Here is a 46,625-nt window from a genome sequence, read left to right as displayed (position 1 = left end):
CCCTCCCTGACCCTCCCCCGCTTCGCAGGGGAGGGGGATTCAAATTGCAAACACGCCCTAGGGCGTGTTTGCAATTCATGGTAACAAACTGATTTTATTAGTAATGCGCAAAAGGCTTAAAATTGATATTTCTATTCAAAATCAATGTATTATGCCCAATTGTAAACAACCCCTAGAGGGTGTTTGCACTTTGTTTGGGATGCGGTCGCTACACGGATGATTTCAGCTCTCTCCCATAGGGGAAGCAGGCCGAGCAGCAGGTATCCGCCGCGCTTGCGCGCTGGCCAGCGCCTGGTAACACGGCTCCAGCGTGCGGGTAATCATCAGCAGTTGTTGCCAGAGGACGGCGTGTTGCGGGTCGGGGTCGGTTTCCGGCGGGCGCAGTTCGTCGAGCGCGGCGCGCAGGGTGTCCAGGCGTTCGTGAAAGGTGTCCGGCGGCAGGTCAGCGAGGCTTTCGAGCAGGTCGGCGATGTTTTCGCCGAGCGGGTAGTAGCGCGCGAGGAAGGGGTCGCTGTCGCCGCGTCCGGCGGGGTTGCGGTAGGCGCCGAGCGCCGAGATGTAGCCAATGAGGCTGTAGTTGTGGTTGAGCAGGCGGAAGGCGGTTTCTTGTTGGGCGGCGTATTTGCGCGGTTCGCTGTTGATGTCGGAGACGGTGCTGCCGAGTTGTGCCGCCTGTTCGTGCGTTTGGCGGCGGATGCTGCGGTAGGCGAGGTCGTCGCCGCCGCCGTGTTGTAGTTGACCCAAGATGTGGCGCAGGTAGGCGGCGTCGCTGCGGATGGCGGCGCGGGCGGTGTTTGCCAGCGTCAGGTAGCGCCAGTCCGGCCAGAGGTATGTTACCGCCGCCCAGGCGATGCCGCCGCCGATGAGGGTGTCGAGCAGGCGGCGCGGCACGGCTTCGTTCAGCTCCACCAACCCCGCGAGCGAGAGCGCGGTCAGCGCCTGCACGGTGATGAAGAAGGTGGAGAAGCTGTATTTGCGGTTGCGGAAGTAGAAGAAGCAGGTGGTGCTGATGATGATGAGCCACAGTTTGGTGGCCACTGTCGGGGTGAAGTACGGCGCGATACCGGCGGCGATGACGCCGAGCAGGGTGCCAAGCACGCGCTGGTTGACCCGGCTTTTGGTGGCGGTGTAGTTCGGCTGGCAGACGAAGATGGCGGTGAGCAGTATCCAGTAGCCCAGTTCGAGGTCGAGCACGGCGACGATGAGGCAGCAGGCGAGGACGACGAGGGTGAGGCGCACCGCGTGGCGGTACACCGGCGAGGCGAGGGTGAGCTGGCTGCGCAACACAGGCCAAAGCGCGGTGAGCGCCGGGTCTTCTTGCGCGGCGATGGCGCTGTTGTGGTCGTTCGGGTCGGGGTCGTCGCTGTCGAGGTGGGCGAGCTGGTAGTTGATGCTGCGCAGGTTGTCGAGCAGGCGCTGTAGCGGCGCGCGGCTGCCGTCGGTCAGGCGGTTGTCAAAGTGGCGTTGCAGCGACTGGCAGATGCCGTCGATGGCACGTTCCAGGCGCGGGTCGTGGTGGTAGCTGTCGTGGTTGTGCAGAGCGGTGGCGATGTTGCGGCACGCCTGCGCCTGCCATTCAATCAGCCGCCAGTAGCGGAAGATGAGGTCGCTGTTTTTCAGTTTTTCTGCCAGTTCGCGGTAATCGACGTGCGCCGAGCTGATGCGTTCGTGGATGTCCTGCGCGGCGAAGTAGTAGCGCAGCATCCGTGCGGTGCGCGGGTGGCGGTGCTGGCCGCGCATCCGGTAAAAGAGGGTGCTGCGGCAGCGGTTGAAGGCCTGGATGAGCGCGGTGTTGGCGAGCGCAAGCCGGGTCTGGCGCGGGGCGTAGTCGTCGTCATCCGGGTCGAAGTAGCAGGCTTTGGCGTCAATGTAGTCGGCAAGCGCGGCGTAGGCGGCGGCCATGTTTTCTTGTACCTGGCGGTGCGGAAAGAGGATTTGCGTGAGCAGGGTGCAGCCGCCGTAGAGGACGGTGCCGAGGAGGATGAGCAGCGGGTTGGCGTACCACGGCAGCGCGGCGGTGTAGGCAAGCGTCGTATAGATGGCGACCACCAGCGCGCCAAAGGCAATGGTGCGGTAGCGCAGCCCGACCGCGCCCATGTAGGTGAAGGTGAAGGTCATCAGCAGCATGGCGGCGATGTAGGCGACGGGATGGGCGAGGGTGAGCTGCACGGCGAGCGAGGAGGTGGCAAAGGCGGCGAGGACGATGCCGAGGTCTTTGACGCGGCCACGCAGGCGGTTGTCCAGATCGACCAGGCCGCCAGCGATGACGCCGAGGACAAGCGGCACCGCCAGTTGCGGGGCATTGAAATACCAGATGGCGAACGCGGCGATGCTGACGCTGAGGAACACGGGCAGGGTGGAGATGAGGCTGATGTTGGGCAGGATTTTTTTCACGGTAGGGCAGGGGGGTAAAAAGGTAACGATTGTATAGCGCGGGGCGGGGATGGCGCCATGAGATATGGCATGGAAAACCCTGACAGGGCGGTGATGGCATCATTTTGCGGGGTGTTTGCCGCAAGTTTGCGAAATATCGGGATTGTTGGCAGCGCGGTGGTTTTTGCAGCAGCATTTTTTACAAGTCTCCCGCCGCTAACCGTATGAAAAACATGAAGGCAATGTTTCAATCGCTTCAGGGATAAGAACTGTTCCCGTTTAACCCGGCAGCGACAGCGTTGCCGCTTTTTTATATCTGACAAGTCAAGGAATCTTTATGCACCACCCCACCGCATTCCGCCTCTCCGCGCTTTCATTGGCGCTCTTTGCCGCTGCCAACTAGGCGCAGGAAGCGACCCAGCTTGAAGCCATCACCATCAAAAGCGAAGGCAACGCGAACGCCACCGCACCGGTCAAGGACTGGCAGGCGCTCGCACGCAGTACCGCCACCGACGTCAAGGCCGCGCTGCAAGACGAGCCCGGCGTTGCCTTTGGCGGCGGCAACGGCACCTCGCAATGGACGACCATCCGTGGCCTCGGCGAGAGCAACATTGACTACAACGTGGACGGCACGGTCAGCACCAGCCAAATCTTCCACCACCAGAGCCGCTTCATGAGCGACCCGGCGCTGATGAAACAAATCCGCGTCGAAAAAGGCACAGGCGCGGCGAGCGCGGGCATCGGCGTCATCGGCGGCAGTATCAAGGCAGAAACGCTGGATGCCACCGACCTGCTCGAAGACGGCCAGGCGGTTGGCGCGCGCATCAACGGCGGCGTCAGCAGCAACAAAGGCCATAACGGCGGCTTCGCGGTCTATGGCCAGGGCGGACAGGTGGACGGCATCGCCATCGCCAACTGGAACACGCAAAAAGATTACAAGGCGGGCGACGGCAAAAAAATCGAACACAGCGGCCTCGGCGCGCGCAGCTTCCTCGTCAAGGGAAACTACCACATTGACGACCACAACCGCCTCACCCTCAGCCAGCGCCGCGAAGAACAATACGGCGAACGCAACCTGCGCGAAGAATTCTCCTTCGGCAGCAACCGCGCCGCGCCGCGCCACCGCCACCGCATCGCCGATACCACCAACCTCGCCTACGAAGGACGCGGCCTCGGCGCGATTGGCGACATTGACAGCAACCTCTTCTACATTGACAACCGGCAAAAAGCCGAAGGCGAAACCGTGCGCATCAAAACGCAGGGCTTCAACCTCGGCCTGACCACCCCGCTGGGCGACAGCGGCCACCGCGTCAAATACGGCCTCAACCAGCGCCAGGAAAAAGCCAGTCCGGGAACCCACGAAACCGCCAAACACGACCAGAAAAAAAGCGACATCGGCGGCTACGTCGAAGGCATCTGGGACTTCAAGCCCGTCACCCTCACCACCGGCGTGCGTTACGACCGCTACGAGCTGCACGACACCCACCACAACAAAAACAGCGGCAGCCGCATCAGCCCCAGCATCGGCGCCATCTGGGACGTGAACGACGATCTCGCGCTGCGCGCCAGCTACAACACCGCCTCACGCAGCCCGCGCCTCTACGAAACCATGCTCGCCGACACCGACCTCCGCTTTGGCAAGCGCGTCAAGGCCGAACAGGCGCGCACCGCCGAAGTGGGCGGCACCTGGCGCTTTGGCGGCTTTGAACTCGACGGCAGCTACTACCAGCAAACCATCAAAGATTTACAAAACTACCGGGGCGCGAACTGCCGGGGCCGCGAATGCGAATACCGCGAACTGGTCAGCGAAGGCAAACTGAAAAACCGGGGCTACGAAATCAGCGCCGCCTGGCATTGGGAAGGGCTGAGTGCGCGTGCGGGCGTGAACTACAGCAAGCCGAAAATCAACGGCGCGACCGCCGACACCATCGCCACCGCCATCCCGATGGGCAGACAGTGGTACACCGGGCTCTCGTACCGCCTTGACAACCCGTCGCTGGAAGCGGGCTGGCGCGGCAGATACGCCGAAAAAAGCAGCTACGTGGACGAAGACGGCGAAACCAACCGCCGCGCGGGTTACGGCGTGCATGACCTCTATGTGAACTGGCAACCGCTGGGCAAGGACAACTTCAACGTCAACTTCGCCATTAACAACGCAGCCACAGCCAGCGCGCGGGCAGCATCAGCCTGCCGGAAGCAGGGCGCGAGTTTCTGCTGAACTTCAATTACCGTTTCTGAGAGGCCATTTGACGTCTGTTGGCAACAGCGGAAAATTTCCGCTATTGCCGCCAGAGGGTTGCCGCGTTTCAGCAAAAGAAAAACCGCCCGGCAGGGGCGGTTTTTTTGCAGTTATCAGCGTTATTGCAACCGCAGTGGCGTCTCGCCCGTCTCTATCTGGCCGATGATGCGGGCGTCTTCGCCGTGACTTTTCAGGGTAGCGATGACCGCATCCGCTTCATCTGGCGGGACGATGAGGATGAAGCCGATGCCCATGTTGAAGGTGCCGTAGCATTCGTCTTCGCTGACCTGTGCGCGGATGGCGTCAATGAGCGGCGGGCGCGGGAAGGTGCGGGTATCGACCACGGCGGTCATGCCTTTGCCGTAGGCGCGTGGCAGGTTTTCCGGCAGGCCGCCGCCGGTGATGTGCGCGAGGCCATGCACGCGGTGCGCGGCGAGCGCGGCGAGGACGGGTTTGACGTAGATTTTGGTCGGGGTCAGCAGGTGCGCGCCGACGCTTTTGCCGTCCACCACCGCGTCAAGGTCGGTAAAGATTTTGCGCAGCAGTGAGTAGCCGTTGCTGTGGTAGCCGGAGGATGGCAGGCCAATCAGCACGTCGCCCGCCTGCACGCGGCTGCCATCGATGAGGTCGTCTTTTTCGACGACGCCGACGGCGAATCCGGCGATGTCGTATTCGCCCGGCTGGTAGAAGCCCGGCATTTCGGCGGTTTCGCCACCGATGAGCGCCGCACCCGCCTGTGCGCAGCCGTCGGCGACGCCTTTGACGATGTCGGCGGCGACTTCGGCCTCAAGTTTGCCGCAGGCGAGGTAGTCGAGGAAGTATTGCGGTGCGGCGCCGTGGCAGAGGATGTCGTTGACGCACATGGCGACGGCGTCAATGCCGATGGTGTCGTATTGGCCGAGGGCGAAGGCGATTTTCAGTTTGGTGCCGACGCCGTCGGTGCCGGAGACGAGGATGGGGTGGCGGTAGCCGCTCAAGTCGTAAAAGGCGCCAAAGGCGCCGATTTGTCCGAGGACGCGGGCGTTGTGGGTCGCGCCCGCGTATTGTTTGATGCGGGCGACGGTGTCGTAGCCCGCTTCTTTGTCCACCCCCGCGCTTTTGTAGTCGAGGCTCATGCGTCGTCGTCCTCACGTTCTTCGAGGCGTTCCAGCACGTCCTGGTAGGCTTCGAGCAGGCCGCCGAGGTCGCGGCGGAAGCGGTCTTTGTCGAGGTGTTCGTTGGTATCGGCATCCCAGAGGCGGCAGCTGTCCGGGCTGATTTCGTCGGCGAGGACGATTTCGCCGTCAATGGTGCGGCCAAATTCGATTTTGAAGTCCACCAAGAGGATGTCGCATTCGTCGAAGATGTCAAACAGGGTGGCGTTAATCTGGTCGGTCAGTTCGTAGATGCGGTCGAGGTCTTCGTAGCTGGCGATGCCGAGGGCGACGGCGTGGTCGTCGTTAATCAGCGGGTCGCCGAGGGCGTCGTTTTTGTAGCAGATTTCAAAGATGGGGTATTCGGTTTCGCTGCCTTCTTCAAAGCCGAGGCGGGCGGCCATCGAGCCGGCGATGACGTTGCGCACGATGACTTCGAGCGGGATGATTTCGACTTTTTCGCAGAGTTGCTCGCGGTCGTTCAGGGTATCGCGGTAGTGCGTCGGGATGCCGGCGGCGATGAGCGCACGGAAAATGAGGGTGGCAATGCGGTTGTTGAGGATGCCTTTGCCTTCGATGATTTCGTGCTTGGCGCCGTTGCCCGCAGTGGCGTCATCGTTGTAGTGGATGATGACGAGTTCGGGGTCGTCGGTCGCGTAGATGGCTTTGGATTTGCCGGTATAGAGCAGCGCGCGTTTTTCCATGATACACCTCAGGTTATGAATTGAAAGCCGCGATATTATAGCGATTGTCGCCTGTTATAATCCGCTTTTCTTCCCTGTATGTGAGGTGTTTTATGCCCGTTATTAACGTAAAAATCGTCGAAGGTCGCACGGTCGAACAGAAACGCGCGATGGTCAAGGCGGTCACGCGCGCGGTGTGCGAATCGCTGGGTGTGGCCGAGTCTGCGGTGTGGATTAGCATCGAGGACATGAAGCCGGAGAACTTCGCCCAGGGCGGTGAATTGCGGCTGGATCGCAAATGATGCGCGCGCTGGCGCTGGCAGCGCTCCTCATACTGGGCGGCTGCGGCGACGATGGCGTCTCCCGCGTTGAGGTCGCGCGCGTCGCCGCGCCGGATGGCAAGGCGGATGCGGTGGTGGTTGAGGTCAATGCGGGCGCGACGGCGGATTTCGCCTACGACGTCTTCGTCTTGCCGCATGGCGCTGCGGTTGGCGGCGAAGCAGCGCTGCGGCTGTATGGCGCGACGCGCAATGCCCACGCCTATGGCGTCAACCTGCGCTGGGCATCGCCGGCGCAGTTGCGCGTGGAATACCTGAAGGCGCGCCGCATCCTGCAAGAGCAGCGAACCGTCACCGTCGCCGGAACCCCAGTACAGGTGGAAGCGGTTGCCGGGGTGAACGACCCGGCCGCGCCCGCAGGCGGCATGGAATACAGCCAACAGCACGGGGCGACGCCATGAATGCGGCGGACGAAGAACGCCTCGCGCGGCTGGAAATCCGCCTCGCCTATCAGGAGGATTTGCTGGCGACGCTGAACACGGCGGTGGCCGAATTGCGCGCCGCGCTGGATTTGCAACAGGGACAGTTGCGCCTGCTCTGGCAACAATTGCAGGAACGCGGCAGCGAGACGCCGCGCAGTCTGGCGGACGAAGTGCCGCCGCATTATTGAGGGGCAAACGATGCGTAACCATCTTCCCTGGCGCTGGCAACTGGCCGCCTTGCCGCTGTTCATCGCCGCCATCTGGTTCACCAACCTGCGCGAAGAACAGGCGAACCCGTCACCGCCTGCCACCCGCACCAACGACAACACCGCGCTCTACGCCGTCATCGCCCAACAACGCGGCGGGGCGGCGGTCTGCGGCGCGGGGCAAGTCAAAAAAGTACTGAAGGACGATACCGAAGGCAGCCGCCACCAGCGCTTCATCCTTGACCTCGGCGCAGGAAAAACGGTGCTGGTCGCGCACAACATCGACCTCGCGCCGCGCCTGCCCGATTTGCATCCTGCCGATCACGTCGCCTTCTGCGGCCAGTACGAAACCAACGCGCGCGGCGGCGTCATCCACTGGACACACCGCGACCCGGCAGGACGCCATGCAGACGGCTGGCTGGAATTACGCGGCAAGCGGTATCAATAGACACCACACCGTCCATCAAAGCCGTTCACGCGGCAGACCGTCGGGCAAGCATAAAAAAACCGGATGCGCTGGCATCCGGTCGGAGGAAAGGGCAGGGCGGTCAGTTGTCAAGACGCACACCACCGAAGGAGGTATTAAGACTGCTGTCGTTGGGGAAAACGACCTGTCCGGCGGTTTCTTTGGCATTTTCACCATAGAGTGCGCCTTCATAGCGGCCTTTGTCGTTACCGACCACGCTGGCGTTGCCGCTGTATTCAGCACCGCGCAGGCGACCCTGTTTCAGGTCAATGTCGCGACGCGTCCCGGGAAGAATGATTTTGCCGTCAACGATGCGTTCACCGAAGTCCACATTGAGGGTGCTTTCACCTTTGGTATAAACCTTGTCGCCAACAGTATCCCAGCGCACGGCATTGCCGTGATAGACCGCCTTGCCGCTTTGCGGAACGTTGTCGGTCTTGTCGCCACGATAACGCAGCTCCTTAACCTGACCGCTGTTATCCGTCCAAACGCCGTAGAAGGAAGCGTACTGGTTGTAGCCGTGCAGTTTGCCGTAAGGCGTGGGGATGACAACGCTGCCTTTGGCTTCTTTGGAAAGATCGATTTTGGCATCATCGGCAGTAATGCTGTCGCTGGCACCAGAACCGCCACAGGCAGCGAGCAGGGTGACAACAGCGGTAGAGAGCAGAATATTTTTCATCGCTTTATTCCTCTTTAATCGTGAATTGCAGTGCTCTGTTTTGAGCGCGGGCATTATGGCGCGCTTTGTTGTAAAAGTCCGTGGGAATTTGGTCATTTTGTTGTCAGTATGCGACAAGGTTCAGGTCGCCAAAGACAGCCCCAAGCTAAACAGCAGGTTGATGACGCAGGTAATGAGGACGATGCTTTTCAGCTCGCCCCCGGCGCGGGCGGGGTCGGCGGCGCAATAAAGGCGATTGGCGTGGCAGGCGAGGGCAGGGCAGGCCAGCAACCACAGCAGGCTGGCAGGAGCGCTCGCGGCGTAGGCGAGATAACAGGTTGCGGCGGCAGCGAGCAGCGCGAGGTGAAAGCGTTTGCTGCGCGCAAAGCCGAGTTTGACGGCGATGGTGCATTTGCCGACGGCGGCGTCGCTGTCAATGTCGCGCATATTGTTGACGTGTAACACGGCGGCGGAGAGCAGGCCGCAGCCGGTCGCGGGCAACAGCACCGCCGGGGTGTAACCGCCGCTTTGCAGGTAATAGCTGCCGATGACGCCGAGCAGGCCGAAGAAGCAGAAAACACTGACTTCGCCGAGGGCGTGGTGGCCGTAAGCGTAGCGACCCACGGTGTAGGTGATGGCGGCGAGGATGGCGAGCGCGCCGAGCAGCAGGAACAGCAACAGGCCGCTCCAGCCGGGCGAGCTGACCGCGAGCAGGGCGATGCCGAAGGAAAGCGAGGCGAGGACGCCCGCCGCCAGCAGTTGCCGCATCTGCCGGATGCTGACCGCGCCACTAGCGGTGAGGCGGCGCGGCGCACTGGTGGGACGATGGCGATCGGTGCCGCGCACGCCGTCGCCGTAATCGTTGGCGATATTGGAGAGGATTTGCAGCGAGAGCGCGGTCAAAAGGGAGAGGATGAAGACGCTACAGCGCCAGTTACCCTGATGGTAAGCCAGCGCATTGCCGCAGCAAATGACGGCGAGCGCGAGCGGCAGGGTGCGTGGTCGCGCCAGTTCAATCAGGGTTCTCATGTGATTTTAATGGGGTTTTATAAAAATATAGCGGTTTTGTCGCGCAGATTTTGCCTGATTGCCTCATAAAGGACAACCGCGACCGCATTGGAAAGATTGAGACTGCGCGAGCCGGGCTGCATCGGCAGGCGGATTTTCTGCGTGGCTGCGAGCGCAGCGTGAATGTCGGGCGGCAAGCCGCTGGTTTCGCTGCCAAAAAGCAGCACATCATCTGCGCCGATGGTAGCGTCAAACAGGCTGCGTTCGCCTTTTGTCGTCAGCGCCCAAAGTTGCCGCCCGGCGATTTCTTGCGCAAACGCTGCCCAATCGTCGTGGTGGCGAATGGCAGCAAACTCGGCGTAATCCAGTCCGGCACGGCGCAGACGGCGGTCATCCCAGGTAAAACCGAGCGGGTGGATGAGATGCAGCACCGCGCCGGTATTGGCGCAGAGACGAATGATGTTGCCGGTATTGGGAGCGATTTGCGGCTGGTAGAGGGCGATGTGTTGCATGATGAATCACGGATTGGGCAGAGCAGGGCGCGCATCATAAACGGTTTTGTCCTGATGCGAGGCCGTATTCAGCCTGCCGTAAATAAAATGACAAAATTTTGGAGGCTCACAGCAGAATTATCCGTATCGCCTTATGGATAAAGAAAAATAATGATTTTTGGATGACCCGTGGGAGCCTGCCATAATCCCGTTATGAATCATCAATCATACTCGCGTGAGAGTGAAATTATGCTGAATGACATCAGGCGATATTCAAGCCCTTATACTAATGATTGTGAAAAAATAAAGCTACAAAACATGAAGATAGCAGAAAACGCTTGCAATAACGCACACCATCTTCAGCAAAAGCAGAGACACCATGACAGACAAACAGCTTGCCATTAACCACCGTAACAGATTTTGATAACTTCTTAGAATGAACATTATGTGTAAAAATCCCGCCAAACGTCATTGAAAACGCAATTGGCGGGACGTTCAAACCATAAAACAAAACCACACAAAATACAAATTTCGCTATCCCGGTGAACCGTTGCTTAATCTTCCTGCCCGCATCTGCTATCATCCGCCCCGTTTTTTCAACCACCTGGAACATTTATGACTTTTACCGACACACACCGCCGCCTCACCCTTGCCGTCTGCGGACTGGCATCCTGGGGATCCATCGCCTTTGCCTACTATTATCTGGAGAAAACGCTGTACCTCACCCCGTGCAACCTCTGCATGATGCAGCGGCTGGCGTTCGCCCTTATCGGCTTTTTCTTCCTGCTCGACGCGATTTTCTGGCCGCAGCGCCCGGTCGCGCGTTACCTGATGCGCCTTTTCAAATATCTTTCGGTTTTCTTTGGCATTGGTCTCGCCGCGCGCCATCTCTACATCCAAAGCCTGCCGCCAGATCAGGTGCCCGCCTGTGGCTTTGATTTCTACACGATGATGGAAAAAGCGCCCAGCGTTTTCCACGGTTTTCTCAAGGCGATGCAAGGCGACGGCGACTGCGCCATCCGCGATACTGTCTTCGGCTTGCGCATTCCCGTGTGGTCGATGATTCTCTTTATTGGCCTGTTATTTGTCTGCATTTTCTGCGAACGCGGCAAAACATCACGGAACTGAGCCATGCTGCGCCGACTACCCGCCTTTGCCCTTCTCGCCGCGCCGCTGCTCGGTGTTTTTTATGCACTTGGCCTTTATTACGGCGAACGTTTATTTTTTACGTTCGGCGCTCGCAATTGCCAGTTTTTTATGCTCAATGGCGGATTAATGGTAATGCTTAACTGGCGGCTTTTGTCAGAACCCGGCGTACGGCGCAAGGCTTGGACGGGGACGCTATTGCTGCTTGCATTCACTACGCTTTGCCACGCCTACATACAGCAGCGTTTTCATGTATTTAGCGACAATTACTACCGGGATTTTGCGCCTGTCATCCTTCTCTCCACCGTGACGCAAACCGGCGCGCTGCTCCTCGCCACCTTTTGCGAAAAACACGCGCAACGCCCCGCCGACATCGCCCTCGCCGTCTGCGCTAACCGCTTCATTTTCAACGGATTGCTCTACGGCCTGTTCATCGTCCTCACCGCGCTGATTTTCGGTCTCGGCTTCGCCCTGCTGCGCCTGGTCAATATCGACCTTTGGCGACTGCTCGGCGAACCCGGCCAGCAAATCCTCATCGGCCTCTGCGGCGGCGTGAACCTGCTCATCCTCAACCTTGCGCCGCTGCCGGAACGCGAGCGCCCCTTCCCCTACCTGCACATCTTCCAATACATCGCCCTCGCCTTCGCCCTTTTCTACCTCGCCGTGCTGCCGTTCGCCAGCGAACATATCGACAGCGGCCAGCGCCTTGCCATCGCCACTGTCCTTTGGCTGCTTGCCATCTGGCTCTACGACCGCGAACGTCCCCGGTTACAGCTCAACATCCTCACCGCCAGCGCGGGCATCGCCCTCGCCTGTCTCAGCCTGCACGGCGTCGCCATCCGCATCGGCGCTTACGGCCTGAGCGAAGACCGCGCCTACGCCCTCTATCTCATCCTCGCGCTGCTTATCGCCCACGGCGGACTGCTGCTGAAAATGCTCGGCCTCTGCCGCCGCAACGCCTTTGCCCAACGCGCCTTTACCGCCACCATCGCCCTGCTCGCCGCCTGCACCCTCGCTACCGCGCTATTGCCGCTGCCGCGCTGGATACTGGCGAGCCAAGTCGCGCGCTACACCAGCGGCGGCGCTGACCCTGCCGAGCTGGCCAACACCTACCTCTTCCGCAACTACGGCAAGGCGGGCGAACAAGCCATCACCGAAATCCGCGCCTGGCATGGCGACAGCGACGCTGTGACAGCGCTCAAAGAAGCCGGACTGCCGCCTGAAGAACAAAAAGCCCATGCGCTGGCGCGTTTCCGCACCGCGTTACACACCTACCCCGGCGACTACCAGCCGGACGAGGCCACCGTTGCCGCCGCCTACGAAACCGGACACGACAGCGCGAACGCCATCCTGCTGCAAACCGACGCCGACCACGATGACACCCCGGAGACCCTGCTACTGCTCTGGGACGGCGAAGACTATTGCAGACATTACCGCTACGACAGCGCCGGACAGCGCTTTGACTACAACAGCGACACCCCCTGCACCACCGACCCCGCCGCCGCCTTGCGCGCGCACGGCATTCAGTACCAGCGCCCGCATTATGACGACATTGTTATCGGCGACTTGCGCCTCAACCTGAACACCAACCCCTGATCATGACGCCAAACAACCCCGTCGCCGCCCGCCTGCTGCAAGACCTCGCCCACGGTGATGCCTTCGTTCGCATGAACTACCAGGGCGCGGCGCATATCCTCCCGGTCGCCCTGCGCGATGACGTCCGCCTCGATGACCTGCTTGGCATCGACCGGCAAAAAACCGCGCTGCTCGCCAACCTTGACCACTTCCTCAACGGCGAACCCTGCCAGCACATGCTCCTCTGGGGCGCGCGCGGCACCGGCAAATCCTCGCTCATCCGCGCCGCCCTGCTGCACTACCGCGCCCGTGGCCTGAAAAGCCTGCAAATCGCCTGCGACGACCTCGCCGACCTGCCCTTCCTCCTCTGGACGCTGGCGCACAGCCCCGACCCGTACCTCATCTACATCGACGACCTCTCCTTCAGCGCGGGCGACGGCAGCTATCGCGCGCTCAAAGCGGTGCTGGACGGCGCGCTCGGCGGCATCGCCCCCAACCTGCTGCTCTGCCTCACCTCCAACCGCCGCCATTTACTCGCCGAATACCACCGCGACGAGCGCGCGCTGCATCCGCAAGAAGACGAAGAAGAACAAGTGTCGCTGGCGGAACGCTTCGGCCTGCGCCTCGCCTTCCACCCGCTTGACCAGGAACAATACCTCGCCACCGTCGCCCACTGGCTGGGCCGCCCGCTTGACCCGGCGACACGGCAACAGGCGCTGCAATACGCCCTCGCCCACGGCTCGCGCAGCGCCCGCGTCGCCGCCCAATGCGCCCGCAGCCTGCGCTGACAGCTTTATAAGCAATACATCCCCACCCAGGAGCCCGCCATGACCCCATACACCCCGCCCAAAGACAGCAAAATCGCCGTCGGCATCTCCGGCGGCGTGGACTCCTCCGTCGCCGCCTTGCTCCTGCGCGACGCGGGCTACGACATCTTCGGCATCTTCATGAAAAACTGGGAAGAGACTTACAGCAGCGGCTATTGCAGCGCCGAAGAAGACGTCGAAGACGCGCGCGATGTTTGCGAAACCCTCGGCATCCCGCTGCACACCGTGAACTTCGTCGCCGAATACCACGAGCGCGTCTTCCGCCACTTCCTCGCCGAATACGGCGCCGGACGCACCCCCAACCCGGACATCCTCTGCAACCGCGAAATCAAATTTGCCGAAATGGCGCACTACGCCGCAGAACTCGGCGCGGACTACCTCGCCACCGGCCACTACGCGCGGCGCGGCACGCACCAAGGCGCGCCCGCGCTCTACAAAGGCGTGGACGGCAGCAAAGACCAAAGCTACTTTTTGAGCCAAATCACCCCGGCGCAGCTCGACAAAGCGCTGTTCCCGCTGGGCGGCATGGAAAAAAGCGCCGTGCGCCGCATCGCCGAAAACGCGGGACTGATTACCTACGACAAAAAAGACTCTACCGGCATCTGCTTCATCGGCGAGCGCCCCTTCCGCGACTTCCTCGCCAACTACTTCGAAAACAAGCCCGGCAAAATGATAACCCCGCAGGGCGTGTGGGTTGGCGAACACATTGGTCTCATGTACTACACCATCGGCCAGCGGCAGGGGCTGGGTATCGGCGGCATCGCCGGGGCGAGCGAAGAGCCGTGGTACGTCCTCGACAAAAACCCGGCGGACAACACCCTCATCGTCGGCCAGGGCGAACACCCGCTCCTCTACCACGACACCCTCACCGCGCGCCAACTCGCCTGGCTGAACGAAGCGCCGGAAGCCGGGCGCGTCTATCAGGCAAAAACCCGCTACCGCCAGCCCGACCAGCGCTGCCGCATCACCTGGCAGGGCGCGGACGAAATCACCGTACAATTCGACGAACCGCAGCGCGCCATCACTCCCGGCCAGTATCTCGTCCTCTACGACGGCGAACGCTGCCTCGGCGGCGGCGTCATCGAGGCGCGCAGCAACCGGGCAGAATCCCAACCCTGACGGAGATGCAAATGTATTATTTCGTCCTCTATACCCTCCTTATCCTGTTGGCGCTATTCGCGTCCTCTTACGATATAAACAAGAGCTACAGCAAGCCCAGCGATTTTCTCGACAGCCTGCGTGATTTCTTCAGTGGCGATGGGGGTGACGGTGGTGATGGAGGCGACAGCGGCGGTGGCGACTAAGAACCTGTTCAAAATCCCGGTTATCCACATGAACTTGAATTGCTACGCCGAATTTCCCCCTCCCCTGCAGGGCGCGCAGCGCCCGCAGCGGGGGAGGGCCGGGGAGGGGGTAGCGATATTATCGATAAACCGAAATTCTGCTTTTTCAATTATTTGCTGCCCTCACCCCAGCCCTCTCCCATAGGGAGAAGGAGCATCATATGCTGAACTTCCTTATCTTTATGAAATTTGTCCTCATCGCACTTGGCTTCTACTACAGCCTGAAGGAGCGCAAATACCTGAAAGATATAATAAAACGTGGCCACGGCGGTTTCCATGACGGCAGCGATGGCGGCGGTGACAGCGATGGTGGCGGTGATTATGGCGGCAGCGACTGCGGCGGTGGCGGCGATTGTGGCGGCGGTGGCGACTAACTGCCCAAAACCTGCCCGGACGGCAGGTTTTTTACCGTCTTCACCGCTTCGCGCAGGAAAACCGCGCCACATCGGGTATCCTTGCCCGCCCCAACCCCAATCCCGGAGACTCTTATGCCCGCCAACATCCTCGAAGTCGCCCTCGCCGCCAGCCCGGCGCGCCACTACCCCATCCACATCGGCCACGGCCTGCTCGCCGACGCCGCACTCATCGCCCAAAGCGCACCGCAGCGGCAAATCTGCATCGTCAGCAACGACGCCGTCGCCGCGCATTACCTCGCCCCGCTCGAAGCGGCGCTTGCAGACAAAGAGCGCATCACCGTCCGCTTGCCTGATGGAGAGACCCACAAAACGCTCGCCACTTGGGCGGGCATCCTCGACGCGCTGGTCGAAGCGCGCTACGACCGCGATTGCCTCGTCATCGCTCTCGGTGGCGGCATCGTTGGCGACATCGCCGGATTCGCCGCTGCCAGTTACCAGCGCGGCGTCGCCTGCCTGCAAATCCCGACCACCCTGTTGGCGCAGGTGGATTCCTCCGTCGGCGGCAAAACCGGGGTGAACCACCCGCAGGGCAAGAACCTCATCGGCGCCTTCCATCAGCCGCAGGCGGTCATCATTGACACCGCGACGCTCGCCACCCTGCCGCCGCGCGAATTTGCCGCGGGCATGGCGGAAGTCATCAAATACGGCCTCATCAACAGCGCCGATTTCTTCGCCTGGCTGGAAGCTCACCGTGACGCCATCGCCGCGCACAATCCGGCGACGCTGCAAACGATGATTGCCCGTTGTTGCGCCGCCAAAGCGGCCATCGTCGCCGCTGACGAGCGCGAAAGCGGCCAGCGTGCGCTGCTCAATTTCGGCCACACCTTCGGCCACGCGCTGGAAGCGCTCACTGCCTACCGGCGCTGGAAACACGGCGAATGCGTCGCCATCGGCAGCGTCATCGCCTGCCGCCTCGCCGCCCGCCTGGGACGCATTAGCGACGACGAGGTTGACCGTGCCGCCGCCCTCTTTGCCGCCTTCAACCTGCCGACCACCGTCCCGGCGGACCTCACCACCGACGCCATCCGCGACAAAATGCAGCTCGACAAAAAAACACGCGGCGGCCAACTGCGCCTCGTGCTGCCGCAGCGCTTCTGCGACAGCGGCATTGACCGCGACATCAGGGAAGCCGACATTGCGGCGGCGATAGACGCCTGCCGGGCATGAGCGCCCTGCCCCATTTGATGCAGCCCGACTGGAACGACGTCCACCATTTCACCGTGCTGGTGGAGCGGGAAACGCTCACCGCCGCCGCAGAAGCGCTGAACGTACAGCACAGTACCGTGTCGCGCCGCATCGAGCGATTGGAGCAAACGCTGGGGTTGCGCCTGTTTGACCGCATCGGCAAACGCTATCTTTTGACCGAAGACGGCGCGCGCCTCTACCAGCACGCGCGCGGCCTCGCCACCGATATGCAGCAACTGGGACGCATCGCGCGCGAGACGGTGCAGGCGATGAGCAAAGTGATTGTCAGCGCGCCGCCGCTGATTGCCAAAGGATTGTTGATGCCACATTTCGCGGAATTTCGCCGCCGCCAGCCGCGCATCTGCCTCACCCTGCACAGCGAGGTGCAACTGAGCAATCTGCACCGGCGCCAGGCGGATATTGCGCTGCGCCTGGTCCGCCCCGCACAAAACGACCTCGTCGCCCGCCGCCTGCGCCCAGTACATTACCGTCTTTACGCGCACCGTGATTATCTGCGCCATACCGCCCGCGCCGACTGGAGTTTTCTCACTCTGGATCCCGTCGGCGCGCACGGCCTGTGGTTGGCCGAGACCCTGGCGCAGGAGCAAACCGCTTTCATCTGCAACGATTTCGGCCTCATCCGCGACGCGGTGGCACAACAATGTGGCATCGGCCTCCTGCCTGATTTTTGCGTCCGCCGCGAAGACCCGTTCTGCCAAGTCACACTGGGCGATGCGCCGACCGAATTTGCCGCCACGCTCTATCTCGTGCTGCACGAAGGGCTGCGCCATGCGACAAACATTCGCGCCGTCGCCGATTTCCTCGTGGAAAAACTGGAAGAAAAAACAAAATGAAGGGCGAACAGCAGCAGGCGCCAAACAGAGCGCAGCCCCGTCTGGCATTGCCGTATAACCAATTGAACAAAACGCGGGCGACGGTATAAACTGCCGCCCTTTACCCGCCCCCGGAACTACCATGTTTCTCCTCCTGTCCAACGACGACGGCTACCTCTCGCCCGGCCTGCGCCAACTGGCCGATGCGCTCGCCAGCGAAGCGACACGCATCGCCGTCATCGCCCCCGACCGCGATTGCAGCGGCGCGAGCCACTCGCTCACCCTCAAACGCCCGCTATCCGTCACCGACCACGGCGCGGGTATCTGGAGCGTGGACGGCACCCCGTCGGACTGCGTTCACCTCGCGCTTACCGGCTACCTCGACACCCTGCCCGACATGATCATCTCCGGCATCAACCACGGCGCCAACATGGGCGAAGACGTCCTCTACTCCGGCACCGTCGCCGCCGCCTTTGAAGGACACAACCTCGGCCTGCCCGCCATCGCCGTCTCCAGCACCGCGCACCACCCGCAACACCTCGACAGCGCCGTCAAAACCGTCATCGACCTCTACCGCCACCTCACCGCGAACCCCTTGCCGCGCAACACCTTCCTCAACATCAACATCCCCGATCTGCCCTACAAAGACCTCAAAGGCTACCGCGCCACCGTCCTCGGCGCGCGCCACCCTGCGGGTCCCCTGCAAGAAACCAAAAACCCGCGCGGCAAAACCCAATTCTGGATCGGCTCGGCGGGCAGCCGCGTCGAAGGCAACGAACAAACCGACTTTCACGCCGTCGAAAACGGCTACATCTCCGTCACCCCGCTCCAGTTCGACCTCACCGCCCACCGCGAACTGCCCGACCTCGCCGCCTGGCTGGAGCACAGCCGATGAAACACGCCCTGCCGCTCATCCTCTGCGCCCTCATCCTTGCCGCGTGCAGCAGCGGCTACCGCGCGCCCACCGCTACCCAACTGCACGGCCAGCGCGGCGCACTGCGCCCCGGCGGCGACTACACCGTCCGCCCCGGCGACACCCTCTTTGGCATCGCCTGGCGTTACGGCCTTGACATCCAGGAACTGGCCAACTGGAACAGCATCAGCGACCCCAACCACATCCTCGTCGGCCAACGCCTGCACACCACCCCGCCGCGCGGCGTTGCGCTCCGCCCCGTTCACATCCCGCAAATCAGCAGCAACGGCCAACCCGGCTGGAGCTGGCCGACCCGTGGCCGCGTCATCAGCGAATACAACGCCAACAGCCCCGGCGGCAAAAACCTCAAAATCGGCGGCAGCCTCGGCCAACCCGTCAACGCCGCCGCAGACGGCGAAGTCGCCTATGTTGGCAGCGGCCTCACCGGCCTCGGACGCGCCGTCGTTATCCGCCACGGCAACGTCTTCGCCGCCTACGCCTACCTCGACAACATCCGCGTCAAAGAAAAACAACACGTCCAGCGCGGCCAACAAATCGCCAGCATGGGCATCGGCCCGCAAAACACCCCGGCGCTCTACTTTGAAACCCGCCAGGGCAGCCAGACCGCCAACCCCTACAGCTACATCGGCACCACCCCGCGCTACTGAACCCGCATGAACTACCAGCACCACACCCACCACAGCGAAGAAACCTACCACCACTTCTTCCGTGTGCGCCGCTACACCGTCAGCTACGAAAGCTTCCGTGGCGGCATGATCGAACACGTCGAACGCGAATGCCTTGGCGGCAGCCACCACGTCGTCGCCGCCCTGCCTTACGACCCCGAACGCGGCCGCATCATCCTCGTCGAACAATACCGCATCGGCGCGATGGTCGCGGGCGAAAACCCCTGGCAATACGAAATCGTCGCCGGCTTCATGGACGCGGACGACCCCTCGCCCGAAGCCAGCATCCAGCGCGAACTCGAAGAAGAAATCGGCACCCGCGCCCGCCGCCTCGAACACATCCACACCTACCTCGGCAGCCCTGGCGGCAGCGCAGGCCGTACCCACCTCTACCTTGCCGAAATCGACAGCAGCCAAATCACCCCCTACACCGGCCTCCTTGACGAAGGCGAAGACATCGCCGTCCACAGCCTGCCTTACACAACCGCCCTCGACTGGCTCGCCCAGGGCAAACTCGACAACGCCAACACCCTCATCGCCATGCAGGCCTTCCTCCTGCGCCACCCCCAATAACCACACGAGGCATCCACAGCATGAACCCCAAAACCACCCTGCGCGGCATCCTCCTCGCCGCCCTCCTCGCCGCCGCCCTGCCCGTCGCCCACAGCGCTCCGGCCAAAACCGCCGCCAAACCGGCAGCAACCAAACCGGCCACCAACAAAACCGCCGCAACAAAACCCGCGACCAACAAAACCCCCGCCAAACCCACCCCGGCCAAAGCGGCACCAGCCAAAACCACGACCAAAACCACTGCGGCCAAACCGGCTGCCCCCGGCAAAACCGCCGCCAAAGCGGACAACAACCCCAAAAAAACCGCGAAAACCACCGCGGCCACCAACAAACCCGCCGCCAAAAACGACAAAACCAAAGACACCAGCAAAACCGCGACAGCCAAAAACGACAAAACTAAAAACACCGCCAAAACCACGACAGCCAAAAACGACAAAAGCAAAGACACCGCCAAAACCACCACAACCAAAACCGACAAACCCACCGCCAAAAACAACCCCTGCGGCGACCAGCGCCTGGCCGCCTTGAGCGCCGCGCGCGAAGGCAAACTGGACGCCCTCAAAAAATACCACGACCAAAAATGCCCCTTTAACATCACCGACACCAGCGGCCTCACCCCCTACGACCTGGCCACCCTGAACGGCCACAAAAACATCACCGACTGGCTCATCCAAAACAAACACGCCAAAAAAGACCAGCACAGCAGCGCCTACACCAAAACCCTGCAAACCAGCCTGAACTTCCTCGGCTACAACGCCGGCCCCGCCAACGGCAAAACCACCGCCGCCACCACGGCCGCCATCAAGGCCTACCAAAAAGCCAACGGCCTTGCGACCACCGGCAAAACCGACCCCAGCTGGCTACCCGGCCTGAACACCCAAATCAACAAAAAACTCCAACAAAAACTGCGCGCCGAAGGCTACGACACCGGCGGCAGCAAAGGCATCATCGGCGCCAAAAGCCAAAACGCCATCCAGGAATACCGGAAAAAACACAAACTGGGTACCAACGACAACCCGCAAGACAGCCAACTCCTTGCCCAACTCATGAACGGCGACAAACCCGCAGCCAAAAACGACAAAACCAAAGAAACCGCCGCCGCCAAACGCCCGCCGGCCAGCATCGCTGCGCCCGACCTCGACCGCCGCGACGCCGAACAACGCGCGACCGAAGCCGCCGAACAACAACAAGCCGAAGCCATCGCCCGCCGCCAGGCCGAAGAACGCGAACCTGCCGTGCCGCTTGCACCGCCGCCCGTCGCCGTTGACCACGCCGCCGCCGACCTCGCTACCGCCAACCTCCAGCGCGCTGCCGCCGAACGCCAGGCCGCACTGACCCGCCAGGAAAACGAACGCCGCGCCGCCATCGCCCGCCAGGCACAACAAGAAGCGCGCCGCCGAGCCGCAGCCGCCGACCAGGCGACCCTCGAACTCGAACAACAAACCGCTGAACGCCAAAGCGCCGCCCGCCTTGCCGCCGAACAAAACGCGCAGACACAACCCGCTATCGCCCGCGCCGAAGCCGAGCGCCAGGTCGCCCTCGCCCAACAACAAGAAGCCCAGCGCCAACAAGCCGAAGCCGCGCGCGCCCGCCTTGCCGCCGCCGAAAACGCCCGCCAACAGGCCGAGGCCGATCGCGCCCGCTTCCGCGCCGAAGCGACCCAGCGCGCCCAACAAATCGCCGCCACCCGCCAAACCACCAGCGCCGACGCCACCGTCCTGCGCCCGGCGGCGACCACCCCGCTGCTCGCCCAAAACAGCCCGCGCCCGGCCAACGCACTCGCCGCCGTCGCCACCCCGACCGCCACCAGCGTTCCCGCGCCTGCCGCCGCTGCGCCGAAAACCCGCAGCAAACCCGGCTTCAACCGCATCAGCGGCAGCCTCAACATGGGCGGCAACGGCAGCATGGTCACCCACTGCACCATCAACGGCCAGAACATCGACCCCGGCTGGTGCCAACAATACTACCCGGACGGCAGCGGCAAACAATGCAACGCCGTCATCAGCGGCAGCGGCAGCGTCGTCTCCCTCACCTGCAAATAACCCGCCGCCCTGCCCTGCTGCGAATCCCGGCGCGCCCTGCGCCGCGCAGCAGGCGGCCCTTGCAAACAGCCCCTGAGCATACGCAGGGGCATCTTTTCCCCACCCGTGAAAATCCTGCACACCGCCGACATCCACTTGGGGCGCAACCTCTACGGCCGCCGCCGCCACCACGAATTTGCCGCCTTCCTCGACTGGCTCGCCGCCACCCTTGATGCCGAGCACATTGACGCGCTCATCATCGCGGGCGACCTCTTCGACAGCACCACCCCGCCGACACAAAGCCAGGCGCAGTACTACCAGTTCCTGGGGCGCATCGCCGCCGGATACTGCCGCCACATCATCATCACTGCGGGCAACCACGACTCGCCCGCCTTCCTCGACGCCCCGCGCGACATCCTGCGCGCGCTCAACGTCCACATCATTGGCGCGGCACGCGACCCCGCCGACGAAGTGCTGCTGCTCAAAGACCGCGACGGTGCGACGGAAGCCATCGTCTGCGCTGTCCCCTATTTGCGCGAACGCGACCTGCGCACGGCAGACGCGGGCGAAAGCGCCGCCGACAAAAGTGCGAAACTGCTCGACGGCATCCGCGCCCACTACGCCGCCGCCGTCGCCCACGGCGAAACCCTGCGCGGCGGTGCCGAGCTGCCGCTCATTGCCACCGGCCACCTCTACACCGCAGGCGGCGAAACCAATGAAGCACACGACCACGAAATCGGCACGCTGGCGCACGTTCCGGCGGACGCCTTCCCCGCCGCCATCGACTACCTCGCCCTTGGCCACATCCACCGCGCGCAGCGCATCGGCGGCAACGAAAGCCGCCGCTACAGCGGCTCACCCTTGCCGCACACCTTCGCCGAGGCCGAACAGCCGCGCAGCGTCTGCCTTGTCGAATTTCACGGACGCCGCGCCAGCGTCCGCCCGCTGGCCGTGCCCGTATGGCAAAAACGCGCCCGCCTGCGCGGCGACCTGCCTGCCCTTGAAGCCCGCCTGACGGAACTCGCGGCGACAGGCGACAACATCTGGCTGGAAATCCACTACGACGGCGACGCCATCGCCGGTGGCATTCACGAACAGCTACACGCGCTCACCGCCGACACTCGTCTGGAAATCCTGCGCATCAAAAACGAGCGCATCCGCGAGCGCGTCCTCGCCCAACACCGCGCCGACGAAACCCTCGGCGACCTCAACCCGCTTGACGTCTTCGAGCGCTGCCTTGATGCGCACGACGTCCCCGCCGCACAGCGCGACACGCTGCGGCAGAGCTACCACGAAATCCTCAACCAACTCCCGCCACCATGAAATCCCTCCTCGTCCTCGGCAGCAGCAACATCGACCATATCGCACAAATGGCCGCCTTTCCCAAAAGCGGCGAAACCCTGCACGGCGACCATTACCACCGCGCCTACGGTGGCAAAGGCGCGAACCAGGCCGTAGCCGCTGCGAAAAGCGGCGCGCCGACCCGCTTCATCAGCGCCTTTGGCAACGATACCGCGGGCGGTGAACTGCGCAACCATCTCGAACGCCTCGGCATTGACTGCGACGGCAGCAAAACCGTCGCCGACAGCACCGGCATGGCGATGATCTGGCTCAACCACGCCGGCGAAAACCGTATCGTCGTCATCGCCGGGGCCAATGCTGCGCTGGACGCCGCCCACGTTGAACGCGAGCAGGCGCACATCGCGGACGCGGGCATCCTGCTGCTGCAACTGGAAACCCCGCTCGATGGCATCATCCGCGCCGCCACCATCGCCCGCGCCCACGGCGTGCGCACCATTCTCAATCCCGCCCCCGCCGCCGAACTGCCGCGCGAACTGCTCGCCAACCTCGACCTCATCACCCCGAACGAAAGCGAGGCCGAACGCCTCACCGGCATCGCCGTCGCCGACGAAATGAGCGCCGCCCGCGCCGCGACCGCCCTGCACGCACAAGGCGTGCCGACCGTACTCATCACCCTCGGCAGCCGCGGCGTCTATGCGAGCATCAATGGCCACGGCGCGCTACACCCCGCTTACCGCGTCAAGCCGGTTGATACCACCGCCGCGGGCGACACCTTCAACGGCGCGCTTGCCGCCGCCCTCCTGCGCGACGAACCGCTGGCGCAGGCCATCGCCTGGGGACAGGCCGCCGCCGCGCTTTCCGTACAAAAACTCGGCGCGCAACCCTCCATCCCGGACAGCGCCGCCATTGCCACCTTCTTACAACAGCACTCCTAACGTTTCCCTAAAAAACGCTTCCTACAATGCGCGCCATCGGAAGCAAACACGCCGCCGATGAACCCAAAACCTAATAGGAGTTAGCAAATGACCAAAACCCTCACCGCCTTCGGCCTCGCCGCACTCTGTGGCAGCAGCCTCGCCTTCGCCGGACACGGCCACGGCCACAAAGGCCTCGCCGCGCTGGAGCAAAGCAAAATCAGCGCCGCCCAGGCCATTGCCACCGCCGAAAAAGACACCGGCGCCACTGCCGACAGCATCGACCTCAAACTGAAACGCGATGCCGTCATCTACGAAATCGAACTGTTCGACAGCGCGCAGGAATACGAAATCCGCATTGACGCCACCAGCGGCGAAATCCTCAGCCGCAAGAGCGGACAAAAAGCCAACCCGCCCGCCAAAAGCGCAGTCAGCCTGAGCCAGGCGATAGAAACCGCCGAAGGCCAGGGCAAAGGCAAAGTCGTTGAAGCCGAGCTGGAAGGCCGCCGTGACGGCAGCGTCGTGTACGAAACCAAAGTCATCGGCAGCGACGGCAGCCGTTACGACATCGACGTCAGCGCCAGCGACGGCAAAGTGCTGCGCAGCGAAGCACGTCCCGGCAAACACGGCAAACGCCCGCCAGCCGGCGCCCCGGCGGCACAACCTGCTGACGCAAGCGCTCCCGCTCCGGCAGCACAATAAGCGATAACCGCAAACATCCCATGACGTAAAGCAAGGGGCGGTCAGGACAACCTGACCGCCCTTTTGGCAAAACAGCTCTGGGAACCTGTTTGAAGTCTGCGGGTAAAAGCGGAATTTCCCCTCCCTCGCAGGGCGAAGCCCGCAGCGGGCGGGTTTCGTGCGTAGGATGTGTGTCGGCTACGCCGACACGTACCCTACGCACGGAATTCGCCATAGCGTACGCCCCGGCGCATTGTTCGCGTCATGGCGACGATATTGTGGTGGCGGGGTAATTGCTATAAACAAGGCCGGATTACTCCGGCCTTTCTCCTTCCCGCCACAAGCCATCGAACCACGCTGCCAGCGTCGCCGTCCGCAGCGTATCGCGTCCCCAGCGCGGATGGTGCAGCGCACGCATCCAGCGTAGCGGTCGCACCGCCGCCTCAATCGCTCCCAACACCTCCGGCGGCAGCGTGCCTGTATGGGCGCGCCAGCGGCGGGCGGCATCCGCCAGCGTACCCTGCGCCTGCAACAGCCACAGCGTCGAATGCAGATAGCAGAGATAATCGCGGCTGGCGCAGGCAGTAAATGACAGCACCTGACCGGGGTCTTCCTCAAAATCAATAAAGCCGACCGCGCCGTCATCACACAGCAGCATATTGCGCGCAAATGCCTCGCTCAAATAACCGCCGCGCGCGTGTACCGCGCCGATGGCGTCCAGCCCCTGCTGCCAGCGCGCGATGCCGTCGCGTTCCATCGCGGCGAGCAGCGTCTCCTCGCCCAAATGCGAAAACATCAGCCCCTCCGCCGCCTGCGCCAACAGCCGCGGCACACGCACGCCCAATGCCGCCAGTGCCTGCAAACGCGCTGCCTCCGTCGCAATCACCGCGCGCCCGCCCGGATGCGGAACCGGCTCCAGCGCTTCCAGATGCAGCCCGTGTGCAAACAGCCCCAGCAGTGCATAACGCCATTTGGCAATGCGTTTGCCCGCCTTGCGTACCCAGACCCGCTCGCCGTTTTCCAGCCAATAAGCGGCAATATTGCCCGACTGTTGCGGCAATCGCGCCGCCAGCGCCTGCGCATAATCAAAAACCATCACGCCTGTCCGTAAAAAGAAAAGCACGCACCATAGCGCCGCCCGCGCCCGCACGCAAGGCGCCGCTTGACCATGCCACGATGACAGGCCGCATACTCCGTCGCCCACACTCACGGAGCCTTCCATGACAAAAGCCATCATCCTCCACGGCTACGGCGCGACGCCGGGCGATCACTGGTTTCCCTGGCTGCAACAACAATTGCAGGCGGCGGGCATCGCCACCACTGTCCCCGCCCTGCCCGATGCCGAACAGCCCGACTTCGAGCGCTGGCAACAGGGACTCGCCGCCGCCATCGGCACTGCGGACGCCGCCACCCTGCTCATCGCGCACAGCCTCGGCACGCTGTCGCTGCTGCATTACCTGAGCGCGACCCGTCCGGAACAAGTCGGCGGCATCATCCTCGTCGCCGGCTTCGGCGCGCGCCTGCCCGAACTGCCGACCATCGGCGGTTTCAACATTGACGCCTATATCGACCGCGCCCGCCTCGACGACGCCGCGCTACGCGCGATGACGCCGCACATCCACCATCTCATCAGCGACAACGACTACGTCGTCGCCCCCGCCAACAGCGACGCGCTGGCGACGCGCCTCGGCGGCACCGTGCATCGCGTGGCAAATGCCGGACATTTCCTCGCCGCCGATGGCATCACCACCCTGCCCGCCGCCTGGCAGGCCGTTCAACAAACCCTGGGAGCATAAACCATGTTCAAAATCATCATGTTGGTCAAGAAAAAAGCGGGCATGAGCGACGCCGAATTTCGCACCCGCTGGCACGCCCATTCCGAAAAAGTGCTGGCCCTGCAGGAAACCCTGCACATTCGCGGCTATGCGAAAACGCTGCCGCCGGCCGACCAACCCGCGACGATGCGCGACACTCTGCCCTTTGCCTGGGACGCGCTGGGCGAACTCTGGTACGACAGCCGCGAGGCGTTCAGCCAGGCACGCGCCACCGCCGCCGGGCAGGCGGCACTCGCCACCCTGCGCGCCGACGAGGCGACTTTCGTCGATCTGACGCAATCGGTGCTGTGGTTTGGCGAGGAGGAGCGGGTCATCTGAGCGTCCATGCATAAGAACGCTCATAAAAATCCCCGCGTGATGCGGGGATTTTTGTGGGTAAGCGCTTACAGCTTTTTGCAGTTAGCGTAATAGGTGACGGTTGCCGGCCAGTCGCTGAAGATGCCGCTGATGCCGACGTCTTTGGCGAGTACGTCCAGATATTTGTAGATGTCGCCGTCTTTCTTACCGTGGTTTTCGATGCCGGTGAAGTACCAGCCGCCGCCGCGCGCCAGCGGGCCGGAGCGCTCCAGCGTCCAGGTAATCAGCTTGAAGCCGTTTTCTTTTGCCGCCTTGGCATAGTCGGAGGGGACAAGTTTGCCGCCTTCGTCTTTCACCAGCATTGGCATCGCGGGCGACAAATAATTCAGTCCGGCTTTGCGCCATTCCGGCATTTCCTTGATGCGGGCAGCGGTATCTAGGGTTTCGTCGAGATAAACCGCCTGTTTGCCAAATTCGCCGCCGTTTTTCAGCCAGTAGCGGATGACTTCCGGCTGGAAGGATTGCGGGTAAACGTCGCTGGCGGGAACTCCGGCGGCGGTGTAATCGTCCAGCATTTTTTGTGCGTATTGTTCGAGGGTGAATCCTTCAAACGGCATGGCGACGACCGGTTCTTTTAATTCGGGGGTCATTTTGACGCCGAGCTGTTTGAACAGCTCAATGCTTTCTTTGTGCGTCATCAGCTCGCCGTTTTGCGCGTAAAGGTTGGTGCGCCAGTCCGGGGTGGCGTCCATGTATTCTTCAACGGTGCGCGCGCCTTTGTTGCCGCCGTCCATTTTGCCTTTCAGGGTTTTGAATTCGGCGAGGGTGATGTCTGAGGTGCGGCATTCGACTTCGGCTTCTTTCACCAGTTTGCCGCTCGCATCGTATTCCGCCGGTTTGAACGGCACGCTGCATTTGGCGGCGAGCGGGGTGGCGAGGATGTTGGTGGTGTTGTGCAGGTCGTTTTGCGCATGGCGGCAGACGAGTTCTTTGTCTTTGGTGAAGGCGACGTCGCATTCGAGGATGCCCGCGCCTTCACGCGCGCCGGCGAGGTAGGAATCGCGGGTGTGTTCGGGGAACATCAGCGAGGCGCCACGGTGGCCGATAGAAAATTCGGTTTTTTGCGGGGTTTGTTGGGCGCAGGCGAGCAGCTCCTGCTTGAGCGCGCCGTCTTCGAGGTTGTCGATGAGGAAGAACGGGCGCACGCCGTAGGTCAGCGGCTGCTGTTGTTCCGCTTGGGCGGTCGCGGCGAGGGCGGCGAGGATGGTGAGGGTCAGGGTTCGTTTCATGTTGGTCTCCGGTGTGAATTTGCGGGTATTTTACGCCTGTTTTTGCGGTTTTTTTTTGTGGAATTTGGTGGTTTTCCTCAAACATTCACTTTTTCGGTGATTTACATACAGGGAAGCGCTAAAGGTGTATGTAAATGCCAGCAGCGCGTAGGGGCGGTCAGGACAAAATCCGTAACCGCCCGCCCAACAGAAACGGGCGGTCTCTCGCTGCGCGAGCAATAACTTGTCGCTGCGCTAACCGCCCTACCAGAGCCATTTACATACACCTGGGCGCTCAACCTGTATGTATATTCCGCAGCAAAAAGGGGAAACCTCACGGTTTCCCCTTTGCTTTGGCGCATGAAGCGCTTATTTCACCAGCCGTTCTTTTTCGGGAATTTTGGCTTTGTGTTTGCCTTCTTCGATGGTGGTGATCAGCAGCAGGATGATGGCGATGACGCCGCCAGTCACCATGACGCGGAAGCCGCCATCCCAACCGAAGCGGTCGGCAGCCCAGCCGATGACGGCAGAGGCAGCGACGGTGCCACCGAGGTAGCCGAACAGCCCGGTGAAGCCTGCGGCGGTACCGGCGGCTTTTTTCGGTGCAAGTTCGAGCGCGTGCAGGCCGATGAGCATGACCGGGCCGTAGATGAGGAAGCCGACGGTGGTCATCAGGATGAAGTCGGTCAGTTGGTAGGGGTTTTTGTACCAGACGACGTCAGCGTATTCGGCGATGATGTTGCCTTGCGCATCGACCGGGGTGGCCGGGTTCAGCCACAGCGCGAGTACGGCAAGAGTCGTCAGAATCATGAAGATGACGCCCGTCAGGCCGCGACGTCCCTTGAAGACTTTGTCCGATACCCAGCCGCAAAGCAGCGTACCCGGTACGGCGGCGAGTTCGTAGATGGTGTACGCCCAGGCGGTGCCTTTGATGTCGAAGTGTTTGACTTCGCCCAAGTAAACCGGAGACCACTTCAGCACGCCGTAGCGGATGAGATAGACGAAGACGTTGGCGAGCGCGATGTACCACAGCAGGCGGTTTTTCAGGACGTAGGTGACAAAGATTTCCTTGGTGCTGAGGTTTTTCTCGGCGGTTTTCTCGTCGTAGTTTTCCGGGTAGTCGTTTTTCCACTGTTCAATCGGCGGCAGGCCGCAGGATTGCGGGGTGTCCTTCATCACGAAATAAACCGGCACGGCGAGCAGCATCGCCACCACGCCCGGATAGTACAGCGCTTGCCGCCAGACGTGCATCGCCTTGACGTCGGTGATGTCGGGGTGATTCTGCGCGAAGATGTAGGTCGCGAGCAGTACCATCGCGCCCGGCATCATGCCGCCGATGTTGTGCGCGCAGTTCCAGATGGAAACGATGGTGCCGCGTTCTTTTTTCGACCACCAGTGCACCATCGTCTTGCCGCAGGGCGGCCAGCCCATACCCTGGAACCAGCCATTGAGGAAGATGAAGGCGAACATGACGGCCACGCTGGAAGTCGCCCACGGCACCAGCCCCATCATCGTCATGCACAGGCCGGAGAGGAGCAGGCCGCAGGGCAGGAACGCCTTCGGATTGGAGCGGTCGGAGATGGATGCCATCAGGAATTTGGACAGGCCATAGGCGAGGCCGGTGCCGGTGCCGACGATGCCCAGTTGTGTTTTCGTGTAAAGCCCCGCTTCAATCAGGCCTTTTTGCGCGAGGTCAAAGTTGCCGCGCACGAAATAGTAGGCGGCGTAGCCGAAGAAAATACCGCCAAACACCTGCCAGCGCAGGCGGCGATAGGTGGGATCGACCTGTGCGGCCGGAAGGCGGGGAATTTCCGGCGACGGTTTGAATATGCCAATCATGGGTTGCTCCATTATGAGTTACGAATTTTCCGCAGTTCACGCGCGCGTGTGTGAACTGGCGCACGAATTTTAGCCGATTCTCACAGGCACGGTGCGTTTTTTTGCCATTATCTTGTGAATTTTATGTGGATAATTGAGGATATTAATGGCGACATGGCTGAATGTTGCTGTTTTTCAATCATTTGCCACCGCACGCAGCTCAATCTGCCCGTCCGCCGCGCCAACGCCTGACCGCGCCATTTGTCCGCCAAAATTACGGCTTGACGCCGCATGAGCGCTTGCGTACTGTTACCCGCCCGAATCAAGAGCAAGCAAGGCTATGGCGAAGAAAAAACATCATCTGAACGGTGCAGAAATCATCATCGAGGCGCTGCGGGAAGAGCAGGTGGAACACATTTTCGGCTACCCCGGCGGTGCCGTGCTGCACGTCTATGACGCGATTTACAAGCAGAAAGACATCACCCACATCCTCTCGCGGCACGAACAGGGCGCCATTCACGAGGCGGACGGCTACGCGCGCGCTTCCGGCAAGGTCGGCGTCGCCATCGTCACCTCCGGCCCCGGTCTCACCAACGCCGTGACCGGCATCGCCACCGCCTATGCCGATTCCATCCCGCTGGTCGTCTTTTCCGGGCAGGTGCCGTCGGCGCTGATTGGCAACGATGCCTTTCAGGAAGTGGATGCGGTCGGCATCACCCGCCCCTGCGTCAAGCACAGCTTCCTCGTCAAGGACGTGAACGAGCTGGCGCCGACCATCAAAAAGGCCTTTTACATCGCGCGCAGCGGTCGCCCCGGCCCGGTGCTGATTGACGTACCGAAAGACGTGACTGGCACTTTTACCTCCTTTTCCTATCCCGAAGGCATTGAAATGCGCTCCTATCAGCCGACGGTGGAAGGCCATGTCGGCCAAATCAAGCGCGCGCTGAAATCGCTGAAAAAAGCGGAAAGACCAATGCTCTATTTTGGCGGCGGCGTCATTCTTGATAATGCCTCGGAATTATTGACCGAATTTGCCCACCGTCTCAATCTCCCGGTGACGGCAACGTTAATGGGATTGGGCGGTTTCCCCGGTAATGATCCGCAATTCCTCGGAATGCTCGGTATGCACGGCACATACGAAGCCAACATGGCGATGCACCATTGCGACGTATTATTCGCGGTGGGCGCACGATTCGATGACCGCGTCACCGGCGACCTGAAAAAATTCTGCCCGAATGCGGAAATCATCCATGTCGATATTGACCCGTCTTCTATTGCAAAAAACGTCGTTGTCCATATCCCCATTGTTGGCTCGGTGCGCGCAGTTTTAAGCGAAATGCTGCGACAATTGGGCGAGGAAAAAGCAGATAAAGCACAAACCGCTGCCTGGTGGGAACAAATCACCCAATGGCGTGCCGTCAATTCATTGCATTATGCAAAAAGCGACGAACGCATCAAGCCGCAACAAGTTATCGAAACACTCTATAAGCTCACCGGCGGCAATGCCGTTATTGCTTCCGACGTCGGTCAGCACCAAATGTGGGTCGCACAATATTTCCCCTTCCACGAACCGCGCCGTTGGATTAACTCCGGCGGACTTGGCACGATGGGATTCGGTTATCCTGCGGCGATTGGCGCGAAAGTCGCCCGCCCTGATGAAGAAGTCTTCTGCATTACCGGCGACGGTTCCATTCAAATGATGATTCAGGAAATGACCACCGCCTTGCAATACAATATTCCGGTGAAAATCTTTTGCCTCAATAACGGTTATCTTGGCATGGTGCGCCAATGGCAGGAATTCTTCTACGACAAGCGCTATTCCATGAGCAACATGGAATGCCAGCCCGATTTTGTCAAACTCGCTGAAGCCTATGGCCATTGCGGCGTGCGTATCGAAAAACCGCAAGAGTTGGAAAGCAAACTGCGTGAAGTCATCGCCATGAAAGACAAGACCGTCTTCGTCGATATCATTACCGATCCGGGCGAAAACGTTTACCCGATGATTCCCGCTGGCGGCGGTCAGGCAGAAATGATATTGGGGCCCAGTTGCAGCCTCAACCAGGATAGCGACAGTCAAGAAATGGTGCTGGTATGAATAACAAAAGACACGTCATCTCCCTCCTCATGGAAAACAAGGCAGGCGCCCTTTCGCGCGTCGTTGGCCTCTTTTCCGCGCGCGGTTTTAACATCGAAAACCTGAATGTCGCCCCTACGCAGGACGAAACCATCTCCCGCCTGACACTTGTCACCTATTGCGACGAAAAACTGATAGAGCAAATCAACAAACAGCTCAACAAACTGATAGAAGTCATCAAGCTGGTAAACCTCAGCGATGCCGAATTTGTTGACCGGGAAATGCTGCTCATCAAAATCCATGCCGATGCCAAACACCGTGGCCATTACCTGCAATTGGCGGAAGCCTTCCGCGCGCGCGTCATCGCCATTACCCCGACCACCATTATCTTTGAAGTCACCGGCTCGCAGCGCAAACTCGACGCCTTTATCGACGTACTGGAATCCGACATCATCGTGGAAATGGCGCGCACCGGCATGACCGGCCTCGCTGCGACCGGTTCAGGCAAATGTCTGGAATTGTAATGCTGGCCGATAACACCTTAATCAACGACATCAAGGCGATTATCGCCGGGGCGCGTGAACAGGCGGTGCGTGCGGTCAATCACGAACGCACCCTGATGTATTGGCATATCGGTCAGCGCATCTTTGAAGAAGAACAGCGCGGGCAGGAACGCGCCGATTACGGAACCTATCTGGTACAAATGATTGCCGAACGGCTGCAACCGGAATTTGGCAGTGGTTTTTCCAAGCGGCAAATCAGTTACTGCCGCCAACTCTACCGCACGTTCCCAATTGTGCACGCACTGCGTGCGCAATTGAGTTGGACCCAGTACAAAATGCTGTTATCCATTGATAACGAAGACAAAAGGGAGTTCTACATCGCCGAAAGCGTGAAAAACAACTGGTCTTCGCGCCAACTGGAACGACAAATCAACAGCCAGCTATATGAGCGGCTGCTGCTCAGCAACGACAAAGAAAGCGTGTTGGCTGTCGCCCGCAATGAACGCCAACCGGTGAATCCGAAAGAAATCATCAAAGATCCGATGGTGCTCGAATTTCTCGGCTTGCAACGTGAAGCGGCGTATTACGAAAAAGATTTGGAAGGTGCCATCATCAGTCATTTGCAAGAATTTCTGCTGGAGCTGGGCAACGGTTTTACCTTTGTCGCCCGGCAAAAAAGATTGCATCTCGATGGCGATGAATTTTTTGCCGATTTGGTGTTGTATAACCGTCTGCTGCAATGCTTCGTTATCGTCGAAATCAAAACGCACAAACTGACGCATCAGGATATTGGCCAGTTACAAATGTACGTCAATTACTACGATCGCATCGAAAAACTGCCGCATGAAAATCCGACCATCGGCATCCTGCTGTGCGCCGACAAAAACGATGCCGTGGTCAAATTCAGCCTGCCGGAAGGCCAGCAACAAATCATTGCCAGCCAATACCGCCTCTATCTGCCTTCGGAAGAAATATTGCTGGCAGAAATGCACAAAGAAATTGCCGAATTTGAACAACGCGAAAACGGCAATCCCGATTTCCCCCTTCAATAACACAGGAGCAACCATGAAAGTCTATTACGACAAAGACGCCGACATGAGCGTACTGCAAGGCAAAACCGTCGCCATTTTGGGCTACGGCTCACAAGGCCACGCGCACGCCAATAACTTGAACGAAAGCGGCGTGACCGTCGTCGTCGGTTTGCGCGAAGGCGGCGCAAGCTGGAAAAAAGCCGTTAATGCCGGACTCACCGTCAAACCGGTTAAAGAAGCCGTCAAAGGCGCGGATGTCGTCATGATACTGCTGCCCGATGAAAACATCGCCGAAGTCTATCGCGACATCGAAGCGGACATCAAAAAAGGCGCCGCCCTCGCCTTCGCCCACGGCTTCAACATTCACTACGGCCAGGTCGCGCCGCGCAAAGATTTGGACGTCATCATGATTGCGCCAAAAGCCCCCGGCCACACCGTGCGTTCCACCTATCAAGGCGGCGGTGGCGTGCCGCATCTGATTGCCGTCGAACAAAACGAAAGCGGCAAGGCACGCGATATAGCACTTGCCTATGCAGTCGCCAATGGCGGTGGCAAAGCGGGCATTATCGAAACCAGCTTCAAAGAAGAAACCGAAACCGATTTGTTCGGCGAACAGGCGGTACTCTGCGGCGGCGTGGTTGAACTCATCAAAGCCGGATTTGAAACGCTGGTCAATGCCGGATACGCCCCGGAAATGGCCTACTTTGAATGCCTGCACGAAATGAAGCTCATCGTCGATTTAATTTATGAAGGCGGCATCGCCAATATGAATTACTCCATTTCCAATAACGCCGAATTTGGCGAATACGTCACCGGTCCGGAAGTCATTAATGACGAAAGCCGTTACGCGATGGAGGAATGCCTGAAAAACATTCAAAACGGCGAATACGCCAAACGCTTTATCACCGAATACAAAGTAGGCGCGCCGTCCATGACCGCCCGCCGCCGCCAGAATTCCGAGCATCAAATCGAAATCGTCGGCGCGAAATTACGCGAGATGATGCCGTGGATCAAGGCAAACCGCCTGGTCGATCAGGAAAAAAACTAAACTCCTCTGGTAAATCCGCCGCCGTTCCGCACGGCGGCTTTTTCATGAAAAAACTTATGCGCCAACTCATTGCCCGCCGCGCCCAATTTCTCGCCGCCATCCGCGCCTTTTTCGCCGCGCGTGGCGTGCTGGAAGTCGATACTGCGCAACTGCGCCCCTGCGGCGTTACCGACCCGCAGCTGGTTTCGCTCGCCGCCAGCGGCGGTTATCTGCAAACTTCGCCCGAATACGCGATGAAAATCCTGCTGGCGCAGGGCGCGGGCGACATTTACCAACTGGCGCACGTCTTCCGTGGCGAGGAACAGGGGCGCAAGCACCGGCGCGAGTTCATGCTGCTCGAATGGTACCGCGCAGGCTTTGACCATCTGCGCCTGATGGACGAAGTGGCGGCTCTCGTGCGCGAACTGCTGCCCGCCTGCCGCGACTGGCCGCTGCGCCGCATCGCTTACGCCGATGCCTTCCGCCGCCATCTCGGCATTGACATCGGCCAGACGGATGATGCCGGACTGCGCGCCCTCTGCACCGCCCGCCTGCCGGAAAGCGCGGACTGGTCGCTCTCGCGCGACGGGATGCTTGACCTGCTCTTTACCCATTATGTTGAGTCGGAGCTGGGACGTGGCGCGCTGGAATTTCTCTGCGATTACCCGCCATCGCAGGCGGCGCTTGCCCGCATTATTGACGGCAAGGCTGCCCGTTTTGAGTTGTATATCAATGGATTGGAACTGTGCAACGGCTTTTGGGAACTCAGCAATGCCGCCGAACAGCGCGCCCGTTTCCTCGCCGACAACCGCGAGCGCGCGCAACTGGGGTTGCCGGAAATGCCGCTGGATGAAGACTTTCTCGCCGCGCTGGAACACGGCCTGCCCGATTGCGCCGGCGTCGCCCTCGGTGTGGACCGCCTGCTGATGCTCGCCTGCAACGCAGAACATATTGATGAGGTGATGTTGCCCGGCTGAATCCCGACAAATAGCTCATATAGCGATACACCTAAAGCCTCAGACAAGGTGCATTGCTATAAAAAAACGGCGGGATTGCCCCGCCGTTTTTTTATACGCTGCATTTCAATCATCATCGTCGTCATGGCGACGGCGGGAAAAGATTTTTTTCATGGCATAAAGTCCGCCCGCGACCGCCACAATAATAATTTTGCTGAATTTGGCAATAAAGGCGATGATGACCGCAATCAGGCCAAATTTCTTCGCTGCCGCCGCGCCGACAATCAGTGCGGTCAGGCCGTATTCCGCAGTTTTGTCCGTCTTCGGATTGTAATCCTCGTAGCGGTTGCCCGGATTGAAGGTAATGGTATTGAGTAATTCGTTGGCGCTTTTTTGTGTTTTTTCCAGATTGTTGTTGGAATCGGCCAGGGTAATGGCGATGATGTCTTTGCGCCCCAGGGCAATAATGCTGTAGTTGATAATGGTCTGCGGGTCATTGCCGCTATGCACGTTCAATGCCCAAATCAGGCGGTGATTGGCGCGATCATAATGTGGTTCCTGCGCCCAGCCATCCACGTGCAATTCGGTCACGCCCCGCTTGCGGCGACTTTCGTTTTCTTTTTTCTCGCCTTCCCGGATAAGTTTCATCAGTTTGTCTGCTTTAATCTCCTCCGCATCGTCATCCTTGATATGACCGGTATCAGCATGCTGAATGTCGGCAAACCATTCGTCGGCGGCATTGATAATAATGCCGTAGCGATTCGGGTCGGCGCCATTGCCGCGTTTTTCCATAAGATTATTCGCGGGTTCTTTGCCAAAGAAGGCGATATTGTCATTGGCAGGCAATTGCAATGTTGCCTCACTGCCGAGGGCAATGCTTTTTGGCCCCATTTCTGCCTGTGCCATCAGCGCGAGAAATTCGGCATCGCCGTCATCCTGCGATTGTGCAGGTGCGATGAGTGCGAAGCAGGCCAGCGAGACCAGCAGGGTATGCAGGATTTTTTTCATAAATGCTTCCTTGAAAATGGAGTGGGGAAAACCGCAAGATGCGGCGGCAACAGTTTAATATGAATGCCCCTATTTTTACGCGCCAGTTTGGCATCGCCCTATAACTTTTTGCTATTTCCGCCTGCCGCGTATCCCCGCTATTATCGCCCGCCCCTATTTGTCATTGGAGAATCCATGAGCCGTATTACTTTGCAAACCGTCGCCACCGCGCAAGACGCCGCCAAACCCCGCCTGCAAGCAGCGCTGGATGCCAACGGTTTTCTGCCGAACCTGCTCGCCGTGCTGGCCAACGCGCCGGGCGCGCTACAGATGTATCAGGAAGTGGGCAAAATCAATGCCGCCACCAGTCTGACGCCTGCCGAGATTGAGGTCATCCAGATTAGCGCGGCGGCGGCAAACGGCTGCGATTTTTGCGTCGCCGGGCATAGCAAAATCGCCAAACTGAAACTGCGGCTGGACGAGGCGACGGTCGCCGCGCTGCAACGGCGCGAACCGCTGGCAGACGGCAAACTCGCCGCGCTGCAGGCGTTCACGCTGGCGGTGATTGCCAACCGGGGCAAGGTTAATGACGCGGAATTGCAGGCGTTTTACGCCGCCGGTTATGGCGAGCAGCAGGCGCTGGAGGTGATTCTCGGCGTGGCGCTTGCCACTTTGTGCAATTACGCCAACAATCTGGCACAGACGGAAATCAACCCGGAATTGCAGGCGTTTGCGCCGTAATTTTTGCCGCCGGTTCAATGAGAAACGCCCCTTGCGGGGCGTTTTTTGTTGGTGGGGCAAGCCCCCCACCCTACGGATGCCGCACATCAGGCGCGGAAGGTAAAGCCTTCGCCTTCCCGGTAATCCACATGGACGGTGCTGCCGAGGACGAAGTCGCCAGCGAGGATGCGCTGTGCCAGTTTTTTGATGGTGGGGCAAGCCCCACCCTACGGATGCCGCACATCAGGCGCGGAAGGTGAAGCCTTCGCCTTCTTTATAGTCCACATGGACGGTGCTGCCGGGGACGAAGTCGCCAGCGAGGATGCGCTGTGCCAGCGGGTTTTCCAGATGGGTCTGGATGGCGCGTTTCAGCGGGCGTGCGCCAAAGACCGGATCGTAGCCGACTTCCACCAGTTGCGCGAGCGCTGCCGGGCTGATGTCCAGCCCCAAATCGCGTTCGGCGAGGCGTTTGCGCAGGCGTTGCAACTGGATGTTGGCGATGCCCTGCATATGTTCTTTGCCGAGGGCGTGGAAGACGACGGTTTCGTCGATGCGGTTGATGAATTCCGGACGGAAGTGGCTGGCAACCACTTCCATCACTGCCACTTTCATCGCCTCATAGTCGCCGCCGTTCATTTCCTGGATGAGGTGCGAGCCGAGGTTGGAGGTCATGATGATGACGGTGTTGCGGAAGTCCACGGTGCGCCCTTGGCCGTCGGTGAGGCGGCCGTCGTCCAGCACTTGCAGCAGGATGTTGAAGACGTCCGCGTGCGCTTTTTCGATTTCGTCAAAGAGGATGACGGAATAGGGGCGGCGGCGCACTGCTTCGGTGAGGTAGCCGCCTTGGTCGTAGCCGACGTAGCCGGGCGGCGCGCCAATCAGGCGGGCAACGCTGTGTTTTTCCATGAATTCGCTCATGTCGATGCGCACCATCGCATCGTCGCTGTCAAAGAGGAATTCGGCCAAGGTGCGACACAGTTCGGTTTTGCCGACGCCGGTAGGCCCCAAGAACAGGAACGAGCCGATGGGGCGGTTCGGGTCGGACAGCCCGGCGCGGTTGCGGCGAATGGCGTTCGCCACCGCTTCGACCGCGGTTTCCTGGCCGACGACGCGCGCGCCGAGCGCGCTTTCCAGCGCCAGCAGTTTTTCTTTTTCGCCTTCGAGCATTTTGGCGACGGGGATGCCCGTCCAGCGCGAGACGATTTGCGCGATTTCTTCTTCGGTAACTTCGCTGCGCACCAGGGTGTGCTGCGGCTTGCTTTCCGCGCTTTCGCTGTGCGCCAGCTGTTTTTCCAGTGCCGGGATTTTGCCGTACTGGATTTCGCTCATCGCCGCGTAATCGCCGCGCCGTTTTGCCGCTTCCAGCTCAACGCGCAGGCGGTCGATTTCTTCTTTGATGCCGGCGCTGCCCTGGATGGTCGCTTTTTCTGCCTGCCACACTTCTTCGAGGTCGGCGTATTCTTTTTCCAATTTGTCGATTTCGTCTTGCAGGTCGGCGAGGCGTTTTTTCGAGGCGTCGTCGTGTTCTTTTTCCAGCGCCAAGCGCTCCATTTTCAGCTGTATCAGGCGGCGGTCGATGCGGTCCATCGTCTCCGGTTTGCTGTCCAGCTCCATGCGGATTTGCGCGGCGGCTTCGTCGATGAGGTCGATGGCTTTGTCCGGCAGTTGGCGGTTGGTGATGTAGCGGTTGGACAGCACGGCGGCGGCGACCAGCGCGGGGTCGGTGATGTCAATGCCGTGGTGCACTTCGTAGCGCTCTTGCAGGCCGCGCAGGATGGCGATGGTGTCTTCCACCGTCGGCTCTTCTACCATCACTTTCTGGAAGCGGCGCTCCAGCGCGGCGTCTTTTTCCATGTACTGGCGGTATTCGTCGAGCGTGGTCGCGCCGATGCAGTGCAGTTCGCCGCGCGCCAGGGCGGGTTTGAGCATATTGCCGGCGTCCATTGAGCCTTCGCTTTTGCCCGCGCCGACCATGGTGTGAATCTCGTCGATAAAGAGGATGATCTGGCCGTTAGCTTTTTCGATGTCGGTCAGCACCGCTTTCAGGCGCTCCTCAAACTCGCCACGGTATTTGGTACCCGCGAGCAGGGCGGCGAGGTCGAGCGAGAGCAGGCGTTTGCCCTTCAGGCTTTCCGGCACTTCGCCATTGACGATGCGCTGTGCCAGTCCTTCGACGATGGCGGTTTTGCCGACGCCCGGCTCGCCGATGAGGACGGGGTTGTTTTTGTTGCGCCGTTGCAGGATTTGCATGGCGCGGCGGATTTCTTCGTCGCGGCCGATGACCGGGTCAATCTTGCCCTGCTCGGCGCGCGCGGTTACGTCGATGGTGTATTTTTTCAGCGCTTCGCGTTTGTCTTCGGCGGCTTCATCGGTAACGGGTTCGCCGCCGCGCAGTTGTTCGATGACTTGTTGCAGTTTGGCTTTCTGCACGCCCGCGGTTTTCAGCACCTTGCCGAGCGCACCGGAATCTTCGCAGGCAGCGAGCAGGAACAGTTCGGAGGAGATGAATTTGTCGCCGTTTTGCTGCGCGTATTTGTCGCAGAGGTTCAAAAGGCGCGAGGTATCGGGTGAGATGTTTACCTGACCGGTGGCGTTCGCCACGCGCGGCAGGTCATTGACGATTTGCTCGACTTGCGCGCGCAAGGTGCCGACGTCCGCACCTGCCTGGCGCAGGATGGATGCCGCCGCGCCGCCTTCCTGCCGCAGCAGGGCAAGAAAGACGTGCGCCGGTTCGATGTAATTGCTGTCCTTGCCGACGGCAATGGACTGCGCGGTTTGCAGCGCTTCCTGGAAGCGCGAGGTAAAGGCTTGCATAGTTTTTCCTCTGGTTAAAAATGGATAACGCCGATGTATGGCTTGCTGCGGCAATATCAAGTAGTTTTTTGTAAATTTTTCGTTAGCGCGATGAGTTTGTTTGATTATGGGCGGGAAATCGGCGCAGATAGCCCCGGCAAAAACCGCTACAATCCGCGCCTTTGCCCTGCCCTACCCTACCCGCATGAACCGCAGCCCCGACCCCGCCAACGCGCCCTTTATCGAAGGCAGCATCTGGCGCCATCTCATCAACATGACCTGCGCGCGCAGCGTCGGCATCCTCGCCACCTTCATCGTTGATTTCGTCGATATTCTCTTTATCAGCCGCCTCGGCGATGCCCGCCTCATCGCCGGGCTGGGTTTCGCCGCGGCCGCGCTCTATTTCATCCGCGCCATTGCCATTGCGCTCGGCATCACCACCACCGTGCTGGTCGCCCGTGCCATCGGCGGCGGCGACCGCCACCGCGCCGCGCGCTACGCCTGGGATACCTCCGCTTTCAGCTTCATCCTGCTGACGCTGCTCGCCGCCATCGCCTGGTTTGCCCGCGTCCCCATTCTCGCCGCCCTCGGCGCGCAGGGCGAGACGCTCGCCCACGCCGCCGATTATCTCGCCATTGTCCTCATTGGCCTGCCGCTGCTGACGCTCGGCAACTGCGGCACGTCCACCCTCTTTGCCCTCGGCAGCGCGCGGCTGGCGATGTACGTCAGCATCGGCGCGACCGCAACCCAGGCCGTGCTTGACCCCATCTTTATCTTCGTCTGCGGCTGGGGGTTGCGAGGGGCGGCGCTGGCCGCGCTCATCTCGCAAGCGGTACTGGTCGCCGCCGCCTGGTACGTCGTCATCTGGCGCTACCGCCTGCGCGCGCCGCTCTCCCTGCGCCTGCTCATGCTCAATATTCCGGCGATTGTCGCCATTGCCGTCCCGGCGGTGCTCACCAACCTCACCAGCCCGCTGGCGACCGCCTTCGCCGCGCGACAAATGGCCGCGTTTGGCGACGATGCCGTCGCCGCCTTTGCCGTCATCATCCGCCTCGTCCCGGTCGGCTTCGCCCTGCTCTTTTCACTCTCCGCCGCCGTCGCCCCGATTATCGGCCAAAATGCGGGCGCGGCGCGCTTTGTCCGCGTGCGGCAGACGCTCCTCGCCGCGCTGCAATTCAACTGGCTCACCGTCGCCGCCATCGGCTTGCTGCTCTTCCTCCTGCGCGAGCCGCTGCCGCAATGGTTTGCGCTGGACGAGCGCGCCGCCGCGCTGCTCCGCTTCTATTGCAGCGGCGCGTCGCTGTTGTTCGGCTGCAAGGGCGTCATCTTTTTCCTGAACGCCGCTTACAACAACCTTGGCCGCCCGTTTTACTCCACCGCGTCCAACCTCGCCGGGCTGCTGTTCGGTGCGATTCCGCTAATCAGCCTCGGCGCGTGGCTGCTGGGGCCGCGCGGCATCATCCTCGGCCACATGGCGGAAGCCGTCTTCACCACGCCGGTCTGCTGGCTGATTGCGATGCGCCTTGTCGCCCGCTACGAGGCGGGAATGCCGCTGGAACAACGCCGTTTGGGTGACGGATTGCGGCGGCGCTGAGCCATCCTATAAGCACGCCACCATGCCCCGCTCCCGCAAAATCATCCACATCGACATGGACGCCTTCTTCGCCTCGGTGGAGCAGCGCGACCACCCCGAGTGGCGCGGCAAACCGCTCGTCGTCGCCCGCCCGGCGGCAGAACGCGGCGTGGTTGCCGCCGCCAGCTATGAGGCGCGCCGCTACGGCATCCATTCCGCCATGTCCACCTACCGCGCGCAGCAGCGTTGCCCGCAGCTCATCCTCGCGCCGCCGCGTTTCGCCGTGTACCGCGCGGTCAGCCTGCAAATCCGCGCGCTGATGCTCGCCGTCACCGACCTCGTTGAACCGCTCTCGCTGGATGAGGCCTATCTCGACGTCAGCGACAGCCCGCATGAAAGCGGCTCCGCCACCCGCATCGCCGAACGCCTGCGCGCCGAAATCTTCGCCGCGACCGGGCTGACCGCCTCGGCGGGCGTTTCCTACAACAAAATGCTGGCAAAAATCGCCTCCGACCTGAACAAACCGAACGGCATCGCCGTCATACCCCCGGCAGAGGGCGCGGCCTTTGCTGCCAGCCTGCCGGTGGAGCGTTTTCACGGCATTGGCAGGGCGACCGCCGCGCATATGCACGCGCTCGGCATCCAGACCGGCGCCGACCTCTGCCGCCTCTCGCGCGAGACGCTGCACCACGAATTTGGCAAACACGGCGACTTCTACTACGACATGGCGCGCGGCATCGACCTGCGCCCGGTAGAAGCCACGCGCGAACGCAAATCCATCGGCAGCGAAACCACCTTCGCCCGCGACATCGAAGACCGCGCCGCGCTCTACCAGGCGCTGCTCGCGCAAAACCGCGAGGCATTTGCCGACGTGCAACGCCGCCAGTTGCAACCGCACACCCTCACCCTCAAACTCAAATACAGCGACTTCAGCCAGACCACCCGCCGCCAGACCCTTTCCACCGCCTTCACCCGCGAAACAGACGCGCACTATTGGATTGCGCGCCTGCTGAACGACATCGCCCCCGCGCGCCCGGTACGCCTTGTCGGCATCACCTACTCCGGGATGCGCGAAGACAGCCCGCAGCAAGAATTGCCGCTCATGCTGGATTTTTCCCGCAAAACGCCGTAAAAGGCAGCCCACACAAACCAACCCCGCTCATCATGAACACCGCCCTCACCGAAGAACAACAACCCCTCGCCGGCTTCGTCGAAAAAGCCTACCTCGACTACTCCATGTACGTCATTCTCGACCGCGCCCTGCCGCACATTGGCGACGGCCTAAAACCCGTACAGCGCCGCATCATCTACGCGATGAGCGAACTCGGCCTCTCGCACCAGTCCAAGCACAAAAAATCGGCGCGCACCGTCGGCGACGTCATCGGCAAATACCACCCGCACGGCGACATCGCCTGCTACGAGGCGATGGTGCTGATGGCGCAGGATTTTGCCTACCGCTACCCGCTGGTCGATGGCCAGGGCAACTGGGGCAGCGCCGACGACCCCAAATCGTTTGCGGCGATGCGCTACACTGAAAGCCGCCTCACCGGTTACGCCAAAACCCTGCTCGCCGAACTCGAACAAGGCACCGTCGAATGGGTAGCGAACTTCGACGGCACCCTGCAAGAACCAGCACGCCTGCCCGCCCGCCTGCCGAACATTCTTTTGAACGGCGGCAGCGGCATCGCCGTCGGCATGGCGACCAACCTCTTGCCGCACAACCTCGGCGAAGTCGTCAGCGCCTGCCGCGCGCTCATCGCCGACCCGCTCATGACCGATGATGCCCTGATGCAGCACATCCCCGCGCCGGATTTCCCCACCGGCGGCGAACTGGTATCTGCGCGCGAAGAAATCGCCGCCATGTACCGCACGGGACGCGGCGCAGTACGCCTGCGCGCCACCTGGCACGTCGAAGACGGCAACATCATCATCGACCAACTGCCCTACCAAGTCTCTGGCAGCAAAATCCAAGAACAAATCGCCAAACAAATGCAGGCGAAAAAACTCGCCTGGCTGGAAGACCTGCGCGACGAATCCGACCACGAACACCCCATCCGCCTCGTCCTCGTGCCGCGCTCGAACCGCATCGACAACGAACGCCTGATGCAGCACCTCTACGCCACCACCGACCTCGAAAAACGCTACAGCGCGCAGATGAACATGATAGGCCTCGACGGCCGCCCGCAAGTGAAAAGTCTCGGGCAAATCCTGCGCGAATGGCTCACCTGGCGTGAAGAAACCGTGCGCCGCCGCTTGAACCACCGCCTGCACGCGGTCAATGAGCGCCTGCACATCCTGCAAGGCCTGCTCATCGCCTACCTCAACCTCGACGAAATCATCCGCATCATCCGCACAGAAGACGAACCGCGCGCGGCGTTGATGACAGCGTTTGCCCTCAGCGAGGCACAAGCCGAAGCCATCTTGAACACCCGCCTGCGCCACCTCGCCCGCCTCGAAGAAATCCAAATCCGCGCCGAACAAGAAGCGCTTGCCGCCGAACAACAGCGGTTAAACGAACTGCTACAAAGCCGCGAACGCCTGCTCGCGCTCATATCCGACGAACTCGCCGCCGACGCCGAAGCCTATGGCGACGCGCGCCGCACCGTCATCCGTGAACGCGAAGCTGCCGTCGCCCTTGACGAAACCGAATTGACGCCAAGCGAAGCCGTTACCCTCATCCTCTCGAAAATGGGCTGGTTCCGCGGCGGCAAAGGCCACAACATCGACGGCGCAGCACTCGCCTACAAAAACGGCGACGCCTACCTCACGCAAATCAGCGGCCGCAGCAACCAACAAGCCTGCCTGCTCGCCGACAACGGCCGCAGCTACACCCTCGCCCTACACGGCCTGCCCTCGGCACGCAGCTACGGCGAACCGCTCAGCAGCAGCATGACAATAGACGCGAGCGCGCACATCATCGCCGCCGTCATCATCGAACCCGCGCGCCGCTACCTCATCGCCGCCGACAACGGCTACGGCTTCATCATCCCCGGCACAGAGCTCACCAGCAAAACCAAAAGCGGCAAAACCCTCATCAGCCCCGGTGGCACAAGCCGCGCCATCGCCCTACAAGCCCTGCCGGACGGCGAGGCGGACATCCTCGCCATTACCAACGAAGGCAGAATCGCCCTCATCCCCGCCGAAGAAATCCCCGAACTCGGCAAAGGCAAAGGCAGCCAAACCCTGGCGATTGCCAAAAAAACCTACGACGAACACGGCATCCGCCTCGCGCACATCCTCGCCGTACCGCGCGGCCGCGACCTCACCCTCTACAGCGGCAAACAAAAACTCACCATTCGCGCCAGCGAACGCGACAACTACCTCACCCCGCGCGGCCACAAAGGCAACTGGCTGCCGAAAAACTACCGTCGCATCGACCACATCACCATCGCAGACCCCGAACCCGCCGCATGAAAACCCTGCCCCTGCCCAGCCTCGACGACACCTTTGCCACCTACCTCCAATGGCTGCGCCCGCTGGTGGACGACAAAACCTACGCCCACAGCGCCAAGGCACTGGAAGACTTCCGCCATCTCGAAGCGCCCAAACTCCAGCGCCTGCTCGAACAACGCGCCGACCTCGCCGCGCCCGACTCCTGGCTCATCGACTACTGGCGCGGCATGCGCCTTGCCAACCGAGGCAGCCTGCCACTCACCGGCAACCAGGCGATGAAAATCGACTGGAAAGCGCCACAAAGCGGACTGAAGCGCGTCGCCCACTTCACCCACGCCCTTGCCCGCGTCCACCACGCCCACCAAAACGGCGAACTGCGCGCCATCCTCGACGACCCCGACACCTGCCACAGCCAATGGGAAGTGCTGCGCGGCGCGGCGCGGCGCCCGCTGCCCGTAGAAGACGAATATACCTTCAACAGCCCGCACGACCCCGCACGCCACATCATCATCCTCTACCAGGGGCGCGGCTGGAGCATGGACATCCATGACGACAAAGGCGGCATCGCCTCGCCCGCACAAATCGAAAACACCCTCTACGCCCTCATCCAAAGCCGCCCCGAAGCGCCCGACCTGCCCTTTGCCGCGCCGAGCGTCTTCCCCAACACCCAAGCGCGCGAAATCCGCGCGCAACTCATCAGCCGCGGCGAAAACGCCGCCATCTGGCAAACCGTCGAAAAAGCCCTGTTTGTGCTGAGCATTGACGACTCGCACATCCTTGACGACGAAGACGCACTGAACGACGCCGCCTTCTCCGACGGCAGCGCCTTCTGGGCATACAAACCGCTCAACTACCGCTGCAACATCAACGACGACCGCTACTTCCTCCACAGCGAAAGCACCTGGATAGACGCGGCGAGCCTGGCCGACATCCTCCAGCTCGCCCAAAACTACCAGCGCGACAAACAAATCCGGCGCAAAAACACCCTGCCGGAAAATCTCAACCTGCGCCCGCTGGACTGGCAAATTGACAAACACGAAACCAAAGACCAAGACAGCGGCACCCACAAACTCATCAAAGACGCGCTGGCCGAATACCGCCACCACGCCGAAAGCTACACCACCAGCATCTACGACCTCTTCCTCAACGACCAGGAACAAGCCCTCCTGAAACACAACGACCGCGACGCCATCATGCAGCTCGCCCTGCAATACGCCCAATACAAAACCCGCAAAACCATCAAAAGCAGCCGCGAAAACATCGACATGCGCCACTACCAAAACGGGCGCAAATCCTACATGCAAAGCGTCACCGCGACCTCCATCGCCACCGCCCACGCCATCTACCAACTCGAAGACGCCAGCGACATCCAGCCGCTCATCGACCAATACAGCAAAGAACACCGCGCGCGCAAACACGCCTGCCTGAACGGGCAGGACACCTACGGCCACCTCCTCGGCCTGCGCAGCATCGCGCGCGAACAAAAACAAGAAATCCCCTTCTTCAACGACCCCGGCTACCTGACCCTCACCGAAAACCACCTCTCCAGCATCACCCTCGGCTGCCACGGCATCCTGAGCTACATCGCCTTTACCGCCGGTAACGCGGACAGCATCGCGGTGAACTACGCCTTCAACCGCAACAACATCAACCTCGTCATCACCCACCCGCGCGTACGCAGCCGCGAAATCCAAAAATTCGCCGCCGCCGTACAGGCGGGCAACAAACAAATCCTGCGCATCCTCGCCGGACAACAGCTGGAAGCATAGCCTGCGTTGCGCCGTGCCGTTACCCGGATACTACGCCAACCATAAAAAACCCCGCCGTGGCGGGGTGTTGCTTTAGGGCTGTTTACAATTTAGACCGCCCTCCTCCGCAGGGCGAAACCCGCAGCGGGCGGGTTCCGTGCGTAGGGTGTGTG

General features: G+C 61.1%; 45 protein-coding genes. 33 read left to right on the top strand and 12 right to left on the bottom strand.

Features of this window, described 5'->3' with window-relative positions; translation table 11 throughout:
• Positions 1–222: 222 nt before the first annotated feature.
• Complete coding sequence (gene yccS, locus ACO54Z_RS12100) at positions 223–2,394, bottom strand: YccS family putative transporter (protein WP_485997245.1); 2,172 nt, start codon at positions 2,392–2,394, stop codon at positions 223–225.
• A 69-nt stretch (positions 2,395–2,463) separates the two neighbouring features.
• Here yccS and ACO54Z_RS12095 point away from each other — a divergent pair, with 69 nt between their 5' ends.
• Entirely contained in the window at positions 2,464–2,601 is a 138-nt protein-coding gene (locus ACO54Z_RS12095; protein WP_485997244.1) for a hypothetical protein, read from the top strand.
• A 145-nt stretch (positions 2,602–2,746) separates the two neighbouring features.
• Here ACO54Z_RS12095 and ACO54Z_RS12090 read toward each other — a convergent pair whose 3' ends face one another.
• Positions 2,747–2,950 carry a hypothetical protein gene (locus tag ACO54Z_RS12090; RefSeq protein WP_485997243.1) on the bottom strand — a complete coding sequence of 68 codons (204 nt, stop codon included), beginning with the start codon at positions 2,948–2,950 and terminating at the stop codon, positions 2,747–2,749.
• On the opposite strand from ACO54Z_RS12090, the gene ACO54Z_RS12085 reads away from it, so the two are divergent.
• Positions 2,900–4,591 (top strand): TonB-dependent receptor plug domain-containing protein, encoded by a 1,692-nt coding sequence (locus tag ACO54Z_RS12085; protein ID WP_485997246.1) that lies wholly within the window; start codon positions 2,900–2,902, stop codon positions 4,589–4,591. The two genes, ACO54Z_RS12090 and ACO54Z_RS12085, sit on opposite strands and share 51 nt — an antisense overlap.
• Before the next feature lie 140 nt (positions 4,592–4,731).
• Here the strand turns inward: ACO54Z_RS12085 and purM are convergent, their stop codons facing one another.
• Positions 4,732–5,727, bottom strand: a complete 996-nt coding sequence (gene purM / locus ACO54Z_RS12080; RefSeq protein WP_485997242.1) for a phosphoribosylformylglycinamidine cyclo-ligase — start codon at positions 5,725–5,727, stop codon at positions 4,732–4,734.
• A complete protein-coding gene (purC, locus tag ACO54Z_RS12075) occupies positions 5,724–6,449 on the bottom strand; it encodes a phosphoribosylaminoimidazolesuccinocarboxamide synthase (RefSeq protein WP_485997241.1) in 726 nt (241 codons plus the stop codon). Before purC ends, purM begins: the two co-directional genes overlap by 4 nt.
• Before the next feature lie 92 nt (positions 6,450–6,541).
• Between purC and ACO54Z_RS12070 the strand changes: the two genes are divergently transcribed.
• Genes ACO54Z_RS12070 through ACO54Z_RS12055 form a run of 4 tightly spaced genes read left to right on the top strand, consistent with a single transcriptional unit; the run spans position 6,542 to position 7,842 of the window.
• Complete coding sequence (locus ACO54Z_RS12070) at positions 6,542–6,730, top strand: 4-oxalocrotonate tautomerase (RefSeq protein ID WP_298080551.1); 189 nt, start codon at positions 6,542–6,544, stop codon at positions 6,728–6,730.
• The gene (locus tag ACO54Z_RS12065; RefSeq protein WP_485997240.1) at positions 6,727–7,167 is read left to right on the top strand and encodes a hypothetical protein; all 441 of its coding nucleotides are present in this window, start codon (positions 6,727–6,729) and stop codon (positions 7,165–7,167) included. The genes ACO54Z_RS12070 and ACO54Z_RS12065 overlap by 4 nt, the downstream gene beginning before the upstream one ends.
• On the top strand, positions 7,164–7,376 hold the full coding sequence (locus ACO54Z_RS12060; RefSeq protein WP_485997239.1) for a SlyX family protein: 213 nt from the start codon (positions 7,164–7,166) through the stop codon (positions 7,374–7,376). Before ACO54Z_RS12065 ends, ACO54Z_RS12060 begins: the two co-directional genes overlap by 4 nt.
• A gap of 10 nt (positions 7,377–7,386) precedes the next feature.
• Positions 7,387–7,842: a DUF3465 domain-containing protein gene (locus ACO54Z_RS12055; RefSeq protein WP_485997238.1), complete on the top strand. Its 456-nt coding sequence runs from the start codon at positions 7,387–7,389 to the stop codon at positions 7,840–7,842.
• Between the two features lie 100 nt (positions 7,843–7,942).
• Here ACO54Z_RS12055 and ACO54Z_RS12050 read toward each other — a convergent pair whose 3' ends face one another.
• From ACO54Z_RS12050 to ACO54Z_RS12040, 3 genes are all read right to left on the bottom strand, one after another.
• On the bottom strand, positions 7,943–8,539 hold the full coding sequence (locus ACO54Z_RS12050) for a Slam-dependent surface lipoprotein (protein ID WP_485997237.1): 597 nt from the start codon (positions 8,537–8,539) through the stop codon (positions 7,943–7,945).
• A gap of 120 nt (positions 8,540–8,659) precedes the next feature.
• Positions 8,660–9,547, bottom strand: a complete 888-nt coding sequence (menA, locus tag ACO54Z_RS12045; RefSeq protein WP_485997236.1) for a 1,4-dihydroxy-2-naphthoate octaprenyltransferase — start codon at positions 9,545–9,547, stop codon at positions 8,660–8,662.
• Positions 9,548–9,564: 17 nt separating this feature from the next.
• Positions 9,565–10,038, bottom strand: coding sequence for a tRNA (cytidine(34)-2'-O)-methyltransferase (locus ACO54Z_RS12040; RefSeq protein ID WP_485997235.1), 474 nt, complete (start codon positions 10,036–10,038; stop codon positions 9,565–9,567).
• 594 nt (positions 10,039–10,632) lie between these two features.
• Between ACO54Z_RS12040 and ACO54Z_RS12035 the strand changes: the two genes are divergently transcribed.
• The 15 genes from ACO54Z_RS12035 to ACO54Z_RS11965 all read left to right on the top strand — a co-directional run bounded on the left by ACO54Z_RS12035 (position 10,633) and on the right by ACO54Z_RS11965 (position 24,450).
• A complete protein-coding gene (locus ACO54Z_RS12035; protein WP_485997234.1) occupies positions 10,633–11,145 on the top strand; it encodes a disulfide bond formation protein B in 513 nt (170 codons plus the stop codon).
• Between the two features lie 3 nt (positions 11,146–11,148).
• Positions 11,149–12,759 (top strand): DUF4153 domain-containing protein, encoded by a 1,611-nt coding sequence (locus tag ACO54Z_RS12030; RefSeq protein WP_485997233.1) that lies wholly within the window; start codon positions 11,149–11,151, stop codon positions 12,757–12,759.
• Positions 12,760–12,761: 2 nt separating this feature from the next.
• Entirely contained in the window at positions 12,762–13,526 is a 765-nt protein-coding gene (locus tag ACO54Z_RS12025) for an ATP-binding protein (RefSeq protein ID WP_485997232.1), read from the top strand.
• A 39-nt stretch (positions 13,527–13,565) separates the two neighbouring features.
• Positions 13,566–14,684, top strand: a complete 1,119-nt coding sequence (mnmA, locus tag ACO54Z_RS12020; RefSeq protein ID WP_485997231.1) for a tRNA 2-thiouridine(34) synthase MnmA — start codon at positions 13,566–13,568, stop codon at positions 14,682–14,684.
• A gap of 11 nt (positions 14,685–14,695) precedes the next feature.
• Positions 14,696–14,869, top strand: coding sequence for a hypothetical protein (locus ACO54Z_RS12015; protein WP_485997230.1), 174 nt, complete (start codon positions 14,696–14,698; stop codon positions 14,867–14,869).
• A gap of 200 nt (positions 14,870–15,069) precedes the next feature.
• Positions 15,070–15,282 (top strand): hypothetical protein, encoded by a 213-nt coding sequence (locus tag ACO54Z_RS12010; RefSeq protein WP_485997229.1) that lies wholly within the window; start codon positions 15,070–15,072, stop codon positions 15,280–15,282.
• 114 nt (positions 15,283–15,396) lie between these two features.
• Positions 15,397–16,491: a 3-dehydroquinate synthase gene (gene aroB / locus ACO54Z_RS12005; protein WP_485997228.1), complete on the top strand. Its 1,095-nt coding sequence runs from the start codon at positions 15,397–15,399 to the stop codon at positions 16,489–16,491.
• On the top strand, positions 16,488–17,363 hold the full coding sequence (locus tag ACO54Z_RS12000) for a LysR family transcriptional regulator (RefSeq protein WP_485997227.1): 876 nt from the start codon (positions 16,488–16,490) through the stop codon (positions 17,361–17,363). Before aroB ends, ACO54Z_RS12000 begins: the two co-directional genes overlap by 4 nt.
• 121 nt (positions 17,364–17,484) lie before the next feature.
• Positions 17,485–18,237, top strand: coding sequence for a 5'/3'-nucleotidase SurE (surE, locus tag ACO54Z_RS11995; protein WP_485997226.1), 753 nt, complete (start codon positions 17,485–17,487; stop codon positions 18,235–18,237).
• Positions 18,234–18,923: a peptidoglycan DD-metalloendopeptidase family protein gene (locus tag ACO54Z_RS11990; protein WP_485997225.1), complete on the top strand. Its 690-nt coding sequence runs from the start codon at positions 18,234–18,236 to the stop codon at positions 18,921–18,923. The genes surE and ACO54Z_RS11990 overlap by 4 nt, the downstream gene beginning before the upstream one ends.
• A 6-nt stretch (positions 18,924–18,929) precedes the next feature.
• On the top strand, positions 18,930–19,514 hold the full coding sequence (locus tag ACO54Z_RS11985; protein WP_298081088.1) for an NUDIX domain-containing protein: 585 nt from the start codon (positions 18,930–18,932) through the stop codon (positions 19,512–19,514).
• Between the two features lie 20 nt (positions 19,515–19,534).
• Positions 19,535–21,553, top strand: a complete 2,019-nt coding sequence (locus ACO54Z_RS11980; RefSeq protein WP_485997224.1) for a peptidoglycan-binding protein — start codon at positions 19,535–19,537, stop codon at positions 21,551–21,553.
• 105 nt (positions 21,554–21,658) lie between these two features.
• Positions 21,659–22,855, top strand: coding sequence for an exonuclease SbcCD subunit D C-terminal domain-containing protein (locus tag ACO54Z_RS11975; protein WP_485997223.1), 1,197 nt, complete (start codon positions 21,659–21,661; stop codon positions 22,853–22,855).
• Positions 22,852–23,769, top strand: coding sequence for a ribokinase (gene rbsK, locus ACO54Z_RS11970; RefSeq protein WP_485997222.1), 918 nt, complete (start codon positions 22,852–22,854; stop codon positions 23,767–23,769). The genes ACO54Z_RS11975 and rbsK overlap by 4 nt, the downstream gene beginning before the upstream one ends.
• Positions 23,770–23,856: 87 nt before the next feature.
• Positions 23,857–24,450: a PepSY domain-containing protein gene (locus ACO54Z_RS11965; protein ID WP_485997221.1), complete on the top strand. Its 594-nt coding sequence runs from the start codon at positions 23,857–23,859 to the stop codon at positions 24,448–24,450.
• Positions 24,451–24,742: 292 nt separating this feature from the next.
• On the opposite strand, the gene ACO54Z_RS11960 is transcribed toward ACO54Z_RS11965, so the two are convergent.
• Positions 24,743–25,525 (bottom strand): BUD32 family EKC/KEOPS complex subunit, encoded by a 783-nt coding sequence (locus ACO54Z_RS11960; RefSeq protein ID WP_485997220.1) that lies wholly within the window; start codon positions 25,523–25,525, stop codon positions 24,743–24,745.
• Positions 25,526–25,649: 124 nt separating this feature from the next.
• Here ACO54Z_RS11960 and ACO54Z_RS11955 point away from each other — a divergent pair, with 124 nt between their 5' ends.
• Together ACO54Z_RS11955 and ACO54Z_RS11950 are read left to right on the top strand one after the other, a co-directional pair.
• Positions 25,650–26,225 carry an RBBP9/YdeN family alpha/beta hydrolase gene (locus tag ACO54Z_RS11955; RefSeq protein ID WP_485997219.1) on the top strand — a complete coding sequence of 192 codons (576 nt, stop codon included), beginning with the start codon at positions 25,650–25,652 and terminating at the stop codon, positions 26,223–26,225.
• A gap of 3 nt (positions 26,226–26,228) precedes the next feature.
• Complete coding sequence (locus ACO54Z_RS11950; RefSeq protein WP_485997218.1) at positions 26,229–26,582, top strand: EthD domain-containing protein; 354 nt, start codon at positions 26,229–26,231, stop codon at positions 26,580–26,582.
• A gap of 65 nt (positions 26,583–26,647) precedes the next feature.
• Here ACO54Z_RS11950 and ACO54Z_RS11945 read toward each other — a convergent pair whose 3' ends face one another.
• Both ACO54Z_RS11945 and glpT read right to left on the bottom strand, forming a co-directional pair.
• Entirely contained in the window at positions 26,648–27,850 is a 1,203-nt protein-coding gene (locus ACO54Z_RS11945; protein ID WP_485997217.1) for a glycerophosphodiester phosphodiesterase family protein, read from the bottom strand.
• 348 nt (positions 27,851–28,198) lie between these two features.
• The gene (glpT, locus tag ACO54Z_RS11940; protein ID WP_485997216.1) at positions 28,199–29,668 is read right to left on the bottom strand and encodes a glycerol-3-phosphate transporter; all 1,470 of its coding nucleotides are present in this window, start codon (positions 29,666–29,668) and stop codon (positions 28,199–28,201) included.
• A gap of 319 nt (positions 29,669–29,987) precedes the next feature.
• Between glpT and ilvB the strand changes: the two genes are divergently transcribed.
• Genes ilvB through epmA form a run of 5 tightly spaced genes read left to right on the top strand, consistent with a single transcriptional unit; the run spans position 29,988 to position 35,259 of the window.
• Positions 29,988–31,742: a biosynthetic-type acetolactate synthase large subunit gene (ilvB, locus tag ACO54Z_RS11935; protein WP_485997215.1), complete on the top strand. Its 1,755-nt coding sequence runs from the start codon at positions 29,988–29,990 to the stop codon at positions 31,740–31,742.
• The gene (gene ilvN / locus ACO54Z_RS11930; RefSeq protein WP_485997214.1) at positions 31,739–32,245 is read left to right on the top strand and encodes an acetolactate synthase small subunit; all 507 of its coding nucleotides are present in this window, start codon (positions 31,739–31,741) and stop codon (positions 32,243–32,245) included. The genes ilvB and ilvN overlap by 4 nt, the downstream gene beginning before the upstream one ends.
• Positions 32,245–33,276, top strand: a complete 1,032-nt coding sequence (locus tag ACO54Z_RS11925) for a PDDEXK nuclease domain-containing protein (protein WP_485997213.1) — start codon at positions 32,245–32,247, stop codon at positions 33,274–33,276. Before ilvN ends, ACO54Z_RS11925 begins: the two co-directional genes overlap by 1 nt.
• Before the next feature lie 13 nt (positions 33,277–33,289).
• Positions 33,290–34,303, top strand: a complete 1,014-nt coding sequence (gene ilvC, locus ACO54Z_RS11920; protein WP_485997212.1) for a ketol-acid reductoisomerase — start codon at positions 33,290–33,292, stop codon at positions 34,301–34,303.
• 44 nt (positions 34,304–34,347) lie between these two features.
• Positions 34,348–35,259 carry an EF-P lysine aminoacylase EpmA gene (gene epmA, locus ACO54Z_RS11915; protein WP_485997211.1) on the top strand — a complete coding sequence of 304 codons (912 nt, stop codon included), beginning with the start codon at positions 34,348–34,350 and terminating at the stop codon, positions 35,257–35,259.
• 105 nt (positions 35,260–35,364) lie between these two features.
• On the opposite strand, the gene ACO54Z_RS11910 is transcribed toward epmA, so the two are convergent.
• Positions 35,365–36,246 (bottom strand): DUF2167 domain-containing protein, encoded by an 882-nt coding sequence (locus ACO54Z_RS11910; protein WP_485997210.1) that lies wholly within the window; start codon positions 36,244–36,246, stop codon positions 35,365–35,367.
• A 174-nt stretch (positions 36,247–36,420) separates the two neighbouring features.
• On the opposite strand from ACO54Z_RS11910, the gene ACO54Z_RS11905 reads away from it, so the two are divergent.
• Positions 36,421–36,966, top strand: a complete 546-nt coding sequence (locus ACO54Z_RS11905) for a carboxymuconolactone decarboxylase family protein (protein ID WP_298081320.1) — start codon at positions 36,421–36,423, stop codon at positions 36,964–36,966.
• A 222-nt stretch (positions 36,967–37,188) separates the two neighbouring features.
• Here ACO54Z_RS11905 and clpB read toward each other — a convergent pair whose 3' ends face one another.
• On the bottom strand, positions 37,189–39,759 hold the full coding sequence (gene clpB / locus ACO54Z_RS11900; RefSeq protein ID WP_485997209.1) for an ATP-dependent chaperone ClpB: 2,571 nt from the start codon (positions 39,757–39,759) through the stop codon (positions 37,189–37,191).
• A 106-nt stretch (positions 39,760–39,865) separates the two neighbouring features.
• Here clpB and ACO54Z_RS11895 point away from each other — a divergent pair, with 106 nt between their 5' ends.
• The 4 genes from ACO54Z_RS11895 to ACO54Z_RS11880 are packed head-to-tail and all read left to right on the top strand — an operon-like array spanning position 39,866 to position 46,473.
• A complete protein-coding gene (locus ACO54Z_RS11895) occupies positions 39,866–41,332 on the top strand; it encodes an MATE family efflux transporter (protein ID WP_485997208.1) in 1,467 nt (488 codons plus the stop codon).
• A gap of 22 nt (positions 41,333–41,354) precedes the next feature.
• Positions 41,355–42,443, top strand: coding sequence for a DNA polymerase IV (gene dinB, locus ACO54Z_RS11890; RefSeq protein ID WP_485997207.1), 1,089 nt, complete (start codon positions 41,355–41,357; stop codon positions 42,441–42,443).
• A gap of 32 nt (positions 42,444–42,475) precedes the next feature.
• A complete protein-coding gene (gene parC, locus ACO54Z_RS11885; RefSeq protein WP_485997206.1) occupies positions 42,476–44,725 on the top strand; it encodes a DNA topoisomerase IV subunit A in 2,250 nt (749 codons plus the stop codon).
• The gene (locus tag ACO54Z_RS11880) at positions 44,722–46,473 is read left to right on the top strand and encodes a choline/carnitine O-acyltransferase (protein ID WP_485997205.1); all 1,752 of its coding nucleotides are present in this window, start codon (positions 44,722–44,724) and stop codon (positions 46,471–46,473) included. Before parC ends, ACO54Z_RS11880 begins: the two co-directional genes overlap by 4 nt.
• Positions 46,474–46,625: the final 152 nt, after the last annotated feature.

It is taken from the genome of Cardiobacterium sp. (genome assembly GCF_057314735.1).
This window is presented reverse-complemented; position numbering and strand designations above follow the sequence as displayed.

Coding starts and splice junctions, on each gene's coding strand:
- ilvC (WP_485997212.1), top strand. CDS start 33,290: ATGAAAGTCTATTACGACAAAGACGCCGACATGAGCGTACTGCAAGGC.
- ACO54Z_RS12050 (WP_485997237.1), bottom strand. CDS start 8,539: ATGAAAAATATTCTGCTCTCTACCGCTGTTGTCACCCTGCTCGCTGCC.
- rbsK (WP_485997222.1), top strand. CDS start 22,852: ATGAAATCCCTCCTCGTCCTCGGCAGCAGCAACATCGACCATATCGCA.
- ACO54Z_RS12070 (WP_298080551.1), top strand. CDS start 6,542: ATGCCCGTTATTAACGTAAAAATCGTCGAAGGTCGCACGGTCGAACAG.
- ACO54Z_RS12095 (WP_485997244.1), top strand. CDS start 2,464: ATGGAAAACCCTGACAGGGCGGTGATGGCATCATTTTGCGGGGTGTTT.
- ilvN (WP_485997214.1), top strand. CDS start 31,739: ATGAATAACAAAAGACACGTCATCTCCCTCCTCATGGAAAACAAGGCA.
- ACO54Z_RS11910 (WP_485997210.1), bottom strand. CDS start 36,246: ATGAAAAAAATCCTGCATACCCTGCTGGTCTCGCTGGCCTGCTTCGCA.
- ACO54Z_RS11985 (WP_298081088.1), top strand. CDS start 18,930: ATGAACTACCAGCACCACACCCACCACAGCGAAGAAACCTACCACCAC.
- purC (WP_485997241.1), bottom strand. CDS start 6,449: ATGGAAAAACGCGCGCTGCTCTATACCGGCAAATCCAAAGCCATCTAC.
- ACO54Z_RS12040 (WP_485997235.1), bottom strand. CDS start 10,038: ATGCAACACATCGCCCTCTACCAGCCGCAAATCGCTCCCAATACCGGC.
- ACO54Z_RS12065 (WP_485997240.1), top strand. CDS start 6,727: ATGATGCGCGCGCTGGCGCTGGCAGCGCTCCTCATACTGGGCGGCTGC.
- ACO54Z_RS11960 (WP_485997220.1), bottom strand. CDS start 25,525: ATGGTTTTTGATTATGCGCAGGCGCTGGCGGCGCGATTGCCGCAACAG.
- ACO54Z_RS12025 (WP_485997232.1), top strand. CDS start 12,762: ATGACGCCAAACAACCCCGTCGCCGCCCGCCTGCTGCAAGACCTCGCC.
- aroB (WP_485997228.1), top strand. CDS start 15,397: ATGCCCGCCAACATCCTCGAAGTCGCCCTCGCCGCCAGCCCGGCGCGC.
- ACO54Z_RS12060 (WP_485997239.1), top strand. CDS start 7,164: ATGAATGCGGCGGACGAAGAACGCCTCGCGCGGCTGGAAATCCGCCTC.
- mnmA (WP_485997231.1), top strand. CDS start 13,566: ATGACCCCATACACCCCGCCCAAAGACAGCAAAATCGCCGTCGGCATC.
- ACO54Z_RS11955 (WP_485997219.1), top strand. CDS start 25,650: ATGACAAAAGCCATCATCCTCCACGGCTACGGCGCGACGCCGGGCGAT.
- dinB (WP_485997207.1), top strand. CDS start 41,355: ATGCCCCGCTCCCGCAAAATCATCCACATCGACATGGACGCCTTCTTC.
- ACO54Z_RS12000 (WP_485997227.1), top strand. CDS start 16,488: ATGAGCGCCCTGCCCCATTTGATGCAGCCCGACTGGAACGACGTCCAC.
- ACO54Z_RS11990 (WP_485997225.1), top strand. CDS start 18,234: ATGAAACACGCCCTGCCGCTCATCCTCTGCGCCCTCATCCTTGCCGCG.
- ACO54Z_RS12010 (WP_485997229.1), top strand. CDS start 15,070: ATGCTGAACTTCCTTATCTTTATGAAATTTGTCCTCATCGCACTTGGC.
- ACO54Z_RS11965 (WP_485997221.1), top strand. CDS start 23,857: ATGACCAAAACCCTCACCGCCTTCGGCCTCGCCGCACTCTGTGGCAGC.
- purM (WP_485997242.1), bottom strand. CDS start 5,727: ATGAGCCTCGACTACAAAAGCGCGGGGGTGGACAAAGAAGCGGGCTAC.
- ACO54Z_RS12015 (WP_485997230.1), top strand. CDS start 14,696: ATGTATTATTTCGTCCTCTATACCCTCCTTATCCTGTTGGCGCTATTC.
- menA (WP_485997236.1), bottom strand. CDS start 9,547: ATGAGAACCCTGATTGAACTGGCGCGACCACGCACCCTGCCGCTCGCG.
- ACO54Z_RS12035 (WP_485997234.1), top strand. CDS start 10,633: ATGACTTTTACCGACACACACCGCCGCCTCACCCTTGCCGTCTGCGGA.
- ACO54Z_RS11950 (WP_485997218.1), top strand. CDS start 26,229: ATGTTCAAAATCATCATGTTGGTCAAGAAAAAAGCGGGCATGAGCGAC.
- clpB (WP_485997209.1), bottom strand. CDS start 39,759: ATGCAAGCCTTTACCTCGCGCTTCCAGGAAGCGCTGCAAACCGCGCAG.
- ACO54Z_RS11980 (WP_485997224.1), top strand. CDS start 19,535: ATGAACCCCAAAACCACCCTGCGCGGCATCCTCCTCGCCGCCCTCCTC.
- ACO54Z_RS12055 (WP_485997238.1), top strand. CDS start 7,387: ATGCGTAACCATCTTCCCTGGCGCTGGCAACTGGCCGCCTTGCCGCTG.
- ACO54Z_RS11895 (WP_485997208.1), top strand. CDS start 39,866: ATGGGCGGGAAATCGGCGCAGATAGCCCCGGCAAAAACCGCTACAATC.
- ACO54Z_RS11905 (WP_298081320.1), top strand. CDS start 36,421: ATGAGCCGTATTACTTTGCAAACCGTCGCCACCGCGCAAGACGCCGCC.
- ilvB (WP_485997215.1), top strand. CDS start 29,988: ATGGCGAAGAAAAAACATCATCTGAACGGTGCAGAAATCATCATCGAG.
- glpT (WP_485997216.1), bottom strand. CDS start 29,668: ATGATTGGCATATTCAAACCGTCGCCGGAAATTCCCCGCCTTCCGGCC.
- surE (WP_485997226.1), top strand. CDS start 17,485: ATGTTTCTCCTCCTGTCCAACGACGACGGCTACCTCTCGCCCGGCCTG.
- ACO54Z_RS11925 (WP_485997213.1), top strand. CDS start 32,245: ATGCTGGCCGATAACACCTTAATCAACGACATCAAGGCGATTATCGCC.
- ACO54Z_RS12030 (WP_485997233.1), top strand. CDS start 11,149: ATGCTGCGCCGACTACCCGCCTTTGCCCTTCTCGCCGCGCCGCTGCTC.
- ACO54Z_RS11880 (WP_485997205.1), top strand. CDS start 44,722: ATGAAAACCCTGCCCCTGCCCAGCCTCGACGACACCTTTGCCACCTAC.
- ACO54Z_RS11945 (WP_485997217.1), bottom strand. CDS start 27,850: ATGAAACGAACCCTGACCCTCACCATCCTCGCCGCCCTCGCCGCGACC.
- parC (WP_485997206.1), top strand. CDS start 42,476: ATGAACACCGCCCTCACCGAAGAACAACAACCCCTCGCCGGCTTCGTC.
- epmA (WP_485997211.1), top strand. CDS start 34,348: ATGAAAAAACTTATGCGCCAACTCATTGCCCGCCGCGCCCAATTTCTC.